The organism is Microbacterium sp. Leaf159 (genome assembly GCF_001423615.1).
GTDB lineage: Bacteria > Actinomycetota > Actinomycetes > Actinomycetales > Microbacteriaceae > Microbacterium.
The window spans coordinates 469,714-527,384 of sequence record NZ_LMOU01000001.1; the positions used below are offsets into that span (position 1 = coordinate 469,714).

General features: G+C 68.2%; 53 protein-coding genes and 1 tRNA gene (1 of these 54 running past the window's edge). 51 read left to right on the plus strand and 3 right to left on the minus strand.

The features are described from left to right. Nucleotides 1-392 precede the first annotated feature (392 nt). The 44 genes from ASF80_RS02295 (at nt 393) to ASF80_RS02510 (ending at nt 50,321) form a co-directional block, all read left to right on the plus strand. Nucleotides 393-1,724, plus strand: coding sequence for a replication-associated recombination protein A (locus ASF80_RS02295; protein WP_082488155.1), 1,332 nt, complete (start codon nt 393-395; stop codon nt 1,722-1,724). A 162-nt stretch (nt 1,725-1,886) separates the two neighbouring features. Then, nucleotides 1,887-2,516 (plus strand): 30S ribosomal protein S4, encoded by a 630-nt coding sequence (rpsD, locus tag ASF80_RS02300; RefSeq protein ID WP_052677824.1) that lies wholly within the window; start codon nt 1,887-1,889, stop codon nt 2,514-2,516. Between the two features lie 106 nt (nt 2,517-2,622). After that, nucleotides 2,623-2,811, plus strand: coding sequence for a hypothetical protein (locus tag ASF80_RS02305; RefSeq protein ID WP_056307637.1), 189 nt, complete (start codon nt 2,623-2,625; stop codon nt 2,809-2,811). Between the two features lie 71 nt (nt 2,812-2,882). Beyond that, nucleotides 2,883-5,543, plus strand: coding sequence for an alanine--tRNA ligase (alaS, locus tag ASF80_RS02310; RefSeq protein ID WP_056307639.1), 2,661 nt, complete (start codon nt 2,883-2,885; stop codon nt 5,541-5,543). Continuing rightward, nucleotides 5,540-6,016, plus strand: a complete 477-nt coding sequence (ruvX, locus tag ASF80_RS02315; protein WP_056307641.1) for a Holliday junction resolvase RuvX — start codon at nt 5,540-5,542, stop codon at nt 6,014-6,016. The genes alaS and ruvX overlap by 4 nt, the downstream gene beginning before the upstream one ends. Beyond that, a complete protein-coding gene (mltG, locus tag ASF80_RS02320) occupies nt 6,016-7,608 on the plus strand; it encodes an endolytic transglycosylase MltG (protein WP_056307643.1) in 1,593 nt (530 codons plus the stop codon). Before ruvX ends, mltG begins: the two co-directional genes overlap by 1 nt. Then, on the plus strand, nt 7,605-8,417 hold the full coding sequence (locus ASF80_RS02325; RefSeq protein ID WP_235559858.1) for a shikimate dehydrogenase: 813 nt from the start codon (nt 7,605-7,607) through the stop codon (nt 8,415-8,417). Before mltG ends, ASF80_RS02325 begins: the two co-directional genes overlap by 4 nt. Nucleotides 8,418-8,470: 53 nt before the next feature. After that, entirely contained in the window at nt 8,471-9,700 is a 1,230-nt protein-coding gene (gene aroC, locus ASF80_RS02330) for a chorismate synthase (protein WP_056307646.1), read from the plus strand. Further along, nucleotides 9,684-10,202: a shikimate kinase gene (locus tag ASF80_RS02335; protein ID WP_056307650.1), complete on the plus strand. Its 519-nt coding sequence runs from the start codon at nt 9,684-9,686 to the stop codon at nt 10,200-10,202. Before aroC ends, ASF80_RS02335 begins: the two co-directional genes overlap by 17 nt. After that, on the plus strand, nt 10,199-11,287 hold the full coding sequence (aroB, locus tag ASF80_RS02340) for a 3-dehydroquinate synthase (protein ID WP_056307652.1): 1,089 nt from the start codon (nt 10,199-10,201) through the stop codon (nt 11,285-11,287). Before ASF80_RS02335 ends, aroB begins: the two co-directional genes overlap by 4 nt. After that, nucleotides 11,284-11,721 carry a type II 3-dehydroquinate dehydratase gene (aroQ, locus tag ASF80_RS02345; protein WP_056307654.1) on the plus strand — a complete coding sequence of 146 codons (438 nt, stop codon included), beginning with the start codon at nt 11,284-11,286 and terminating at the stop codon, nt 11,719-11,721. The genes aroB and aroQ overlap by 4 nt, the downstream gene beginning before the upstream one ends. Nucleotides 11,722-11,794: 73 nt before the next feature. After that, complete coding sequence (efp, locus tag ASF80_RS02350) at nt 11,795-12,355, plus strand: elongation factor P (protein WP_056307658.1); 561 nt, start codon at nt 11,795-11,797, stop codon at nt 12,353-12,355. Between the two features lie 3 nt (nt 12,356-12,358). Beyond that, the gene (gene nusB / locus ASF80_RS02355; RefSeq protein WP_056307660.1) at nt 12,359-12,769 is read left to right on the plus strand and encodes a transcription antitermination factor NusB; all 411 of its coding nucleotides are present in this window, start codon (nt 12,359-12,361) and stop codon (nt 12,767-12,769) included. A 56-nt stretch (nt 12,770-12,825) separates the two neighbouring features. Then, a complete protein-coding gene (locus ASF80_RS02360; protein WP_235559859.1) occupies nt 12,826-16,125 on the plus strand; it encodes an SNF2-related protein in 3,300 nt (1,099 codons plus the stop codon). 75 nt (nt 16,126-16,200) lie between these two features. Then, on the plus strand, nt 16,201-17,778 hold the full coding sequence (locus ASF80_RS02365) for a Rieske 2Fe-2S domain-containing protein (protein WP_056307664.1): 1,578 nt from the start codon (nt 16,201-16,203) through the stop codon (nt 17,776-17,778). Nucleotides 17,779-17,896: 118 nt separating this feature from the next. Beyond that, nucleotides 17,897-18,364, plus strand: coding sequence for a hypothetical protein (locus ASF80_RS02370; protein ID WP_157520965.1), 468 nt, complete (start codon nt 17,897-17,899; stop codon nt 18,362-18,364). A 69-nt stretch (nt 18,365-18,433) separates the two neighbouring features. After that, entirely contained in the window at nt 18,434-18,964 is a 531-nt protein-coding gene (pyrR, locus tag ASF80_RS02375) for a bifunctional pyr operon transcriptional regulator/uracil phosphoribosyltransferase PyrR (RefSeq protein WP_056307666.1), read from the plus strand. Beyond that, nucleotides 18,961-19,926 carry an aspartate carbamoyltransferase catalytic subunit gene (locus ASF80_RS02380; RefSeq protein WP_056307668.1) on the plus strand — a complete coding sequence of 322 codons (966 nt, stop codon included), beginning with the start codon at nt 18,961-18,963 and terminating at the stop codon, nt 19,924-19,926. Before pyrR ends, ASF80_RS02380 begins: the two co-directional genes overlap by 4 nt. Further along, entirely contained in the window at nt 19,923-21,227 is a 1,305-nt protein-coding gene (locus ASF80_RS02385; protein ID WP_056307670.1) for a dihydroorotase, read from the plus strand. Before ASF80_RS02380 ends, ASF80_RS02385 begins: the two co-directional genes overlap by 4 nt. Next, nucleotides 21,224-21,760, plus strand: a complete 537-nt coding sequence (locus ASF80_RS02390) for a hypothetical protein (protein WP_056307671.1) — start codon at nt 21,224-21,226, stop codon at nt 21,758-21,760. Before ASF80_RS02385 ends, ASF80_RS02390 begins: the two co-directional genes overlap by 4 nt. Further along, nucleotides 21,757-22,902 carry a glutamine-hydrolyzing carbamoyl-phosphate synthase small subunit gene (gene carA, locus ASF80_RS02395; RefSeq protein WP_056307674.1) on the plus strand — a complete coding sequence of 382 codons (1,146 nt, stop codon included), beginning with the start codon at nt 21,757-21,759 and terminating at the stop codon, nt 22,900-22,902. Before ASF80_RS02390 ends, carA begins: the two co-directional genes overlap by 4 nt. Further along, on the plus strand, nt 22,902-26,189 hold the full coding sequence (gene carB / locus ASF80_RS02400) for a carbamoyl-phosphate synthase large subunit (protein ID WP_056307676.1): 3,288 nt from the start codon (nt 22,902-22,904) through the stop codon (nt 26,187-26,189). The genes carA and carB overlap by 1 nt, the downstream gene beginning before the upstream one ends. After that, complete coding sequence (gene pyrF / locus ASF80_RS02405) at nt 26,186-27,031, plus strand: orotidine-5'-phosphate decarboxylase (RefSeq protein WP_056307678.1); 846 nt, start codon at nt 26,186-26,188, stop codon at nt 27,029-27,031. The genes carB and pyrF overlap by 4 nt, the downstream gene beginning before the upstream one ends. After that, complete coding sequence (gmk, locus tag ASF80_RS02410) at nt 27,024-27,932, plus strand: guanylate kinase (protein WP_056307680.1); 909 nt, start codon at nt 27,024-27,026, stop codon at nt 27,930-27,932. Before pyrF ends, gmk begins: the two co-directional genes overlap by 8 nt. Nucleotides 27,933-27,997: 65 nt before the next feature. Beyond that, nucleotides 27,998-28,255 carry a DNA-directed RNA polymerase subunit omega gene (rpoZ, locus tag ASF80_RS02415; RefSeq protein ID WP_042536631.1) on the plus strand — a complete coding sequence of 86 codons (258 nt, stop codon included), beginning with the start codon at nt 27,998-28,000 and terminating at the stop codon, nt 28,253-28,255. 93 nt (nt 28,256-28,348) lie between these two features. After that, nucleotides 28,349-29,542 carry a methionine adenosyltransferase gene (gene metK, locus ASF80_RS02420; RefSeq protein ID WP_056307682.1) on the plus strand — a complete coding sequence of 398 codons (1,194 nt, stop codon included), beginning with the start codon at nt 28,349-28,351 and terminating at the stop codon, nt 29,540-29,542. A 107-nt stretch (nt 29,543-29,649) separates the two neighbouring features. Beyond that, nucleotides 29,650-31,632 (plus strand): primosomal protein N', encoded by a 1,983-nt coding sequence (locus tag ASF80_RS02425; RefSeq protein WP_235559860.1) that lies wholly within the window; start codon nt 29,650-29,652, stop codon nt 31,630-31,632. Between the two features lie 57 nt (nt 31,633-31,689). Further along, the gene (gene fmt, locus ASF80_RS02430) at nt 31,690-32,610 is read left to right on the plus strand and encodes a methionyl-tRNA formyltransferase (protein ID WP_056307684.1); all 921 of its coding nucleotides are present in this window, start codon (nt 31,690-31,692) and stop codon (nt 32,608-32,610) included. After that, nucleotides 32,607-34,184, plus strand: coding sequence for an RsmB/NOP family class I SAM-dependent RNA methyltransferase (locus ASF80_RS02435; RefSeq protein ID WP_235559861.1), 1,578 nt, complete (start codon nt 32,607-32,609; stop codon nt 34,182-34,184). The genes fmt and ASF80_RS02435 overlap by 4 nt, the downstream gene beginning before the upstream one ends. A 4-nt stretch (nt 34,185-34,188) precedes the next feature. Then, a complete protein-coding gene (rpe, locus tag ASF80_RS02440) occupies nt 34,189-34,869 on the plus strand; it encodes a ribulose-phosphate 3-epimerase (protein WP_056307686.1) in 681 nt (226 codons plus the stop codon). After that, nucleotides 34,866-35,129, plus strand: coding sequence for a phosphoribosyl-ATP diphosphatase (locus tag ASF80_RS02445; RefSeq protein ID WP_056307688.1), 264 nt, complete (start codon nt 34,866-34,868; stop codon nt 35,127-35,129). Before rpe ends, ASF80_RS02445 begins: the two co-directional genes overlap by 4 nt. Nucleotides 35,130-35,167: 38 nt before the next feature. Continuing rightward, the gene (gene hisG, locus ASF80_RS02450) at nt 35,168-36,010 is read left to right on the plus strand and encodes an ATP phosphoribosyltransferase (protein WP_056307690.1); all 843 of its coding nucleotides are present in this window, start codon (nt 35,168-35,170) and stop codon (nt 36,008-36,010) included. Then, a complete protein-coding gene (hisF, locus tag ASF80_RS02455) occupies nt 36,010-36,771 on the plus strand; it encodes an imidazole glycerol phosphate synthase subunit HisF (protein WP_056307692.1) in 762 nt (253 codons plus the stop codon). The genes hisG and hisF overlap by 1 nt, the downstream gene beginning before the upstream one ends. After that, the gene (hisI, locus tag ASF80_RS02460; protein WP_056307694.1) at nt 36,768-37,127 is read left to right on the plus strand and encodes a phosphoribosyl-AMP cyclohydrolase; all 360 of its coding nucleotides are present in this window, start codon (nt 36,768-36,770) and stop codon (nt 37,125-37,127) included. Before hisF ends, hisI begins: the two co-directional genes overlap by 4 nt. Beyond that, nucleotides 37,124-37,714, plus strand: a complete 591-nt coding sequence (locus tag ASF80_RS02465) for a Trp biosynthesis-associated membrane protein (RefSeq protein WP_056307695.1) — start codon at nt 37,124-37,126, stop codon at nt 37,712-37,714. Before hisI ends, ASF80_RS02465 begins: the two co-directional genes overlap by 4 nt. A gap of 48 nt (nt 37,715-37,762) precedes the next feature. Next, nucleotides 37,763-38,008: an HGxxPAAW family protein gene (locus ASF80_RS02470; RefSeq protein WP_056307697.1), complete on the plus strand. Its 246-nt coding sequence runs from the start codon at nt 37,763-37,765 to the stop codon at nt 38,006-38,008. Further along, entirely contained in the window at nt 38,008-38,781 is a 774-nt protein-coding gene (trpC, locus tag ASF80_RS02475; protein WP_056307699.1) for an indole-3-glycerol phosphate synthase TrpC, read from the plus strand. The genes ASF80_RS02470 and trpC overlap by 1 nt, the downstream gene beginning before the upstream one ends. Further along, nucleotides 38,781-40,049: a tryptophan synthase subunit beta gene (gene trpB / locus ASF80_RS02480; protein WP_056307702.1), complete on the plus strand. Its 1,269-nt coding sequence runs from the start codon at nt 38,781-38,783 to the stop codon at nt 40,047-40,049. The genes trpC and trpB overlap by 1 nt, the downstream gene beginning before the upstream one ends. Next, the gene (gene trpA, locus ASF80_RS02485; RefSeq protein ID WP_056307704.1) at nt 40,046-40,849 is read left to right on the plus strand and encodes a tryptophan synthase subunit alpha; all 804 of its coding nucleotides are present in this window, start codon (nt 40,046-40,048) and stop codon (nt 40,847-40,849) included. The genes trpB and trpA overlap by 4 nt, the downstream gene beginning before the upstream one ends. A 10-nt stretch (nt 40,850-40,859) precedes the next feature. Then, nucleotides 40,860-41,888 (plus strand): prolipoprotein diacylglyceryl transferase, encoded by a 1,029-nt coding sequence (gene lgt, locus ASF80_RS02490; protein ID WP_056307706.1) that lies wholly within the window; start codon nt 40,860-40,862, stop codon nt 41,886-41,888. 135 nt (nt 41,889-42,023) lie between these two features. Further along, nucleotides 42,024-46,547 carry a glutamate synthase large subunit gene (gene gltB / locus ASF80_RS02495; protein WP_120492941.1) on the plus strand — a complete coding sequence of 1,508 codons (4,524 nt, stop codon included), beginning with the start codon at nt 42,024-42,026 and terminating at the stop codon, nt 46,545-46,547. Then, a complete protein-coding gene (locus ASF80_RS02500) occupies nt 46,540-48,006 on the plus strand; it encodes a glutamate synthase subunit beta (RefSeq protein WP_056307710.1) in 1,467 nt (488 codons plus the stop codon). The genes gltB and ASF80_RS02500 overlap by 8 nt, the downstream gene beginning before the upstream one ends. Before the next feature lie 55 nt (nt 48,007-48,061). After that, complete coding sequence (gene pyk, locus ASF80_RS02505) at nt 48,062-49,513, plus strand: pyruvate kinase (protein WP_056307714.1); 1,452 nt, start codon at nt 48,062-48,064, stop codon at nt 49,511-49,513. 148 nt (nt 49,514-49,661) lie between these two features. After that, nucleotides 49,662-50,321, plus strand: coding sequence for an esterase/lipase family protein (locus ASF80_RS02510; RefSeq protein ID WP_235559862.1), 660 nt, complete (start codon nt 49,662-49,664; stop codon nt 50,319-50,321). A 6-nt stretch (nt 50,322-50,327) separates the two neighbouring features. Here ASF80_RS02510 and ASF80_RS02515 read toward each other — a convergent pair whose 3' ends face one another. Then, nucleotides 50,328-51,581 (minus strand): alpha/beta fold hydrolase, encoded by a 1,254-nt coding sequence (locus tag ASF80_RS02515; protein WP_056307715.1) that lies wholly within the window; start codon nt 51,579-51,581, stop codon nt 50,328-50,330. A 116-nt stretch (nt 51,582-51,697) separates the two neighbouring features. On the opposite strand from ASF80_RS02515, the gene ASF80_RS02520 reads away from it, so the two are divergent. After that, nucleotides 51,698-52,183, plus strand: coding sequence for a hypothetical protein (locus ASF80_RS02520; RefSeq protein ID WP_157520966.1), 486 nt, complete (start codon nt 51,698-51,700; stop codon nt 52,181-52,183). A 61-nt stretch (nt 52,184-52,244) separates the two neighbouring features. Here ASF80_RS02520 and ASF80_RS02525 read toward each other — a convergent pair. Beyond that, nucleotides 52,245-52,327, minus strand: a tRNA-Leu gene (locus ASF80_RS02525). A 100-nt stretch (nt 52,328-52,427) separates the two neighbouring features. On the opposite strand from ASF80_RS02525, the gene ASF80_RS02530 reads away from it, so the two are divergent. The 5 genes from ASF80_RS02530 (at nt 52,428) to ASF80_RS02550 (ending at nt 55,544) form a co-directional block, all read left to right on the plus strand. Continuing rightward, nucleotides 52,428-53,048 carry an ANTAR domain-containing response regulator gene (locus ASF80_RS02530; protein ID WP_042536652.1) on the plus strand — a complete coding sequence of 207 codons (621 nt, stop codon included), beginning with the start codon at nt 52,428-52,430 and terminating at the stop codon, nt 53,046-53,048. A 3-nt stretch (nt 53,049-53,051) separates the two neighbouring features. Then, nucleotides 53,052-53,582: a GNAT family N-acetyltransferase gene (locus ASF80_RS02535; protein WP_056307720.1), complete on the plus strand. Its 531-nt coding sequence runs from the start codon at nt 53,052-53,054 to the stop codon at nt 53,580-53,582. Between the two features lie 102 nt (nt 53,583-53,684). Then, entirely contained in the window at nt 53,685-54,395 is a 711-nt protein-coding gene (locus ASF80_RS02540; protein ID WP_056307722.1) for a GAF and ANTAR domain-containing protein, read from the plus strand. Then, on the plus strand, nt 54,392-55,105 hold the full coding sequence (locus ASF80_RS02545; protein WP_056307724.1) for a GAF and ANTAR domain-containing protein: 714 nt from the start codon (nt 54,392-54,394) through the stop codon (nt 55,103-55,105). Before ASF80_RS02540 ends, ASF80_RS02545 begins: the two co-directional genes overlap by 4 nt. A 106-nt stretch (nt 55,106-55,211) precedes the next feature. Continuing rightward, nucleotides 55,212-55,544, plus strand: a complete 333-nt coding sequence (locus tag ASF80_RS02550) for a hypothetical protein (protein ID WP_056307727.1) — start codon at nt 55,212-55,214, stop codon at nt 55,542-55,544. Nucleotides 55,545-55,552: 8 nt separating this feature from the next. Here ASF80_RS02550 and ASF80_RS02555 read toward each other — a convergent pair whose 3' ends face one another. Next, the gene (locus ASF80_RS02555; RefSeq protein ID WP_056307728.1) at nt 55,553-55,978 is read right to left on the minus strand and encodes a hotdog fold thioesterase; all 426 of its coding nucleotides are present in this window, start codon (nt 55,976-55,978) and stop codon (nt 55,553-55,555) included. Nucleotides 55,979-56,023: 45 nt separating this feature from the next. Between ASF80_RS02555 and polA the strand changes: the two genes are divergently transcribed. Beyond that, on the plus strand, nt 56,024-57,671 hold the 5' portion of the coding sequence (gene polA / locus ASF80_RS02560) for a DNA polymerase I (RefSeq protein ID WP_056307730.1). 986 nt of this gene lie beyond the right edge of the window; 1,648 of the gene's 2,634 nt are visible here — the first part of the coding sequence; it begins with the start codon at nt 56,024-56,026; the stop codon falls past the right edge of the window.

A 57,671-nucleotide genomic window follows, 5' to 3' on the forward strand; every position in this document is an offset into this window, starting at 1 on the left:
GGTGGGGACGGGCTCGGGGACGGTCGTATCCGTCGGGAGCGGAGCCTCGGTCGGCTCGACGCTGGGAGTGGGTTCGGGTGCCGGCGGATTCGCCTGCGCGTAGGCGACCTGGCTGCCGATGGCGGCCACGACGATCAGCGACCCGACGATGCTCGCGATCGTGTTGTCGCGCACGCGACGACGGATCTGCCCGTCGTGCCAGGCCCTGCGGGCGGTGTGGAGACGCACGCGCTCCGCTTCGGTGCGCGACTGCGCGCTCTTGGACCCGCGTCCGGCCATTGGCGTGCTCCCTTACTGGACGTGAATGTGCACCGTCGCCTGAGAGCCTACCGTTGCGATCGGTGCACGCTGATCCTGCCCGCAGTGTCGGTGTGCCGCGTTAGCCTGGACGGATGACCTCCGCCGCCGCACTGCTCTCCGGGCAGACGCCCCTCGCGGTGCGCATGCGCCCCGTCTCCCTCGATGAGGTGGCCGGACAGAAGCATCTGCTGCGGGCGGGTTCGCCGATCGTGGCCCTCGCAGATCCGGCGGCGACGTCGCCCGGGGCTGTGTCGATCATCCTCTGGGGCCCGCCGGGGACCGGCAAGACCACCCTCGCCCAGGCCATCGCACGGTCGTCGGGTCGGCGGTTCGTCGAGCTCTCCGCCATCACCGCCGGAGTGAAGGATGTGCGCGAGGTGATGCAGGAGGCGATCACGCAGCGCGACCTGTACGGGCAGACGACGATCCTGTTCCTCGACGAGATCCACCGCTTCACCAAGGCGCAGCAGGACGCACTGCTGCCGGGGGTCGAGAACGGCTGGGTGCTGCTGATCGCGGCGACCACCGAGAATCCCTCGTTCTCGGTGATCTCCCCGCTGCTCTCCCGTTCGCTGCTGCTGACCCTGCAGCCGCTCACCGACGACGACATCGGGCTCCTCGTCGACCGGGCCGTCACCGACGCACGCGGGCTCAACGGTGCGGTCACCCTCGCAGACGACGCGCGCGCCGCGCTGATCAGGCTCGCCTCCGGTGATGCCCGGCGGGCGCTCACCGGCCTCGAGGCCGCGGCTGCCGTCGCCCTCTCCAACGGCGAGGACGGCGCGGTGCCGGCCGCGACCGCCGACGACGTGGCGCAGGCCGTCGACAAGGCGTTGCTCCGGTACGACCGCCAGGGCGACGAGCACTACGACGTGATCAGCGCGTTCATCAAGTCGATCAGGGGATCCGACCCCGACGCGGCGCTGCACTATCTCGCTCGCATGATCGAGGCGGGGGAGGACCCGCGCTTCATCGCGAGGCGTCTGGTGATCTCGGCCTCCGAGGATGTGGGTCTCGCCGACCCGCAGGCGCTCACGATCGCGGTCGCGGCCGCCGATGCGGTCGCCTTCATCGGCATGCCCGAGGGAAGGATCCCGCTCGCCGAGGCGACGGTGTATCTGGCGACCACCGCGAAGTCGAACGCCGCGTACACGGGCATCGATGCAGCGATCGCCGACATCCGCTCCGGCGGGTTCGGCCGGGTCCCGCTCCATCTGCGCGACGCCCACTACCCGGGTGCCAAGCGACTCGGTCACGGACGCGGGTACGTCTATCCCCACGACAGCGAGTTCGGCATCCTCCCGCAGCAGTATCTGCCGGACGAACTGCAGGGCAGGCGCTACTACGAACCCAAGAACCTCGGAGCGGAGCGGGACATCTCGGCGCGTCTCGAACGCATCCGTCGCATCCTCGACGGGCATTGAGTCGGGATCTGTTAGACTGGATCGGCTCGAAACCGAGTTTTCGGGCATCTCCTCGTTCACACCACACCTTGCTGGCGCCCCGGCGTGCGCTCCAAGGCAGAACGCGGACGATACGTCCGTGAGTCGTGAAAGACGCGACCACGTCATCGGAAGGAAAGCTTCGTGACCACGAAGTCCCAGGACCGCCGCAAGGTTCGTCTGAGCCGTGCCCTCGGCATCCCGCTCACCCCGAAGGCCGCCCGCTACCTCGAGAAGCGTCCCTACGCTCCGGGTGAGCACGGCCGCACCAAGCGCAAGGCTGACAGCGACTACGCCGTCCGTCTGCGTGAGAAGCAGCGTCTGCGCGAGCAGTACGGCATCCGCGAGAAGCAGATGCGCAACACGTTCAACGAGGCTCGTCGTCAGGATGGCCTGACCGGTGAGAACCTGGTCGAGCTCCTCGAGATGCGTCTCGACGCTCTCGTCGTGCGTTCGGGCTTCGCCCGCACCACCGCGCAGGCTCGTCAGCTCGTCGTGCACCGTCACATCCTCGTCGACGGCCAGCTCGTCGACCGCCCGTCCTTCCGCGTGAAGCCGGGTCAGCTCATCCACGTCAAGGCCAAGAGCGAGGGCACCGAGCCCTTCCAGGTCGCAGCGGCCGGCGGTCACGCCGAGGTCCTGCCTCCCGTTCCCGGCTACCTCGAGGTCGAGCTCGACAAGCTCCAGGCTCGCCTGGTTCGTCGTCCGAAGCGCGCCGAGGTCCCCGTGACCTGTGAAGTGCAGCTCGTCGTCGAGTACTACGCAGCTCGCTGAGTTCAGCTTTTCCGCAGAAGGCGTCGGGGTTCACCCGACGCCTTCTGTCGTTTCCGCATACGATGGAGGCACCGCGCCTTCGCGGGTCAAGGGCAAGGATGGCGACATGAAGAACGTGCTGTGGTTCCTGATCGGAGTGATCGGCGGCTTCGTCGCGGCTCATTTCATGAACAAGGACCCGCGCGGTCACGACATCCTCGCCGAGGTCGACGCGCGGATCAACGAGTTCACCGCGATCATCGGCGACTCCTACCGCGACGAGAAGGCACGTCTCACCGACCCCGCTGACGACTGACCACCGCTCCTCTTCGGACGCGGTTCCGTCGTCTCTTTCACACTCAGCACGCAAGGACACCTGGCACCCCTATGAAAACTGCGGAGATCGCGCAGCGCTACCTCGATTACTTCGAGAAGAACGACCACGTCATCGTCCCCTCGGCCTCCCTGGTCAGCGACGACCCGTCCCTGCTGTTCACGGTCGCCGGAATGGTGCCGATGATCCCGTACCTCACGGGCGTCGTCCCCGCACCGCATCCGCGCATCGCGGATCTGCAGAAGTGCATCCGCACCAACGACATCGAAGAGGTCGGCAAGACCGCGCGTCACGGCACCTTCTTCCAGATGATGGGCAACTGGTCCTTCGGCGACTACTTCAAAGAGGGCGCGATCCGCTACGCGTGGGAGCTGCTGACGAGCTCCGAGGCCGACGGCGGCATGGGGTTCGACGAGAAAGACCTCTGGGTCACCGTCTATGAGACGGATGACGAGGCCGAATCCATCTGGCGCGACATCATCGGCCTGAAGCCCGAGCGCATCCAGCGCCTCGGGCGCGCCGACAACTACTGGAACACCGGCCAGCCCGGCCCCGGCGGCCCGGACTCCGAGATCTTCTTCGACCGCGGCCCCGCCTACGGCAAGGACGGCGGCCCTGCGGCCGACGACTCGCGGTTCCTGGAGATCTGGAACCTCGTGTTCATGCAGGACTTCATCGAGAACATCCGCGGCAAGACGGAGTTCGACATCGTGGGGGAGCTGCCCCAGAAGAACATCGACACGGGCATGGGGCTCGAGCGCGTCGCGTTCCTCAAGCAGGGCGTCGAGAACATGTACGAGACGGATCAGGTGCGCCCGGTGCTCGATCGGGCCGTCGAGCTCTCCGGTCGCCGCTACGGGGCCGTGCACGAAGACGACGTCCGCTTCCGCGTCGTCGCCGACCACGTCCGCTCCTCGCTGATGCTGCTTTCCGACGGAGTCCGGCCGTCCAACGAGGGCCGCGGGTACATCCTGCGACGCCTGATGCGCCGTACGGTGCGCTCGATGCGTCTGCTCGGCGTCGACGAGCCGGTCTTCCCCGAGCTCTTCGCCACCTCGCGCGACGCCATGAAGTCGGCGTACCCCGAGCTCGAGAAGGACTGGTCGACGCTGTCGGTCGCGGCCTTCGCCGAGGAGGAGACCTTCCGGCGCACGCTCGCTTCCGGGTCGACGATCCTCGACCTCGCGCTCGACGAGACCAAGAAGGGCGGCGCGACGACGCTCAGCGGCCCCGAGGCGTTCCTCCTGCACGACACCTACGGCTTCCCGATCGACCTCACCCTCGAGGTGGCGGAAGAGGCCGGACTCGACGTCGACCGGGCGGCGTTCGACACCCTGATGCAGGAGCAGCGCTCCCGTGCCAAGGCCGATGCACGCAACCGCAAGCGCCAGCTCGCCGACGTCTCGGTATACCGCGATCTGCGCGCGCTCGGCGAGACCGGCTTCGACGGCTACTCCGAGCTCGAGGTCGACTCGCGCATCCTCGGCATCCTCGTCGATGGCCAGCCGGCTCGCAGCGCTGCGGAGGGCCAGATCGCCGAGGTCGTGCTCGCCGAGACGACGCTCTACGCGGAGTCCGGTGGACAGGTCGCCGACAAGGGCGTGATCGTCGGACCCGGATTCGAACTCGAGGTGCTCGACGTGCAGCGTCCGGTTCCCGGTCTCATCAGCCACACCGTCGAGGTCACGCGTGGCGTCGTCGCGGTCGATGACGCCGCCACCACCGTGGTCGACGCGGCCAACCGCCGCGCCGCTCGGCAGGCGCACTCCGCGACGCACCTCGTGCATGCCGCGCTGCGCGACACGCTCGGCCCGACCGCCACGCAGGCGGGCTCGCTCAACCGCGCCGGCTACATGCGCTTCGACTTCTCGTGGTCGCAGGCGCTGTCCACCGACACCCGCACCGAGATCGAGGAGATCACCAATCGCGCGGTCAACGACGCACTCGAGGTCTCGACCCGCATCCTCACCCTCGACGAGGCGAAGGAGGCGGGCGCCATGGCGCTGTTCGGCGAGAAGTACGGCGACGTCGTGCGCATGGTCGACATCGGAGGGCCCTGGTCGCGTGAGCTCTGCGCGGGCACCCATGTGAGCTCGAGCGCCGAGATCGGTCTCGTCAGCGTGGTCGGCGAGTCGTCGGTCGGCGCGTCGAACCGTCGCATCGAGGCTCTGGTCGGGCAGGACGCGTTCCGCGAGCTGGCTGCCGAGCGCGCTCTCGTCTCGCAGCTGACCACCTCGCTCAAGACGCCGCGCGATCAGCTCGCCGAGCGCATCGCGGATCTCTCGGCGAGTCTGAAGGCGGCAGAGAAGCGCATCGCGCAGTTCGAGTCCAAAGAGCGCGCCGGTCAGGTCCCGGCCATCGCGGAGTCCGCGGGTCGTATCGGAGCCTTCCGGGTCGCGGCACAGTCTCTCGGTGAGGTGGCCTCGGCCGACGACATACGCGAACTGGTGCTCGGCGTGCGCGATCGCCTCGGATCAGACGCGGCGGTCGTCGCTCTCGGTGCCGTCGTGAACGGTCGCCCCGTGGTGGTGGTCGCGACGAACGACGCCGCCCGCGTGGCAGGGGCGAAGGCGGGTGCGCTGGCGAAGCGCGCGGCTTCCGTGCTCGGCGGCGGCGGCGGCGGACGTGACGACGTCGCCCAGGGCGGCGGCACGGATGCGGCGGCACTACCGGCTGCTCTCGAGGCCGTGTCTCAGGAGCTGCAGTCAGCGTGAGCGGGTTCCGCCGCGGCGTGCGGCTCGGTATCGACGTCGGACGTGCACGTGTCGGGGTCGCTCGCTGCGACCCCGACGGCATGCTCGCCGTCCCGGTGGAGACCGTCCAGCGCAACGACTCGGCGATCGACCGGATCGCGGAGATCGCACAGGACTTCGACCTGCTCGAGTTCGTGGTCGGACTTCCGGTCAATCTGCAGGGTGCCGACACGGCATCGACGACCGATGCGCGGGAGTTCGCGGCGGCGCTGCAGTCGCGCACCGGGACGCTCGTCCGTCTGGTGGACGAGCGTCTGAGCACGGTCACCGCACACGCCGCATTGCGTTCTTCGGGTAGATCTCAGAAGAATTCTCGTAGCATTGTGGATCAGATCGCCGCAGTGATTCTGCTGCAGCAGGCGATCGACACGGAGAAGAGCACCGGAAACCCGCCCGGTGACACGATTCCGCTCGACGAGGAGTCCCCACGCTAATGCCCGAACGTGAGAGTTCTTCACCTCAGCACGATCCGGACGCCCGCCTCGGCGACCTGTTCGAGAACCTTCCCGATCCGTCGCAGCAGAGCCCGACGGTCGACAACACGCCGCCGGCTCCCGGTTCGCGCAGAGCCGCCCGTGAGGCCGCCGCGGCGCAGATGCCCGGTGGCGAGGGTGCTGCGCCTGCGTCCGAACCGCAGGAGCCTCGCTCGGACGCCGACTCGGCGACCCGCGCACTTCCTGTGACCGGTCCCGCGCAGCGGTCGGACGCGCACGTCGCCGACTCGGTGACGCGCCCCCGCGACGAGGACTCGACAGCTCGCAGGAGTGTTCCCGCCTCCGATGCAGAGCGCGATGACGCTCCGGTGCCCGCGGGCGCAGGTGCAGGTGTAGGAGCAGGCGTTCCTGCGACCGGAGCTGCCGCAGGCGCTGCGGGTTCCGGCGGACGGCTCGAGGATCTCTTCCACGCGCACACCGATGAGGACTCCGGAAGCCGCCCTCCGAAGAAGAAGAAGCGCCGCACCGGCTGCCTCGTCGCGCTCATCATCGTGCTCGCCGTCATCGGCGGCATCGTCGGCACCGGAATCTGGGCGTGGAACACGTACGGCGACAAGATCAGCGATGCCCTCGGATGGGGCGAGCCGGCCGACTGGGAGCCCGGCATCGCCTCCGGCGAGGTGCTCGTCACCGTTCAGGAGGGCGACACCGGTTCACCCGTGTCGACTGCACTGTACGAAGCGGGCGTGACCCGCACCGACGAGGTGTTCTACGACTACCTCGTCAAGGAGAACATCGCCGTCACGTTCTACCCCGGCATCTACCGGCTTCAGGAGAAGATGACCGCCGAGGCCGCGCTCGAGGCTCTTCAGGACCCTGCGAACAAGCTCGAGAACTCGGCGAGCGTCGGAGAGGGCGCGACGATCGAGTCGTCGCTTCCCGGCATGGCGGAGTCGCTCGGGATGCCGATCGAAGACCTCCAGGCCGCCGTCGACGCCGACCCGGCGACCTACGGAGTGACCGCGCAGAACCTCGAGGGATGGCTCTTCCCTGCCGTCTACACGTTCGATCCCGGGGTCACCGCGACGCAGGTGATCCAGCGCATGGTCGATCGCACCAAGGAGTCGCTGGATGCCGCCGGCGTTCCCGCCGAAGACGCGCAGCGTGTGCTGACCATCGCGTCGATCATCCAGCGCGAGGGACTCACGGCGGACTTCCCGAAGGTGTCGCGGGTGATCCAGAATCGCCTGGACATCGACATGAAGCTGCAGATGGACTCGACCGCGCAGTACGGCTACGGCTCGCTGCATGAGGGCGTCGTCTCGAGTTCTGCAGAGGCGCTCGAGGATCCCAACGACTGGAACACCTACGTGCACACGGGGTTGCCGATCACGCCGATCGCCAGCCCGAGCGACGCCGCGATCGATGCGGCGATGCACCCGGCTGACGGTCCGTGGCTGTACTTCGTCACCATCAACCTCGCCACGGGCGAGACCCAGTTCTCGGTGACGTACGAGGAACACCTCCAGGGCGTCGAGAAGTGGGAGAAGTGGTGCCAGGAGAACCCTGACGGGGGATGCTCGGCCGGATGACCCCTCGGCATCTCGCGGTGTGGGGCGACCCGATCGCACACTCGAAGTCGCCGCGGCTGCATGCGGCCGCGTACGGCGTGCTCGGTCTCGATTGGGAGTACACGCGACGGCAGGTCGACGAGGACGGTTTCGGCGATGCCCTCGCGTCGCTCGACGGCTCCTGGCTGGGCCTCTCGCTCACGATGCCGCTGAAGGAGCAGGCCCATCGGGCCGCAGCCGTTCGGGACAGGCACGCCGAGCTCACCGGCGCGGTCAACACGCTGCTCTTGACGGATGTCGTCCAGGGCTTCAACACCGATGTCGGCGGGATCATCGACGCCCTCGGCGAGCACGGCCTCGTCGACGTGGATCGGGTGCGTGTCCTCGGGGCCGGTGCGACCGCGGCATCCGCCGTCGTCGCGTGCGTCGAACTCGGCGCCCGGTCGATCGAGGTGCGCGCGCGTCGCCCCGAGCGTGCAGCGACGCTCATCGCGCTCGGTGAGCGACTCGGAGTCGACATGACCGCTGACGCGTTCGACGCGGACGCCGACCAGGTCGATCTCACCGTGGCGACCCTTCCGAGCGGTTCGGCCCTCGACCACGTGACCGCCGCGCGTCTCGGCGAGCGCGGGGGAGTGCTGTTCGACGTCGCCTACTCGCCGTGGCCCTCTGCACTCGCCACAGCCTGGACGGGCGGCCAGGCGATCTCCGGAGAGGGGATGCTGCTCTGGCAGGCTGTCCGACAGATCCGGATCTTCGTGCACGGGGATCCGACCGCCGCGCTGCCCGGTGAAGATGCCGTGGTCGCTGCGATGAGGGCGGTTCTGTAACCGCCGACGACATGCGGCACGAGTCGGGTCGAAACGCGTGGGAGACTAGAGCAATGCTCCGCGTGCTCACGGCCGGCGAATCGCACGGCCCAGAACTCATTGCCGTCATGGAGGGTCTGCCCTCGGGCGTCCCCGTGTCCTCCGAGGCGATCCAGGCCGATCTCGCACGTCGCAAGCTCGGCTACGGCCGCGGCTCGCGTATGAAGTTCGAGCAGGACGAGCTCACCATCTCCGGCGGCGTCCGCCACGGCAAGACGCTCGGCAGCCCGATCGCCCTGCGTATCGGCAACACCGAGTGGCCTAAGTGGATCGAGGTCATGAACCCCGAACCTGTCGAGCTCACCGACAAGTCGAGGGGTCGCAGCGCGCCGCTCACCCGACCGCGCCCCGGCCATGCCGACCTCGTGGGCATGCAGAAATACGACTTCGACGAGGCGCGCCCGATCCTCGAGCGTGCCAGCGCGCGCGAGACCGCCGCCCGTGTCGCACTCGGTGCGATCGCCCGGTCGTTCCTGGGAGAGCTCGGCATCCGTCTCGTGAGCCACACGCTGTCGATCGGTCCCGTGCAGGTGCCGGCAGGCTCCGCGCTTCCGACGCCCGATGACGTCGAGACGCTCGACGCCGACCCGCTGCGCTGCTTCGATCCGGCGACGTCCGCACTCATGGTCGCCGAGGTCGACGACGCCAAGAAGGACGGCGACACCCTCGGCGGCATCGTCGAGGTCCTCGCCTACGGTCTGCCGCCCGGGCTGGGCTCGCATGTGCACTGGGACCGCCGTCTCGACGCGCGTCTCGCGCAGGCGCTCATGAGCATCCAGGCGATCAAGGGCGTCGAGGTCGGCGACGGCTTCGAGACGACCCGTCGGCGTGGTTCCGCCGCTCACGACGAGCTGTTCGCCACGGCCGACGGCATCTCGCGCGGCTCTGACCGTGCAGGAGGCACCGAGGGCGGCATGTCGACCGGCACCGTCCTGCGCGTCCGTGCGGGCATGAAGCCCATCGCGACCGTGCCGCACGCCCTCCGCACGATCGACATCGCCTCCGGCGAGGATGCCACGGCCCACCACCAGCGCTCCGACGTGTGCGCCGTGCCCGCGGCCGGTGTCGTGGCCGAGGCCATGGTCGCCGTCGAGCTCGCCAACGCGGTGCTCGAGAAGTTCGGCGGCGACAGCATCCGCGAGACGCGTCGCAACCTCGACGGGTACCTGGCAGGCATCCCGGCCGAGCTGCGGACGACCCCGGCGTCCGAGGCGGCGCTCATCGCGCATGACGAGCGAGGCTGAGCAGCTGACGCTGGTGCTCGTCGGTCCGATGGCGGCCGGCAAGACCAGCGTCGGTCGACGCGTCGCCAAGAAGCTCGGTGTGCCGTTCATCGACACCGACAAGCGCGTCGTCGCCGCCCATGGTCCGATCCCCGGGATCTTCGCCGACCACGGCGAGGCGCACTTCCGCTCGCTCGAACGGGCGGAGGTCGCCAATGCGCTGAGCGTGGGCGGGGTGATCTCCCTCGGAGGCGGCGCGGTGACGGATCCCGGAACGCGGGCGCTGCTGCGCGAGCATCCCGTCGTCTTCCTGACCGTGTCGCCGGAGGTGGTCGTGCACCGCATCAACGCGGGTGGCCGACCGCTGCTCGCGGGGGACGATCCGGTCGGGCGCTGGACGCAGATCTTCGAAGAACGTCGAGGCTGGTACGACGAGGTGGCATCCGTGACGTTCGACACGTCGCGCCGCCCCATGCAGCGCATCGCCGACGACATCGTGGCATGGAGGAGAGAACGAGCATGAGCACCACCACCATCAGTGTGACGGGGGAGACCCCCTACGACATCAGCATCGGACGCGGGATCCTCGATCAGGTCTCCGCAGCCCTGGATCCGGCCGTGCGCAAGATCCTCGTCGTGCACCCGCCCACGCTCGCGGCCCGTGCCGCGGAGCTGCGCGATCGGCTGCTCGCGGACGTCGAGAACGGACCGCGAGAAGTGCTTCTGGCCGAGGTGCCTGATGCCGAGCAGGGCAAGCGCATCGAGGTCGCGGCGTTCTGCTGGCAGGTCATGGGTCAGGCCGACTTCACCCGCACGGATGCCGTCGTGGGCTACGGCGGCGGCGCGGTCACCGACCTCGCCGGCTTCGTCGCGGCGACCTGGCTGCGCGGCGTGCAGGTCGTCCAGGTGCCGACGACCGTGCTCGGACTGGTCGACGCATCGGTCGGCGGGAAGACGGGGATCAACACCGCAGAGGGCAAGAACCTCGTCGGTGCGTTCTGGGCTCCGCGCGCGGTGATCGGAGACCTCGACGAACTCTCGAGCCTCAGCCCGAACGAGGCGACGGCGGGTTTCGCCGAGGTCGCGAAGGCCGGTTTCATCTGGGCGCCCGAGATCCTCGACATCATCGAAGCCGACCCCGCTCGGGCCGTCGACACCACGACCCCGGAGTTCCGGCGCGCGGTCGAACTCGCTATCGACATGAAGGCGAAGGTCGTCTCCGACGACTTCCGCGAGGCGGGGCAGCGCGAGATCCTCAACTACGGTCACACCCTCGGTCATGCGATCGAGCACGCCGAACGCTACCGCTGGCGCCACGGCGCAGCCGTCTCGATCGGGATGCTGTACGCGGCGGAGCTGTCACGACTCGCCGGACGCCTCTCGGACGAGGCGGCCGAGCGCCACCGCACGATCCTCGAGTCGCTGGGTCTTCCGACCGGCTACCGCGCGGGGGCGTGGCCGCAGCTGCTGGCCACGATGCAGCGCGACAAGAAGAGCCGCGGCGGCATGCTGCGATTCATCCTCCTCGACGACATCGCGAAGCCCACGGTGCTGCAGGCCCCCGACGAGTCTCTGCTGTTCGCCGCATACCAGGAGATCGGCGAATGACGCGCCGCATCCTCCTCGTCAACGGTCCGAACCTCAACCTGCTCGGCAGCCGTGAACCCGAGGTCTACGGCACGGCGACGCTCGCGGACGTGGAGCGCCTGACCGCAGAGGCCGCCGCCGACGTGGGCTTCGAGGTGCGCGCCGTCCAGAGCAACCACGAGGGCGTCCTGATCGACGCGATCCACGCCGCTCGGGAGGACTGCGTGGCGATCATCATCAATCCGGGGGGCCTCACCCACACCTCCGTGTCGCTGCGGGACGCGCTCACCGGGGTCGCACTGCCCTTCGCCGAAGTGCACATCTCGGACGTGTACGCCCGCGAGGAGTTCCGGCACCATTCCTACCTCCACGACGTCGCCGCCGTGCGAGTGATCGGCGAGGGCGTCGACGGGTATGCGAGCGCTGTGCGGCAGCTCGCAGCGCTCATCCCGTAGAATCGACTGTCGGCCCACCCAGTCCACCGGGACGAGAACGGCCCCCAGACTCTAGAAACGGAAAGTCCAGCGCATGGCATCTACCGCAGACATCAAGAACGGCGTCGTCCTCAGCATCGAGCGCCAGCTCTGGAGCGTCGTCGAGTTCCAGCACGTCAAGCCCGGCAAGGGCGGCGCATTCGTCCGTACCAAGCTCAAGAACGTGATGAGCGGCAAGGTCGTCGACAAGACGTTCAACGCCGGGGCGAAGATCGAGATCGAGAACGTCGACCGTCGTGATTACACCTACCTGTACACCGACGGTGACGGGTACGTGTTCATGGACCAGACCGACTTCGACCAGATCACCGTGAGCGCGGCGACGGTCGGCGACGCGAAGAACTTCCTGCTCGAGAACCAGCAGGTCACGATCGCGCTCAACAACGGCAACCCGCTCTACATCGACCTGCCGGCATCCGTGATCCTCGAGATCACGTACACCGAGCCGGGTCTGCAGGGCGACCGCTCGTCGGCGGGCACGAAGCCGGCGACACTCGAGACCGGCTACGAGATCCAGGTTCCGCTGTTCGTCGAGACCAACACCAAGGTCAAGGTCGACACGCGCACGGGCGACTACCTCGGTCGCGAGAAGTAAGGCGTGAGCGCCCGCACGAAGGCGCGCAAGCGCGCACTCGACATCCTGTTCTCCGCCGACGTCCGTGGCGACGACGTCGCGGTGACTCTCGCCGCCGAAGCGCAGCGCGCGGCGAGCGAGCCTGCCCGTGAGGCCTCCTGGCTGTACGCCCGCGAGGTCGTCGACGGCATCATCGATCATCGTGACGAGATCGACGAGCAGATCACCACGCACAGCCGCGACTGGAAGATCGAGCGCATGCCGGCCGTCGATCGCGCTCTGCTGCGCATCGGCGTCTGGGAGATCCTCTTCAACGACGCGGTGCCCACCGCGGTCGCCATCGATGAGGCGGTCGAGCTCGCCAAGGAGTTCTCGACCGACGACTCGGGTGCGTTCGTGCACGGCGTGCTCGCACGCGTCTCTCGCGCAGCCTGAGCGAGGCATCAGGCGGCGGCGACCTCGATGTCCGGGGCCGCGGGAAGGATGGGGTCATGCCCGCGCCGCACGTCGACCTCCGCGACCTCATGCAGATCACGGACGTGGGCGGATATCAGCGCGGTCTGGCCTACTTCCGCGAGGGCAATGTGCTCGACGTCGTCTGGCATGAGGATCTCCTCGAGCTCGAGGGCCACGTCAGCGGCAGTGGCGACGCCCAGTACCAGACCGAGATCGTCTTCCTGTCGTCGAACGGCACGCGGCGGGTCCGCACGACCCGCTGTTCGTGTCCGGTGCGGAGCGGTTGCAAGCACGTCGTCGCGACGCTGCTGGCATCGAACGTCCACGAGTACACCGAGCAGGCCGCAGCACTGAAGAGGCCAGCCGACCCGATCGACACTCCGGCCCCGGCCCCGGCCACGGCGACGCCGTCGTGGCGCAGCCTGCTCGACCCGGCCGTCTCGCGGCATCCGCAGCCGCTGGCGCTCGGAGTCGAGCTGCGTCATCGGGAGTCCAGGTCCGAGAACCACTGGGGTCCGCGCCCGGTGCGTGCGGCGACCGCGCGGGATCTGGCCCGACCGACCGGGGAGCTGCTGCTCGCGATCCGACCGCTGATGCGCAGCGCGCAGACGGGATCCTGGATCCAGGGCGGTGCGGGGTGGGATGCCGTGCGTCGGGATGCCGCTCAGTTCGGACGCATGCAGAATCGCTGGTTCGGCGACCTGTTGAGCATCTCCCGCGATTCGCTGCTCTCCGGCAACGCCGGCGACTGGCTCGTGCTCGATCAGGTCGAGTCGCCGCTGCTGTGGGGCCAGCTCCGCTCGGGTGCGGAGCTCGGCATACCGCTGGTCGCGAGTCAGAAGAGCGCATCCGTGCGGCTCGCCACGTCGGCCGAGGCGTCGGCGCGCATCACGCGGGTCGACGACGGTTCGCTGTCCGTCGCAGCCGAGGTGCAGATCGACGGCGCACCCGTCGCCGCATCCGTGGTGCATCCGATCGGCCGCACCGGCGTGTACTCGGCGGGCCTGATCGGCGCGCGCATCGAGATCGTGCTCGCGGAGGCGCCGCTGAGCGAGCAGATCCGCGCGCTGCTGGCCGCTCCCGAAGAGATCGTCGTCCCGGCGTCCGATGAGCAGGCGTTCATCTCCGACGCCTACCCGTTGCTCGCGAGGCGCGGTGTGGTGCGCACGGTCGGCGCCGTCTCGCTGCCGGAGGTGCCCGATCCGAAGCCCGTCCTGACGATCACCTATGAGCGCGGCGATGTCGTCAGCTACTCGTTCGAATGGTCCTACGGCCGTTTCGGGCGGGTGCCGTTCGCCTGGACCGACGCCGCCGTGCGCGACGCCGCCGCCGAGACCACCTCGCGAGCACGGATCGAGGAGGCCTGGCAGGAGTTCCGGGCGACGAACTTCCGGCCGGCCGGCTCGTTCCACGACATCGATGCCGCGGCCTTCGTCGCCGAAGGCGTGCCCGTCCTCGAGGCCGTGGGCGTCACCGTCGAGTCGGTCGGCGCCCCCAAGGAGTACCGCGAGCTGACCGGCGCTCCGGAGGTGAAGGTCACGACGGTCGAGACGACCGATTCGGACTGGTTCGATCTCGGCATCCTCGTGACGATCGACGGCAGACGGATCCCGTTCGGTCCGCTGTTCACCGCGCTGAGCAAGGGCCGCAAGAAGCTGCTGCTCGCCGACGGCGGGTACTTCTCGCTCAACCACCCGGCTCTGGATCGTCTGCGTGACCTGATCGAAGAGGCCGGTGAGCTGCAGGAGTGGGAGACCGGACCCCGAATCAGCCGTTACCAGACCGATCTCTGGGAGGAGTTCGAAGACCTCGCAGACGAGGCCGAGCCCGCGGTCAACTGGCGGGCCACGGCCGAGGGACTCCGTCAGGCCACGGGGGTTCCCGAGACGCCGGTGCCAGCGGGAGTGCAGGCGGAGTTGCGGCCGTATCAGAAGACCGGTTTCGACTGGCTCGCGTTCCTCTGGCGGCACCGGATGGGCGGCATCCTCGCCGACGACATGGGCCTGGGCAAGACGCTGCAGCTGCTGACCTTCATCCAGCACGCGAAGGATCAGGGCGAGACGCGTCCGTTCCTGGTCCTCGCTCCCACATCGGTGCTGAGCACGTGGCGGTCGGAGGCAGCCAGATTCACGCCGGGACTGCGGGTGTCGATCGTCGACAGCACCAGCGGCAGGCGCGCGGACGCGCTCCGCACCGCGGCGGAGACGGCCGACCTCGTCGTGAGCTCCTACACCGTCGCCCGGCTCGACGAAGAGGAGTTCCGCACCGTCGAGTGGGCGGCACTGATCCTCGATGAGGCCCAGTTCGTCAAGAACCCGAAGACGCGTCTGCATCGGGCCATCGCGACGTTCCGATCCGACGTGACGTACGCGGTGACCGGCACTCCCATGGAGAACAGCCTGTCGGAGCTCTGGTCGCTGCTGTCTCTCGCGGCTCCCGGACTGTTCCCGTCGGCACGGAAGTTCCGGGACCGCTACATCCAGCCGATCGAGAAGGGCAAGGTCCCCGAGAACGAGGAGGGCGGCGACTACCGCGCTCGACGCCTCGCCCAGCTCCGTCGGCGCGTCCGGCCCCTCATGCTGCGGCGCACGAAGGAACTCGTCGCCTCCGACCTTCCGGCGAAGCAGGAACAGCTGCTCGAGGTCGAGCTGAGCCCCGAGCATCGGGCGCTCTACGACGTGGTTCTGCAGCGCGAGCGTCAGAAGGTTCTCGGCCTCCTCGACGATCTCGACCGCAACAGATTCATCGTCTTCCGCTCGCTGACTCTGCTGCGGATGCTGAGCCTCGCCCCCGGTCTGGTCGACGAGGCAAATGCGGAGATCGGCTCCAGCAAGCTCGACACACTGCTCGAGCGGGTCATCGAGCTGCAGGCGGAGGGGCACCGAGCCCTCGTGTTCAGCCAGTTCACGTCGTTCCTCGACCTCGCGGCCGCACGTCTCGAAGCCGCAGGCATCCCGTACGCGCACCTCGACGGGTCGACGCGGCATCGGGAGCAGGTCATCGACGCGTTCAAGGCGGGGGAGCAGCCGGTCTTCCTGATCAGCCTGAAGGCCGGAGGCTTCGGTCTGACGCTCACGGAGGCCGACTACGTCTTCCTGCTCGACCCGTGGTGGAACCCGGCTGCGGAGGAGCAGGCGATCGACCGCACGCACCGGATCGGGCAGACCAGTCAGGTGTTCGTCTACCGGATGATCTCGACGGGCACGATCGAGGAGAAGGTCCTGCAGCTGCAGCAGCGCAAGGCCCGCCTCTTCACCGCCGTCATGGACGACGACGAGCTGTTCGCGCAGTCGATCACGGCCGACGACATCAAGGGCCTCTTCGAGGAACGATGATTTGTTCCGGCCCGGTCACCGCCTCCGCTCAGGGGCCCATCGGTAGAATCGAACGGTTCACTTCAGGAGGAATGCATGCGGATCACGGGACTCGGCCACGCCGGGATGTTCATCGAGACGGTCGGCGGGAACATCATCTGCGACCCCGTTCTCGGGCCCTCCTTCTTCGGCTCGTGGTTCCCGTTCCCCGACAACCGGGGGCTCGACTGGGAGCGTTTCGGCCGTGAGGCGGACTTCCTCTACATCTCTCACCGCCACCGCGACCACTTCGATCCCACTCTTCTCGAGCGGTACATCCGCAAGGACATCGAGGTGCTGCTGCCGGAGTACCCGATCGATGACCTCGAGCAGGACATCAGGGCGCTCGGCTACACGAACATCACCTACGCGCCCGCCGGGGAGATCATCGAGCGCGGCGAACTGAAGATCATGATCACGCCGCTGCGCGCCCCGAGCGACGGCCCGATCGGCGACTCGTCGCTGAGTGTCGACGACGGCACTGCGTCCGTGCTCAACCAGAACGACTCGCATCCCCTCGATCTCGACACGCTGCTGCACTTCGGGAAGCCCGACGCGTACTTCACGCAGGTGTCCGGGGCGATCTGGTGGCCCATGGTCTACGACCTGCCGATGGACGCGAAGCAGAACTTCGCGAAGCTCAAGCGCGACGCCCAGAACAAGCGCGCGATGTACTACATCGACAAGGTGGACGCGCCGCACGTGTTCCCGATGGCAGGGCCGCCCATGTTCCTGCGCGACGACCTCTTCGACTTCAACGGGATCGGCCGCAACGGCGAGTCGATCTTCACGGATCAGAAGCAGTTCCTCGCTCACATGAACGAGCTGTCGCCGCAGTACGACGGTCACCTGTTCGTCCCCGGCACGGTCGTCACGGTCGCCGGGGGAGACGTGGCCACGGAGCAGTCGCTCTACACCGAGTCGGAACTCGCCCACATCTTCGACGAGAAGTGGGACTACCTCGAAGAGCAGCGGTCGTCGCGGCAGCAGGAGATCAGAGACGAGGAGGCGTCGCGTGCCGAGGTCCTTCCCGCCGCCGAGATCCTCGAAGCCCTCAAGAGCTGGTGGGAGCCGCTGCTGAAGAAGTCGCGCACCATCCGCCTCGGCGTCGGCGGGTGCGTCCGGTTCAAGATCGGCGACCTCGACATGGTCGTCGACTTCCCCCGCGCCAAGGTGCGGGAGTATGCCGGCGAGGACTGCATCTACTGGTACACGATCCCCGCCGATCTCGTCTCGACGAACATCCGCGACCATGAGATCGACTGGTCGAACTCGATCTTCCTGTCGATGCAGTTCCAGGTCGGACGCAGCGGCAAGTTCAACGAGTTCCTCACGACGTTCCTCAAGTGCCTCTCGGTCGACCGCATCGAGTACGTCGAGAACTGGTACCAGGAGCAGACCGACCAGACCGAGGACGCCGAAGTCGGCGACTGGGTCGTGCAGCGACGCTGTCCGCATCTGCGCGCCGACCTCACGAAGACCGGAAAGGTCGACGAGGACGGCATCCTGACGTGCAGCATGCACGACTGGAAGTGGGACCTCAAGACCGGTCGCTGCCTCTCGACCAGCGGTCACCCGATCCGCTCGACCAAGATCGACGAGGTCACCGACGCCGTGCTCAGCGAGGCAAGCTGACGTGCCGCGTTCCCCGCACCCGCAGGGTTCCGGCCGTGACGCACGTACGTCGCGGCTCGAGTACAAGGGACCATGGCTGGGTGCTCGGTGGATCGTGCGCTCCGATTCGGAGCGCCTCGTGCGCATAGCCGCCGACTTCCTCACCGAGGAGGGATTCGAGACGCGAGCCGACGGCTTCGCCGAGAGTCTGCGCGAGCGCGGCTCGGAGTGGACGGCGACAGCCCTCGAGATCGGTGACGAGACGCGTTCGCATCGCAGCTGGTGGCGCGGCCTTCTGACCGACGAGCTGCCGTTCCCGATGCCGCATGCGCTCCAGCATGTTCTTCCGCCGACGCTGGTCGTCGCCTCCGCGCGCCCGGTGGCATCGGGGGTCGCAGAGCTCGTCGTCTTCCCTCACACGTCCGCACGCGGCGACGCCACCCATGCGCGAGCTGCGGCGCCGCGGGTCGCCGCCGCGCTCGAGCAGATCACCGCGGCGGCGGGGGCTGAGGGAGCGATGCTCTCCCACGAATCCCTGCGCGGCATCGCGAACGACGGATCGCCCGCCTCCCAGGCGGTCGTCCGCGACGTTCTCGGCTGGCGCTGACCGCGCGCTAGACTGGACGCATCAAGCAACCTTTAACACCGTCCTGTGAGGCGGAGAAGGGAGCGGCTGATGAGTGCACGCACCGTTCTGCACGAAGCCGATATCTCGCGGGCTCTGACCCGCATCGCACACGAGATCCTCGAATCCAACCGAGGGGCTGAGAACCTCGTTCTGCTGGGCATTCCGACCCGCGGAGTCACTCTCGCCCGTCGCCTCGCCGCCGTCATCGGCGAGATCGCACAGACCTCGGTGCCGGTGGGAGCGCTCGACGTCACGATGTTCCGTGACGATCTCGCCAAGCATCCGACCAGGTCGCCGCGTCCGACGGACATCCCTGTCGGCGGGATCGACGGACGCACCGTGGTCCTCGTCGACGACGTGCTCTTCTCGGGTCGCAGCATCCGCGCAGCCCTCGACGCGCTGCAGTCGATCGGTCGCCCTGCGGTCGTCCGCCTGGCGATCCTCGTCGACCGTGGCCACCGCGAGCTGCCGATCCGCCCGGACTTCGTGGGCAAGAACATCCCCTCGTCCCGGCAGGAGCGCGTCAACGTGCGCCTCACCGAAGACGACGGCGCCGAGGAGGTGACGATCGAAGCATGAGACATCTCCTCGACACCCGCACCCTCGACCGCGAGACCGCTCTGCGCATCCTCGACGTCGCCGAGGACATGTCCGACACGCAGTCGCGCGAGGTCAAGAAGCTTCCGACGCTGCGCGGCAAGACCGTCGTCAACCTCTTCTTCGAGGACTCGACGCGCACCCGCATCTCCTTCGAGGCGGCGGCGAAGCGCCTCTCGGCCGATGTGATCAACTTCGCGGCCAAGGGCTCCAGCGTCTCCAAGGGCGAGAGCCTGAAGGACACCGCCCAGACGCTGCAGGCGATGGGCGCGGATGCCGTCGTCATCCGTCATCCCGCCTCCGGCGCTCCGCAGACGCTCGCCACGAGCGGCTGGATCTCGGCCGGTGTCGTGAACGCCGGCGACGGCACGCACGAGCATCCGACGCAGGCTCTTCTCGACGCGTTCACGATCCGCAAGCGCCGCTTCGGCGCCGACAGCCGGGGCCGTGATCTGGCCGGCGTCCGCGTCGTCATCGTCGGGGACGTGCTGCACTCGCGGGTCGCGCGCTCGAACGTCTGGCTGCTCGCGACCCTCGGTGCCGAGGTCACCCTGGTGTCCCCGCCGACCCTCGTGCCGCAGAACGTCTCGCTCTGGCCCGCGAAGGTCGTCTACGACCTCGATCAGGCGCTGGCGGAGGGCCCGGACGCCGTGATGATGCTGCGCATCCAGCTCGAGCGGATGAGCGCCGCGTATTTCCCCACTGAGCGGGAGTATTCCAGAAGATGGGGTCTTGACGCACTGCGAGTCGCAGGCCTTCCGGACGGTAGCATTGTGATGCACCCCGGACCCATGAACCGGGGGTTGGAGATCTCCTCCGAAGCCGCCGACTCCCCGCGCTCCACCGTGCTGGAACAGGTGACGAACGGGGTGTCCATCCGGATGGCAGTGCTGTACCTGCTTCTTGCAGGAGAACGAGACGACGAACGAGGGGGAGACCAGTGAGCGAGACCCTCGTCATCACCGGCGCACAGCTTCTCGGTGCGAAGAGCGCCGACATCATCGTCGAGAACGGGGTGATCTCCGAGATCGGCGCAGGACTCAGTCGCGCGGGCGCCCGCGTCATCGACGCTGCGGGCCTGGTCGCCCTCCCGGGGCTGGTCGATCTGCACACGCATCTGCGGGAGCCGGGATACGAGGCGTCCGAGACGATCCTCACCGGAACCCGCGCGGCGGCGGCCGGTGGCTTCACCGCCGTCTTCGCGATGCCGAACACGTCGCCGGTCGCAGACACGGCCGGAGTCGTCGAGCAGGAGCTCGCGCTCGGGGAGGCCGCAGGCTACGCCACAGTCCAGCCGATCGGCGCGGTCACCGTCGGGCAGAAGGGGGAGCGGCTCGCCGAGCTGGGCGCGATGGCGACGTCGCGCGCTCAGGTGCGCGTCTTCAGTGACGACGGCTTCTGCGTCTTCGATCCGCTGATCATGCGCCGCGCGCTCGAGTACGTGAAGTCCTTCGACGGCGTCATCGCCCAGCACGCGCAGGATCCTCGCCTCACCGAGGGCGCCCAGATGAACGAGGGCACCGTCTCGGCGGAGCTCGGACTGGCCGGATGGCCCGCCGTGGCGGAGGAGTCGATCATCGCCCGCGATGTGCTCCTCGCTGAGCACGTGGGCTCGCGCCTGCACGTCTGCCACCTCTCGACCGCGGGTTCGGTGGACATCATCCGCTGGGCCAAGAAGCGCGGCATCAACGTGACCGCCGAGGTCACCCCTCACCACCTGCTGCTGACCGACGAACTCGTGCGCGGGTACGACGCCCGGTACAAGGTCAACCCGCCCCTGCGCCGCGAAGAAGACGTGCTCGCCGTGCGCGAGGGTCTCGCGGACGGCACGATCGACATCGTCGCGACCGACCACGCGCCGCACCCGAGCGAGCACAAGGCATGCGAGTGGCAGGCCGCCGCGAACGGCATGGTGGGCCTCGAGAGCGCCCTGCGCGTCGTGCACCAGTCGATGGTGCAGACCGGCCTGATCGGCTGGGAGGATGTGGCACGGGTGATGAGTGCGGCACCCGCGCGGATCGGTCGCCTCTCAGGGCACGGCACGCCTCTCGAGGTCGGCGCTCCCGCGCAGATCGCGCTCTACGACGCCTCGGTCGCCGGGGTGTTCACGGAGTCGGATCTGCATGGCCGCAGCGTGAACTCGCCCTACCTCGGGCGTGACCTGCCCGGACGGGTCGAGTACACCGTGCACCGCGGGATCCTGACGGTCGCCGGCGGCGCCGTCGTCGAGGAGCTGAACGCATGAGCACCAGGGACATCGCCATCGCGATCACGATCGCCGTGGCCGCGCTCGTGCTGCTCGCGATGTTCACCGCATGGCGACGACGACTCCGACGCGACTCCGGTCTCACCGCGCCGCTCGGGGTTCCCGAGCACGCCGAGGTCCTCGACCGCCACGAGGTGCTGTACGTGTCGACCACGAAGCACGACCAGCCGCTCGAGCGACTGACGCTGTCTCCTCTCGCGTACCGCGCCCGAGGAGAGGTCGCGGTCACCGATCGCGGTCTCGCGCTGTGCCTCGACGGCGCGCCGACGGTCTTCCTGGCCTCGTCCCGTCTCGAGAGCGTCGACCGTGCGACGGTCACGATCGATCGGGTGGTCGAGCCCGGCGGCCTCGTCCGCGTGGCCTGGAGCACCGATGACGACACGATCGTCGACTCCTACCTCCGTCTGACCGACGGAGACCCCCAGAACTTCATCTCAGAACTGCAGCGACTCGTCCCCGCCTCCGGCGCCTCGGACGACACCGCCGCCCCCGACACAGGAGCAACGTCATGACAGCCCTCCCCGAACCCGCCGTCCTCGTCCTCGAAGACGGGACCCGCCACACCGGCCGCGCATACGGCGCGCTGGGAACGACGATCGGCGAGGTCGTCTTCGCCACCGGCATGTCCGGCTACCAGGAGACGCTCACCGACCCGTCCTACGCCGGACAGATCGTGCTGCAGACCGCGCCGCACATCGGCAACACCGGCATGAACGACGAGGATCCCGAGTCCCGACGCATCTGGGTGGCCGGCTACATCGTGCGCGACCCCTCGCGCGTCGTCTCGAACTGGCGTGCGAACGCCTCGCTCGACGAGGTTCTCGTGCAGGACGGCATCGTCGGCATCAGCGGCATCGACACCCGGTCGATCACGCGCCACATCCGGTCGGCCGGCTCCATGCGCGGCGGCATCTTCTCGGGAGAGGCCGCGCGGCTCGACGCCGAGGAGCAGCTGCGCATCGTGCGTGAAGCGCCGCAGATGGCCGGTCAGAACCTCTCGGCGCAGGTGTCCGTCGTCGTCGCCACCGTGACGACGGCCATGGGTGAGAGGGTCGGCAACCTCGCTGTCCTCGATCTCGGCGTCAAGCAGGCCACGATCGACAACCTCGCGGCCCGTGGCTTCGAGGTGCACGTGCTGCCGCAGAACGTCACGATCGACGACATCCGCTCGATCGATCCGGTCGCGGTCTTCTACTCGAACGGACCCGGCGACCCCGCAGCGTCCGGCGATCACGTCGAGCTGCTCCGTGCGGTCCTCGACGACGGCCTCCCGTTCTTCGGCATCTGCTTCGGCAACCAGCTGCTCGGTCGCGCGCTGGGCCTCGGCACCTACAAGCTGCCGTTCGGTCACCGCGGCATCAACCAGCCCGTGCTCGACAAGTCGACCGGTCGGGTCGAGATCACGGCGCACAACCATGGCTTCGCGGTGGACGCCCCGCTCGAGGGCTCCTTCGACAGCCCGAACGGCTACGGCAAGGTCGAGGTCAGCCACGTCGGACTGAACGACAACGTGGTGGAAGGACTCCGCGCCCTCGACATCCCCGCGTTCTCGGTGCAGTACCACCCGGAGGCGGCCGCAGGCCCCCACGACGCCAACTACCTCTTCGACCGGTTCCGCGACATGGTCATCGCCAGCAAGAAGGACGCCAAGTAATGCCCAAGCGCGACGACATCAATTCCGTTCTCGTCATCGGCTCCGGCCCGATCGTCATCGGTCAGGCCTGCGAGTTCGACTACTCCGGCACCCAGGCGTGCCGCGTCCTCCGCGAGGAGGGCGTGCGGGTCATCCTGGTCAACTCCAACCCAGCCACGATCATGACCGACCCCGACTTCGCCGATGCGACGTACATCGAGCCGATCACCTGGCAGGTCATCGAGACCATCATCGCCAAGGAGCGTCCGGATGCCATCCTGCCGACCCTCGGCGGTCAGACCGCGCTCAACGCCGCGATCGAGCTGCACAACCACGGCATCCTCGAGAAGTACGACGTCGAGCTGATCGGCGCGAGCTTCGAGGCCATCAACAAGGGCGAGGATCGTCAGATCTTCAAGCAGCTGGTGCTGGATGCCGGCGCAGACGTGGCGCGCAGCATCATCGCGCACACCATGGACGATCTGCTCGAGGGCGCCGCTGAGCTCGGCTACCCGCTCGTCGTCCGTCCGTCGTTCACCATGGGCGGCCTCGGCTCCGGTTTCGCCTACGACGAGGAGGACCTGCGCCGCATCGGTGGCGCAGGGCTCCGCGACTCGCCGACCACCGAGGTGCTCCTGGAGGAGTCCATCCTCGGCTGGAAGGAGTACGAGCTCGAGCTCATGCGCGACACCGCCGACAACACGGTGGTCGTCTGCTCGATCGAGAACGTGGACCCGGTCGGTGTGCACACGGGCGACTCGATCACGGTCGCCCCGGCGCTGACGCTGACCGACCGCGAGTACCAGAAGCTCCGTGACATCGGCATCGACATCATCCGCGCCGTCGGCGTCGACACCGGCGGATGCAACATCCAGTTCGCCGTCGACCCCAGCAACGGCCGCATCATCGTGATCGAGATGAACCCGCGCGTCTCGCGTTCGAGTGCCCTGGCCTCGAAGGCGACCGGCTTCCCGATCGCCAAGCTCGCCGCCAAGCTCGCGCTCGGTTACCGCCTCGACGAGATCCCGAACGACATCACGGGTGTCACCCCGGCGAGCTTCGAGCCCACGCTCGACTACGTGGTCGTCAAGGTGCCGCGGTTCGCTTTCGAGAAGTTCCCCGCCGCGGACGCCACGCTCACCACGACCATGAAGTCCGTCGGCGAGGCCATGGCGATCGGACGCAACTATGCGACCGCCCTGCAGAAGGCGCTCCGCTCGCTCGAGAAGCGCGGCTCCAGCTTCCACTGGGGCACCGAGGAGCGCTCGGTTGAAGAGCTGCTCGAGACCTCGAAGGTGCCCACCGACGGGCGCATCGTCACGCTGCAGCAGGCGCTCCGCAAGGGCGCGACCGTCGAGCAGGCATTCGACGCCACGGCGATCGACCCGTGGTTCATCGACCAGATCGTGCTGATCAACGAGGTCGCCGAGATCGTGGCCGCAGCACCGGAACTCGATGCCGCGACGCTCCGCTACGCGAAGGAGCACGGCTTCTCCGACCTGCAGATCGCCGAGCTGCGAGGCGAGAAGGAGGCGGAGATCCGCGGCGTGCGCCACGGGCTCGGCATCCGCCCGGTGTTCAAGACCGTCGACACCTGCGCCGGCGAGTTCCCGGCTCTCACGCCGTACCACTACTCGAGCTACGACTTCGAGACGGAGGTCACTCCGTCGGATCGCACCAAGGTCGTGATCATCGGGTCGGGTCCGAACCGCATCGGCCAGGGGGTCGAGTTCGACTACTCGTGCGTCCACGCGTCGTTCGCCCTCTCGGATGCCGGCTTCGAGACCATCATGGTCAACTGCAACCCGGAGACGGTGTCCACCGACTACGACACCTCGGACCGGCTCTACTTCGAGCCGCTCACGCTCGAGGACGTGCTGGAGGTCCTCGATGCGGAAGCCGCGAGCGGCACCATCCTCGGTGTCGTCTGCCAGCTCGGCGGTCAGACCCCTCTGGGGCTCGCGAAGGGCATCGAGGCGGCCGGCTACCAGGTGCTGGGCACCAGCCCTGAGGCCATCGACATCGCGGAAGAGCGCGAGCTGTTCTCACAGCTTCTCGACACGGCAGGCCTGATCGCCCCCCGCCACGGCACCGCTGTGGACGCGGATGGCGCGGTGGCGGTCGCGGAGGAGATCGGATACCCGGTGCTCGTGCGCCCGAGCTTCGTGCTCGGCGGACGCGGGATGGAGATCGTCTACAGCTCGGAGTCGCTGCGCGAGTACTTCGTGCGCACGGCGGGCGAGGTCATCATCGAGGAGGGCAAGCCCCTGCTCGTCGATCGATTCCTCGATGACGCGATCGAGCTCGATGTCGATGCCCTCTACGACGGCACCGAGCTGTTCATCGGCGGCGTGATGGAGCATCTCGAAGAGGCCGGCATCCACTCCGGCGACTCGAGCTGCACCCTTCCTCCCGTCTCGCTCGGGCGCACCGACATCGATCGCGTCCGCGAGGCGACGCTGGCGATCGCGAAGGGTGTGGGCGTCCGTGGCCTGCTGAACGTGCAGTTCGCGATCAGCGCCGGCGTGCTTTACGTGATCGAGGCGAACCCGCGCGCGAGCCGCACGGTGCCCTTCGTCTCCAAGGCGCTGGGCATCCCGATGGCCAAGGCAGCGAGCCGTGTGATGGTGGGATCGACGATCGCGGAGCTGCGCGCCGAGGGCATGCTGCCCGAGCAGGACGGTTCGCGCGTGCCCCTCGACGCCCCCGTATCGGTCAAGGAGGCCGTGCTGCCCTTCAAGCGCTTCCGTACCGCAGACGGCAAGACGGTCGACTCGATCCTCGGACCGGAGATGCGCTCGACCGGTGAGGTCATGGGCATCGACCGCGACTTCCCGACGGCGTTCGCGAAGAGCCAGGCGGCCGCATACGGCGGGATGCCGACGTCCGGCACGGTGTTCATCTCGGTCGCAGACTCCGACAAGCGCGCGGTCATCCTTCCGGCGCACCGCCTGCAGCAGCTCGGCTTCACCATCGTGGCCACAGAGGGCACGGCCGAGATCCTGTCGCGCAACGGCATCGCCGTGACCGTCGTCGAGAAGTACAGCGAGACCCAGGAGTCGGGCGCGACGAACATCGTCGACCTGATCAACGAGGGTGCGATCGACATCGTCGTGAACACCCCCTCGGGGGGAGCGGCACGTGCGGATGGCTACGAGATCCGCGCGGCAGCCGTCGCCGCCGACAAGGCGCTGTTCACCACGATGGCCGTTCTCGGCGCAGCGGTGAGCGGTATGGATGCGGCCCACGAGGGCTTCCAGGTCAAGAGCCTGCAGGAGTACGCCCTCGACCGGAAGGCCGCTTTGTGAGCGCACGCTTCGGTGAGCGGGTCCGTGCCGCCCTGTCGGCGCACGGCCCGCTCTGCGTGGGCATCGACCCGCATGCGTCGCTCCTGCGGTCCTGGGGACTCACGGATGATGCTCGCGGGGTCCGTGACTTCGGACTGCGGACGGTCGAGGCCGCGGCAGGCCGGGTCGGCGTCGTGAAGCCGCAGGTGTCGTTCTTCGAGCGGTTCGGTTCCGCAGGAATCGCCGCTCTCGAAGACGTCCTCTCCGCGGCACGGGCCGCCGGTCTGATCGTGATCGCCGACGCGAAGCGCGGCGACATCGGATCCACCATGGATGCGTACGCCGAAGCCTGGCTCACGCCGGGGTCTCCGCTGGAGGCCGACGCGCTCACCGTGAATCCGTTCCTCGGTGTGGGTGCGCTGGACGGCGCCTTCGCCCTGGCGCACCAGCACGACAAGGGTCTGTTCGTCCTCGCGGCGACCAGCAATCCTGAGGCAGAGGGGCTGCAGCGCGCGGTCTCGGAGACAGGACGCGCGGTGTCGGCCGACATCATCGCCGTGGTCTCTTCCCGCAACGCGGAGCAGTCGAACGCGGGGGAGTGGGGGAGCTTCGGCTTCGTCATCGGCGCCACGGTCGACTGGGCCGATGCCGGCATCGCCGCTTTCACGCCGACAGCGCCCATCCTGGCTCCCGGGTTCGGCACGCAGGGTGCGACCCCCGCCGACCTCCATCGCCGCTTCGGCGCGATGAGCGGAGCGGTCATCGCCAGCGAGAGCCGCAGCATTCTCTCGACGGGGCCCGCCGGCCTCGTCGCCGCAATCGACGCTCGCGTCGCAGAGTACAGGGAGGCCGGCCGTGGCTGAGTCTCGTCCGGTCCCAGAGGTCGATCGCGCCGCCGCCGCCCGCAAGGCCGTCGAGCGACGCCGTGCACGTGCCTCACTCAAGCGCGATCTGACCATGCGCGTCGTGACCCCGCAGGCCGTGCTCGAACGCGCGACCGCCGATCCGGACTCGGTCGAGGGCTCGATGCGGATCACCGACTTCCTGCTCGCCCTCCCGGCGATCGGCGCGGGCAAGCGTGACCGCATCCTCGACGAGCTGCACATCTCGCCGGTCAAGCGACTGGGTGGTCTGGGCGTGCGTCAGCGCGTCGCCCTCTCGCACTGGCTCGACTCGCGTTTCCCCGTCCTGGAACCGCGCGGAGCCCGCAGCCGCCTGCTCGTCCTGGCGGGTCCGACCGCGGTGGGCAAGGGCACGGTCGCCGCCCACATCCGTGAGAACAATCCCGAGATCCACCTGTCGGTCTCGGCGACCACCAGGCCCGCGCGCCCGGGTGAGGTCGACGGGGTGCACTACTACTTCGTCGACGACGCCGAGTTCGACCGACTGATCGCCGAGGACGAGCTGCTCGAGTACGCCGTCGTGCACAACCGCTCGCGCTACGGCACTCCCCGGGCACCGATCGACGCCGCACTGGCCGAGGGCAGGACGGTTCTGCTCGAGATCGATCTGCAGGGCGCACGTCAGGTGCGAAAGGCCGAGCCTGCCGCGACCCTGATCTTCCTGCTGCCGCCGACGTGGGACGAACTCGTGCAGAGACTGGTCGGACGCGGCACCGAAGGTGCCGAGGAACGCGCTCGTCGACTGCGCACCGCGAAGGTCGAACTGGCCGCGCAGAACGAGTTCGACCACCTGATCGTGAACGAGGACGTCGCCACCGCTGCCGCAGAGGTCGTAGAATTGTCTTCGAGCTCTGCGCGCTGAGCGTCTTCGCGCGCCCGCTGCACCGTCTTCGCGACGATCCCGTCGCCTGATCAGGAGGTCCCACCATGGCCGGACACCACACCAACGGAATCATCGATCCCCCCATCGACAACCTGCTCGACCGTGTCGACTCGAAGTACGAGCTCGTGATCTACGCCGCCAAGCGCGCGCGCCAGATCAACGACTACTACTCCGACCTGCACGAGGGAAACCTCTTCGACAACGTCGGTCCTCTGGTCGACTCCTCGGTCGAGGACAAGCCGCTGACGATCGCTCTGCACGAGATCAACGAGGACAAGCTCCGCCTCCGTCACGCCGAGTGACGTCCGATGACCGCACCGCCGGCTGATGTCGGCGGTGCGGTCCATCATGGGAGCCACCCCCTTCTTTCCGTCCGACCCCGTTCTGGAGCCCTGATGAGCGCCCTGCGTCTGTTCACGTCCGAGTCCGTCACCGAAGGGCACCCGGACAAGATCTGCGACCAGATCTCGGACAGCATCCTCGACGGGCTCATCGCGAAAGATCGGGATTCCCGGGTCGCGGTCGAGACCCTCGTCACCACGGGACTCGTGCACGTCGCCGGCGAGATCCGCACCGAGGCCTACGTCGACATCCCGACCATCGTCCGCCAGGTCGTGAACCGCATCGGCTACACATCGAGCGAGACCGGCTTCGACGGCGATTCCTGCGGCGTCAGCATCTCGGTCGGTGAGCAGTCGACGGACATCGCCCACGGTGTCGACAACGCGCAGGAGCACCGGGACGGCGGATCGATCGATCCTCTCGACGGTCTCGGAGCAGGCGACCAGGGCATCATGTTCGGGTTCGCCACCAACGAGACGCCTCAGCTCATGCCGATGGCGGCGTGGACGGCGCACCGCATCGCAGAGCGGCTGACCGAGGTCCGTCGGTCAGGGGTGCTGCCGTTCCTGCGCCCCGACGGCAAGACGCAGGTCACGCTCGGGTACGACGGCTTCACTCCGAAGACCGTCGATGCGGTCGTGCTCTCGACGCAGCACCACCCCGACATCTCGCAGGACGAGCTGAAGGCGCAGGTGCGTGAGCACGTGATCGCCCCGATCCTCGAGTCCACGGGGCTCGATCTCGACGACATCACGTACTACATCAACCCCGCGGGCCCGTTCGTCACCGGCGGCCCCAAGGGCGACGCCGGTCTCACCGGACGCAAGATCATCATCGACACCTACGGCGGCGCAGCTCGTCACGGTGGTGGTGCCTTCAGCGGCAAGGATCCGTCCAAGGTCGACCGCTCGGGGGCCTACGCCACCCGGTGGGTCGCGAAGAACGCGGTCGCCGCTGGTCTCGCCGACCGCCTCGAGGTGCAGGTCGCGTACGCGATCGGCGTGGCACGCCCCGTCGGCCTCTACGTCGAGACCTTCGGCACCGGCAAGGTCTCAGACGAGGTCATCACGCGTGCGATCAGCGAGGTCTTCGATCTGCGCCCGCAGGCGATCATCGAGCAGCTCGACCTGCTCCGCCCGATCTACGCGCAGACCGCTGCCTACGGCCACTTCGGGCGCGAGCTGCCGGAGTTCACGTGGGAGCGCACCGACCGCGCTGAAGAGCTGCGACGCGCTGCCGGCCTCTGACAGGTGGCCTGATGCCACCTGACGGGTCGATGCCATCTCGCGGGCCGATGCCTTCCGACGCGCGTGAACTTTCTGACCGGCCGGAGCCGACACCTTCCGACGGGCAGGTGCCTGATGAGAGCGCTCCGCCCCTGACGACGCAGAGCCGACGCATCGCGCGGGTGCTCCTGGATTCGCCGCTCCCGCAGCTCGACCGACTCTTCGACTACGCGCTGCCGGAAGAGCTCGGCGACGTCCCGCCGGGAGTCCGCGTGCGCGTGCCCCTGCGTACGGCAGGTCGAGTGATCGACGGTTACGTGATCGAGGTCGACACCGAAGACGACGCAGATCGCCCACTGTCCGAAGTCGACGGCATCGTGTCGCAGGTGCCGGTGCTGCCCGACCGGCTGTACCGTCTCGCGCGGCGAGCGGCAGACCGAGCGGCGGGTTCGGCATCCGACGTGCTCCGACTGGTCATCCCGAAGAGACAGGTGCGCGTCGAGAAGGCCTGGAAGGCGGACTCGACCCCGGTCGTCCCGAGCGATGAGGCCCTCGCGGGCGCGGTCGGACTGATCGCGTCGTACGACGGTCTCGAGGAGGTGCTGGACTCGGGCCGACGCGCCGCCGTCGAGGCGATCCCGGTGCACCACGACGGTGCGCCCGGCTGGGCGGCGCTGCTGGCGTCATCGGCGGCACGCATGCTCGCCGCCGGCAGGTCGAGCATCCTGGTCGTTCCTGATCACCGCGATCTCGATCAGCTCCTCGCCGTGCTCGCCACGGCTGTCCCCGCCGAAGCCGTCGCCCGGTACGACTCGCGGCAGACCAACCCCGATCGCTATCGATCCTTCCTCCGCTCTCTGGAAGACGCACCGAGCATCGTCGTCGGCAACCGCTCGGCCGTGTACGCACCCGTGCGCGCCGGGCTCGTCGCCCTGTGGGACGACGGGGATCCGCTGCTCGGGGAGCCGCTCGCGCCCTACATCAACGCCAGGGACACGGCGCTTCTCCGTCAGGAACAGGAGGAGTCGGCGCTCCTGTTCGTCGGGCATACGCGCACCACAGACGTCGAGCGGCTGGTCGCGCACGGCTGGCTGCAGGATGTCAGGGCCGCGCGCCGGGTCCTCCCGAGAGTGGTGCTGAGCACGCCTCAGGAGATGGACGCTCCCACAGCGCAGCGGATGCCGTCGTCCGCGTTCCTCTCGGCGCGCAACGCCGCCGCAGAGGGGCCGGTGCTGGTGCAGGTCTCCCGCCCCGGGTTCGCACCCTCGCTGGTCTGCGCCGAGTGCAGGGCTCCTGCCCGCTGCGCCCACTGCGGCGGTCCTCTGGGTGCGAAGCATCGCGGTGCCGTCCCCGTCTGCGCCTGGTGCGGGCGCGGCGCACGGGCGTGGGCCTGCCCTGCGTGCTCGTCGACGAAACTCCGTCTCGCCTCGTCGGGCAGTGAGCGCACGGCCGACGAGCTGGGCAAGGCGTTCCCCGGCATCCGCGTGATCGTGGCCGACAGCGCGCACCCCGTGGAACGCGTCGCTGACAAGCCGTCACTCGTGGTCGCGACGCGTGGAGCGGAACCGCTGGCTGACGGCGGCTACCGGGCGGTCGTCCTGCTCGACGGAACGCGGATGCTGCAGGCACCCGATCTCCGCATCGGAGAGGCCTGTCTGCGCTGGTGGTCCAACGCCGCAGCCCTCGCGGCTCCCGGTGCCCCGATCCACCTCGTCGGAGTCGACGGCTCGATCGCTCGGGCACTCGCCACCTGGAACCAGTCCGGTTACGCGCGGTCCGAGCTCGCCGAGCGCGCACCGCTTCATATGCCGCCCGCGACTCGCGTGGCGCTCGTCGAAGGCTCCACGGCAGCCGTCGCCCGCGCACTGGCGTCGCTGCAGGAACTCAAGCTCCCGGCCGATGCGGTTCTCGGCCCCGTGCCGATCGAGTCCGACGACCATCCGCCCCGTGTCCGTGCGCTCGTGCGCTTCGAATACGGCTCAGGGGCGAAGGTCGCGACGACGCTTCGCGCCTCTGTCGTCGCCGAGGCCGTGAGCGCTCGTCGGGGCAAGGGCAAGTCGACTCGGAGCGCGCTCTCGGTTCGGCTCGATATCCTCGACCCAGAGCTCTGATCGCGAACACCGTCAGTCCTCACCCGATCCACCCCCGCATCCCTCCGGAGCACCTTCATGCGTCTCGTCTTCGCCGGCACACCGTCGGCAGCCGTCCCCACCCTCCGTCGCCTCGCGACGGAGCACGACATCGCCGCGGTCGTCACGCGGCCCGACGCGCCGCTGGGTCGCAAGCGGGTGCTGACGCCGTCGCCGGTCGCCCAGGTCGCCGCCGAGCTCGGTCTGCCGATCATCAAGGCTGCGCGCCTGGATGCCGAGGCCACGGATGCCATCGCCGCCCTCACGGTCGACTTGGGCGTCATCGTCGCCTATGGCGGACTCGTCCGCGAGCCGCTGCTCTCGACCCCCGCGAAGGGCTGGATCAATCTGCACTTCTCTCTCCTGCCGCAGTGGCGAGGAGCAGCCCCGGTGCAGCGAGCCCTGATCGCCGGGGACGAACAGCTCGGCGCCAGCGTCTTCCAGCTCGTCCCCGCGCTCGATGCGGGTGACGTCTTCGCCACCCGCATCGTCGACGTCTCCTCGGAGGCCACGGCCGATGCGGCGCTCGAGACCCTCGCGATCGACGGCGCGGATCTGACGTCCGAGGTCGTCGCCGCGATCGCCGACGGCACGGCTCGCTCGGTGCCGCAGGAGGGCGAGCCGACGGTGGCGCCGAAGCTCACCCTCGACGACGGACAGCTCGAGTGGGACGAGCCGCTCGCCCGCGTGTTCGCGCGCTTCCGCGGAGTGACTCCCGAACCCGGTGCCCACACGACCGTCGACGGTCTGCGGCTGAAGATCCTCGAGGCGGTGCCCGCAGGCGACGGTCCGGAACTGGAGCCTGGCGAGATCGTCGCGACCAAGGCGGCGCTGTTCATCGGAACGGCATCCGCACCGCTGTCGGTGACGCGGGTGCAGCCCGCAGGAAAGGGCGCTATGAATGCGGTCGACTGGTGGCGTGGTCAGCGCGACACCGAGAACGTGCGGGCCGGAGCATGAGCGGCGAGCAGAGCGACCGTCCGGTTCGCGCAGGACGCACCGGAGACCCCCGAGGTCGTTCGCAGGGACGCCGCGGTTCGTCGCAGGGACAGCGTGGTCAGTCCGCGTCAGGTGCGCCACAGCCTCGCGATGCTCAGCAGCGCGGCGCGCAGCGCACGGGCCCGCAGCGCACGGGCCCGCAGCGTACGGTGCAGCCGGCCCGTCGGGTCGCCTACGACGTGCTCCGCGCCGTGTCGGAGTCGGATGCGTACGCCAATCTGGTCCTGCCCCCGGCGATCGCTGAGGCACGGCTGAACCCGCAGGACGCGGCGCTGGCCACCGAACTCGCCTATGGCACGCTCCGCCGTCGCGGCACCTACGACGCGATCATCTCGGCCGCCGCCGACCGTCCTGCCGAGGAGATCGATCCGGCGGTGCTGGACGCTCTCCGGCTGGCGACCCATCAGCTCCTCGCGACCCGGGTCGCCTCGCATGCCGCCGTCAACGAGTCCGTGAACCTGGTCGCCGCGGCGCAGGGCCGAGGTGCGTCGAGCTTCGCGAACGCCGTCCTCCGTCGGATCTCGCGCGAGACACCGGGGGAGTGGGAGCAGCGCATCGAGGGCTCCGCCCGCTCTGACGATGAGCGGCTCGCTCTGCGATCGGCCCATCCGGTGTGGGTCATCCGCGCGCTGCGCCGTGCGCTGGCGGCCGAGGGCAGGGCCGATGAGCTCGATGACCTCCTCGACGCGGACAATGCCTCGCCCGAGGTGACGCTCGTGGCGCTGCCGGGTCTCGCCGAGCCTGGCGAGCCGCGTCGGCCCTATGCGCCGACGGCCTACGGCTCGCCGGGCGGTGACCCGCATCGGGTGATCTCCGAGTCCGGGGGCACCGTGCGTGTTCAGGACGAGGGATCTCAGCTGGTCGCTCTCGCGCTGGCCGAGGCCGCGCCGATCGCGGCGGGCGAGCGATGGCTCGACCTCTGCGCGGGCCCCGGAGGCAAGACCGCGCTGCTCGCGTCGATCGCCCGCGAGCACGATGTGACACTCGAGGCCAACGAGGTCGTCCCGACGCGGGCGCGACTCGTCCGCAACGCGCTGAGGGCCGTGCCCGGAGACGTCGTGGTGCACGAGGAGGACGGCCGATCCTTCGGCGCCTCGCACAGCGGTGTGTTCGATCGCATCCTCGTCGATGCCCCCTGCACCGGTCTCGGGGCCCTGAGGAGGCGCCCTGAGGCGCGGTGGCGCAAGAGCCCGGCCGACGTCGCCGAGCTGGTGCCGCTGCAGGTCGAGCTCCTGAGCTCTGCGCTCGACGCGCTCGCCCCCGGTGGCATAGTCGCCTACGCCACCTGCTCTCCGCATCTCGCCGAGACCACGGGCGTGGTGCAGGAGGTGCTCCGAGGACGCAGCGACATCACGGAACTCGACGCGCGAGCCGTCGTCTCCGGCATCTCCGAATCGCCGATCGACCTCGGGACCGACGGGTCGGGGCGTGTGCAGCTGTGGCCGCACCGTCACGGCACCGACGCCATGTTCCTCGCGCTCCTGCAGCGCACGGCGACTGAGCCGAGCGGCGCGAACGCCGAAGAAGGAGACTAGAGCCGTGGATCTTCCCCGCGCACCGCGCATCAACCCCAGCATCCTCGCCGCCGACTTCGTGAACATGCAGCGTGATCTCGCGAAGATCGCCACGGCCGACTTCGCGCACGTCGACGTCATGGACAACCACTTCGTGCCGAATCTCACCTTCGGGCCGCAGATGGTCGAGAGGATCCAGGCGACCAGCCCGATCCCGCTCGACGTGCACCTCATGATCACCGACCCCGAGAGGTGGGCGCCGGGCTACGCCGAGCTGGGGGCGGCGAGCGTCACGTTCCACCTCGAAGCGGCCGCCGACCCGATCTCGCTCGCCCGCACGCTTCGCAGCATGGGCGCTCGCGCAGGGGTCGCGATCAAGCCCGACACTCCCGCAGAGGGCCTCTACAGCGTCCTCGAGGAGTTCGATCAGATCCTCGTCATGACCGTCGAGCCCGGTTTCGGCGGGCAGGGATTCATGCCCGAGACGATGCCGAAGCTCCGGGCCCTCGCCGATGAGGCGAAGCGACGCGGGTCGAACGTCTGGCTGCAGGTCGACGGCGGCATCTCGGATGCGACCATCGAGGCGGCAGCGTCCGCGGGGGCCGACACATTCGTCGCCGGGTCCGCCGTGTACGGCGCGGATGACGTCGAAGCGGCCGTCACTGGGCTCAGGGACCGCGCCAGAGCCGCTAGCCTGGAATCGTGAAGACTTTCGACGAGCTGTTCGCCGAGCTCAGCCTCAAGGCCGAGACCCGACCCGAGGGATCGGGGACGGTCGCAGAGCTCGACGGCGGTGTGCACACGATCGGCAAGAAGATCGTGGAAGAGGCCGCTGAGGTCTGGATGGCCTCCGAGTACGAATCCGATGAGGCCGCGGCCGAGGAGATCTCGCAGCTGCTCTACCACGTGCAGGTGATGATGATCGCGAAGGGCCTGAGCCTTCAGGACGTCTACCGACATCTGTGAAGCGCTCCGCCCCACTCGCTTCGATCTGAAGGCATCCCATGCTGCGCATTGCTGTTCCCAACAAGGGCTCTCTCTCCGAGACGGCCGCCGACATGCTCGCGGAGGCCGGTTACGCCGGTCGTCGTGACCCGAAGACCCTCCACGTCGTCGACACCGAAAACGACGTCGAGTTCTTCTACCTCCGTCCCAAGGACATCGCCACCTACGTCGGCTCGGGAGCCATCGACGTCGGCATCACGGGTCGCGATCTCCTGCTCGACGCCCGCATGCCGGGTGCGCGCGAGATCGAGGCGCTCGGCTTCGCCGGCTCCACGTTCCGCTTCGCTGCGCCCTCCGGCCGCTACACCGACGTCTCAGAGCTCGACGGGCTCCGCATCGCCACCTCGTACCCCGGGCTGGTCGACGCCTTCCTCGATGAGCGCGGCATCGCGGTCGACCTCGTGCCGCTCGACGGTGCGGTCGAGTCGGCCGTGCGCCTCGGCGTCGCCGACGCCGTCGCGGACGTCGTCGAGACCGGCACGACCCTGCGTCAGGCGGGGCTCGACGTCTTCGGTCCTGTCATCCTCCAGTCCGAAGCCGTCCTGATCGCCGGCCCGCAGGACGCTGAGGGCTCCGAGACGCTGCTGCGTCGCCTGCGCGGAGTGATGGTCGCCCGCCGATTCGTGATGATCGACTACGACCTGCCGCTGGCGCTGCTCGACGACGCGGTGAAGATCGCCGGGGGCATCGAGTCGCCGACCGTCTCTCCGCTGCGCGACCCGGAGTGGGTCGCGGTTCGCGTGATGGTGGCGCGTGCACGCGTGAACCCCGTGATGGACGCGCTGTACGCACTCGGCGCCCGCGCGATCCTCGTCACGGCGATCCACAACGCGAGGCTCTGATGACGCTCGCGAGCCGAGTCATCCCGTGTCTCGACGTGGCCGACGGGCGCGTCGTCAAGGGTGTCAACTTCGAGAACCTCCGCGACATGGGCGACCCTGTCGAGCTCGCGCGGCACTATGCGGCGCAGGGCGCTGACGAGATCACCTTCCTCGACGTCACAGCGACCGTCGATGCCCGCGCGACGACGTACGACGTGGTGCAGCGCACGGCGGAGCAGGTCTTCGTCCCGCTGACGGTCGGCGGGGGAGTGCGCAGCGTCGACGACGTGGCGCGTCTTCTCTCGGTCGGTGCTGACAAGGTCGGCGTCAATTCCGCCGCGATCGCGCGACCGGAGTTCATCGGCGAGATCGCCGACCGCTTCGGTGCGCAGGTGCTCGTGCTCTCGCTCGACGTCAAGCGTGCAGACACGACCCCCTCCGGGTTCGTGGTCACCACGCACGGCGGACGCACACAGACGACTCTCGACGCGCTCGACTGGGCGCGGGAAGCCGCAGAGCGCGGTGCCGGAGAGCTGCTGGTCAACTCGATCGACGCCGACGGCACGCGCGACGGCTTCGATCTCGAACTGGTGAAGCTCATGCGCGAGGCGGCATCCGTGCCGGTCATCGCCTCGGGCGGCGCGGGCAAGGCCGATGACTTCGCACCTGCCATCAAGGCCGGGGCGGACGCCGTGCTGGCCGCGAGCGTGTTCCACACGGGCGCTCTCACCGTCGGCGATGTGAAGGACGCGCTGCGCGCCGAGGGAGTGATCGTCCGATGACCGACGTCGAGGAGCGCATCGCTCAGGTCGCCTTCAACGCAGACGGGCTCGCCCCCGTCATCGTGCAGCAGTGGGACACCGCAGAGGTCCTCATGCTCGCGTGGGTCGATGCCGAGGCGCTGCGCAGGACCCTCACATCGGGTCGCGCCGTCTACTGGTCGCGGTCACGGCAGGAGTACTGGCGCAAGGGCGACACCTCCGGCCACATCCAGGTCGTGCACGAGGCCCGCCTCGACTGCGACGGCGATGCGATCCTGCTCCGCGTCGACCAGACCGGGCCCGCCTGCCACACCGGCACGCGAACCTGCTTCGACTCGAACGACCTCGAGGCCGTCGAAGGGGGCGCATCCGCATGACCTTCGCCCGTCGAGGTCGCTCCATCGCCGTCTCCGGCTTCCTGCTGTCCGGTGCGATCGGTATCATCTCGTCGACCCAGACCTGGCTGACCGTCACGCGTGCCGATGCCGGCGAGGCGATCCTGGTTCCGGGAGCCTCCGCGCTGCCGCTTCTCGCACCGCTGAGCCTGGCCGTGCTCGCGCTCGGCATCGCCCTGTCGATCGTCGGCCCGGTGGTCCGTCTCGTGTTCGGTGTGCTCGGCGCTGCCAGCGCTCTGTTCCTCGGGTGGACGACCTTCCAGCTGCTGATCTCCGAACCCTTGAGCGCGGTCGGACCGACGGTGACCGAGACCACAGGACTCGCGGGGAGTTCGGCGATCGCCGACGTCGTCGCGGGCATCGAGCTCTCTGCCTGGCCGGTCATGACGCTGATCGGGTGGGTCGTCCTGCTGGCAGCGTCCCTGGTGGTCCTGCTCACCTGGCGTCGCTGGAAGACGGGCGGGCGCCGCTACCGCACCGCTGCCGCGCACGTGGAAGCCGCCGCAGGCCCTGTGGACGCGATCGATTCGTGGGACGACCTGTCCCGCGGAACCGACCCCACACGATGACCCCGATAGACTTGAACCGACCCACCACGTCGTCCCCCGGAGGAGACCATGACCAACCCGATCGCTGACCCCGGCCACGGACACTCGCCGGCAGCATGGACCGCCGTGATCATCATGCTCGCGGGCTTCACGATCGGCACGCTGGCATTCTGCCTCGCCGAGTTCAGCCCTGTGTGGGTCGCCCTGATCTGGGTCGGCGCCGCCATCGTCCCGATCGGCGCGCTCGTGGGCTGGCTGCTCGCGAAGGCCGGTTACGGCGTGAAGGGCCCCAAGTACTCGCCGAAGGCGCACTAATGGTCCTCGCCGACCTCACGGCCGGCGCAGTCGCTGACGCAGAACGTCGCGCACTCACCCGGCCGCTGGCCGAGGTCGAGCGCGATGCTCTGGCGCGCCCCGCCGCCAAAGACGCACTCTCCTTCCTCGCTCCCGCCGAGCGGGTCAAGATCATCGCCGAGGTCAAGCGCGCGAGCCCGTCTCGCGGCGCCCTCGCCGAGATCCCCGACCCGGCACTGCAGGCGTCGCTTTACGAGACAGGGGGAGCCTCGGCCATCAGCGTCCTCACCGAGGAGCGCCGCTTCGGCGGCAGCCTGGCCGACCTCGAGGCGGTCACCGCCCGCGTCTCGCTGCCGGTGCTCCGCAAGGACTTCATCGCGAACCGCTACCAGGTGCTCGAGGCGCGTGCCGCGGGTGCCGATCTCGTGCTGCTGATCGTCGCCGGACTCGAGCGCGCGGTCCTCGACGACCTCTTCGGCTTCATCACGGAGCTCGGCATGACCCCTCTGGTCGAGACGCACTCTGCTGACGAGCTCGAGGTCGCGATCGACCTCGGTGCGCCTCTGATCGGGGTCAACGCTCGCGACCTGAAGACCCTCGAGCTCGACCGCGACCTGTTCGGCCGCCTGGTCGAGCGCATCCCGGACTCCGCGGTCAAGATCGCCGAGTCCGCCGTACTCACCCCCGCAGACGTCACGCACTACCGCTCTGCGGGCGCCGACGTCGTCCTGATCGGTGAGGCGCTCGTCACGGGCGACCCGGTCGCCACACTCAAGAGCTTCCTGGAGGCGTGATGAGCCTGCGTGATCAGCATGGTCCACTGTTCGGCGACTACGGCGGACGGTATATGCCCGAATCGCTGATCGCCGCGATCGACGAGCTCTCCGCGGCGTATGCCGACGCGATCGCAGACCCGGCCTTCCGCTCCGAGCTCGCGTCCCTGCTCAGTTCGTACGCGGGGCGCCCGTCGCCGTTGACCGAGGTCGCGCGTTTCGCCGAGCACGCCGGCGGCGCGCGGGTCTTCCTCAAGCGCGAAGACCTGAACCACACCGGCTCGCACAAGATCAACAACGTGCTGGGTCAGGCGCTTCTGACCAAGCGCCTCGGCAAGACGCGTGTGATCGCCGAGACGGGTGCCGGCCAGCACGGCGTCGCCACGGCCACCGCCGCCGCGCTGTTCGGGCTCGAGTGCACGATCTACATGGGCGAGGTCGACACGGAGCGCCAGGCGCTCAACGTCGCGCGGATGCGTCTGCTGGGCGCCGAGGTCATCGCCGTCACGTCGGGATCCCGCACGCTGAAGGACGCCATCAACGACGCGTACCGCGACTGGGTCGCGACCGTCGAGAACACCAACTACATCTTCGGCACCGCCGCGGGCCCGCACCCGTTCCCCGCGATGGTGCGCGACTTCCAGAAGATCATCGGCGAGGAGGCCCGTCAGCAGCTGCTCGACGAGGTCGGACGCCTGCCAGATGCGGTCGTCGCGTGCGTCGGCGGAGGCTCGAACGCGATCGGCATGTTCGACGCCTTCCTCGACGACGAGGGCGTCAGGCTCTACGGCGTCGAGGCCGCGGGCGATGGCGTCGACACGCCCCGTCACGCGGCGTCCATCGAGCGCGGACGTCCGGGCATCCTGCACGGCGCGAAGACCTATGTGCTGCAGGACGAGGACGGACAGACGATCGAGTCGCACTCGATCTCGGCCGGGCTCGACTACCCGGGCGTGGGTCCGGAGCACTCCTGGCTCGCCGACATCGGACGAGCCGAGTACATCCCGGCCACCGACGACGAGGCCATGCAGTCGCTGCGACTGCTGAGCCGCACCGAGGGCATCATCCCCGCGATCGAGTCGGCCCATGCTCTGGCCGGCGCGCTGCGCATCGGGCGTGAGCTCGGGCCGGATGCCGTGATCGCGATCTGCCTCTCGGGCCGCGGCGACAAGGACATGGACACCGCTGCACGGTACTTCGATCTCTACGACGCCGAGGCGCTCGCGCACGACGTCTCCGAGGAGAGCGCCGAAGAGCAGTCGGCGTCGAAGGGGGAGCCGGAGCTTTGAGTCGCGTAGAACAGGCGATCGCCGCCGCACACGAAGCGGGTCGCAGCGCATTCGTCGGATATCTCCCCGTGGGATTCCCCGATCTCGAGACCAGCATCCAGGCCGCGATCGCCCTTGCCGAGAACGGCGTGGACATCATCGAGCTCGGCCCGCCCTACAGCGACCCTGTGATGGACGGCGCCGTGATCCAGGAGGCCACCACCGCTGCGCTCGCGAACGGGTTCAAGATGAAGGACCTCTTCACGGCGGTCCGGGCGATCACCGCCGCCACCGATGTCCCCGTGCTGGTGATGACGTACTGGAATCCGGTGTTCCAGTACGGCGTCGATCGCTACGCCGACGATCTGCTGGCGGCCGGTGGGGCAGGACTCATCACTCCCGACATCACACCCGATGTCGCAGGCGAGTGGATCGCCGCGAGCGAGCGGACCGGTCTCGACCGCGTCTTCCTCGCCGCCCCCACATCGACCGATGAGCGTCTCGAGCTCGTCGTGAAATCGTCGACGGGCTTCGTCTACACCGTCTCGACCATGGGCATCACGGGGGAGCGCACCGAGCTCGATCGGGCGGCGCGCACCCTGGTCGGTCGCCTCCGCGAACACGGCAGCATCCGCGCCTGCGTCGGCATCGGCATCTCGACCGCCGAGCAGATCGCCGGTGTCTCCGAGTACGCCGACGGCGCCATCGTCGGCACCGCACTCGTCCGAGCCCTCCGCGACGGGGGCATCCCCGCCCTCGCAGAGGTCACCCGAAACCTGGCCGTCGGCACGTCGTCGTCGCGCCCCGCACACGAGAACTAGAATCGCAACCATGTCCCTCGCGCTCCACAGCACCTTCAGCGGCGTGCTCGCCAGCATCCCGAGCCCTCCGGTCTCGTACATCGACCTCGGCCCGCTCCGGATCCACTTCTACGCGCTCTGCATCATCGCCGGCATCATCGCCGCCGTGCTGCTGACCAACCACCGCCTCACCAAGCGCGGGGCAGAGCCGTGGGTCGTGATCGACATCTCGATCCTCGCCGTTCCGATCGCGATCATCGGCGCACGCATCTTCCACGTGCTCACTCACCCGAACTTCTACTTCGGCGAGGGCAAGAACACCTGGAACCCGTTCGAGCCGGGCTCCGTGTGGGCCATCTGGGAGGGCGGCATCGCCATCTTCGGCGCGCTCATCGGTGGCGCCATCGGCGCCTACCTGGGCTGCCGCTGGACCGGCATCCGCTTCTGGACCTTCGCCGACGCACTGGCACCCGGCCTCCTTCTCGCACAGGCCATGGGTCGGTTCGGCAACTGGTTCAACAAGGAGCTCTACGGACTCCCGACCGACCTGCCGTGGGGTCTCGAGATCCCCTCCGACAACTCGGCGTTCCCCCCGGGCCTTCCCGAGGGCACGCTGTTCCACCCGACCTTCCTCTACGAAGTGATCTGGAACGTCCTCGGCGTCATCGTGCTCCTGTGGCTCAGCCGCAAGGCGACCGCGTTCCAGTGGGGAAAGCTCTTCGCGATCTACCTCATCTGGTACAGCGCCGGCCGTGTCGTGTGGGAGTCGATCCGCATCGATCCGAGCGAGATCATCCTCGGGCTGCGCAGCAACGTCTGGGCTGCGATCATCGGCATCGTGGTGGGTCTCGCAATCCTCGTGGTGCAGTCCCGCCGTCACCCCGGACTCGAGCCTTCGCCGTACCAGCCCGGTCGCGGCCGGAAGGACCTGGACGCTGATGTAGAATCGCAGGACAATACCTCCGATTTCGTGGACGTGAGTGAGCCTCCGTCCGAAGAAGTCGCCGCAGGAGCCAGCGCCACAAGCACCGCTCCCACGGAGACGGAAGGCGCTCGATAGCCGACCGGTCCGTGCGGACCCCATCGCATCCACCCGGCCAATGACGTCCCCGGGTCATCTGAAGATCTGAGGACGGTACTGGTGTATTTTCAGCCTCCCTACGGCGCCTCCGGCGCTTACCCGCCGAAGCAGGGCATGTACAACCCGGCGTTCGAGAAGGACGCCTGCGGCCTGGCCATGGTCGCCACTCTGCGTGGCGAAGCCGGCCACGACATCATCGCGCTGGCGCTCGAAGCGCTGCGCAACCTCGAGCATCGCGGTGCGATCGGCTCCGACGCCGGCACCGGAGACGGTGCGGGCATCCTGACGCAGATGCCCGACGCGTTCCTGCGAGCGGTCACCGATTTCGAACTGCCCCCGGTCGGCGAATACGCCGCGGGTCTGGCATTCCTCCCGCGTGACTCCAGCGAGCGCCGCCAGCAGAAGGCCGGCATCGAGAAGATCGCCCGCGCCGAGGGCCTGCGCGTCCTCGGATGGCGCGAGGTGCCCACGGTCAACGACAACCTCGGAAAGCTCGCCGACGAGGCGCGCCCCGCGTTCGAGCAGCTCTTCGTGAGCGCTGGGGGAGCGACGCACTCGCAGGCGCCTCTGACGGGGATCGCCCTCGACCGCATCGCCTACCGTCTGCGCAAGCGCGCAGGGCACGAGCTCGGCGCCTATTTCGTATCGCTGTCGGCCCGCACCCTCGGGTACAAGGGAATGGTCACGACCCTGCAGCTCGAGCCGTTCTACCCCGATCTGCAGGACGAGCGCTTCATGTCCGAGCTCGCGGTCGTGCACTCGCGCTACTCGACCAACACGTTCCCGTCGTGGCCGCTCGCGCAGCCGCTGCGCATGCTCGCGCACAACGGCGAGATCAACACGGTCGGCGGAAACCGCAACTGGATGCGCGCGCGTCAGTCTCAGCTCGAGTCCGAGCTGCTCGGCGATGTCGCGCCCCTGCTGCCGATCTGCACCGACGGAGCCAGCGACTCGGCGTCCTTCGACGAGGTGCTCGAGTTGCTGACCCTCACAGGACGCAGCCTGCCGCACGCCATCATGATGATGGTTCCCGAGGCTTACGAGAAGCAGTCCGACATCTCGCCGGAGCTGCGCTCGTTCTACGAGTACCACTCGAACCAGATGGAGCCGTGGGACGGCCCCGCAGCGCTCATCTTCACCGACGGCACGGTCGTCGGCGCGACCCTCGACCGCAACGGACTGCGCCCGGGGCGCTGGACCGAGACCACCGACGGGCTGATCGTGATCGGCTCCGAGACCGGTGTGCTCACGTTCGAGCCCGAGCGCATCAAGCGCCGCGGGCGCCTGCAGCCCGGCAAGATGTTCCTCGTCGACACGGCGCAGAAGCGCATCATCGAGGACGAAGAGGTCAAGCATGACCTCGCCACCATGCACCCCTGGCAGGAGTGGCTGGATGCCGGATCGGTGCGTCTCGCCGATCTCCCCGAGCGTGAGCACATCGTGCACCCGCCGGCATCGATCACCCGTCGTCAGCGCACCTTCGGCTACACGGAGGAAGAGGTGCGGATCCTCCTCACCCCGATGGGGCAGACCGGGATGGAGCCGCTGGGCGCCATGGGATCGGACACCCCGATCGCCGTGCTCAGCAAGCGTCCGCGTCTGCTCTTCGACTACTTCACGCAGCAGTTCGCGCAGGTCACCAACCCGCCGCTGGACTCGATCCGCGAAGAGGTCGTCACCAGCCTCAAGCTCGGCCTCGGCCCCGAGAGCAACCTGCTCACCTGGGGACCCGACCACACCCGCACGGTGTCGCTCGACTTCCCGGTGATCGACAACGACGAGCTGGCGAAGATCCGCCACATCGACAAGGCGATGCCCGATCGCTCCAGCGTGACCATCAGGGGCCTGTACCACTTCGACGCGGGATCGAACACGCTCGAGAAGCGTCTGACGGAGATGTGCGACGAGGTCGACGAGGCCATCGAGCAGGGTGCCGAGTTCATCATCCTGTCCGACCGCGACTCGAACAAGGATCTGACCCCGATCCCGTCGCTGCTCATGGTCTCGGCCGTGCACCACCACCTGATCCGTCGTGAGAACCGTATGAAGGTCGGTCTGATCGTCGAGGCCGGTGACGTCCGCGAGGTCCATCACGTCGCGACCCTGATCGGCTACGGCGCCTCGGCGGTGAACCCGTACCTCGCGATGGAGACGGTGGAGCACCTCGTGCGCACCGGCTACATCACGGGCATCAGCCCCGAGAAGGCCGTCCGCAACCTGATCTACGCGCTCGGCAAGGGTGTGCTGAAGATCATGTCGAAGATGGGCATCTCCACGGTTTCCTCGTACGCCGGTGCTCAGGTGTTCGAAGCCGTCGGTCTGAGCGAGGAGTTCATCGACCGCTACTTCACGCGCACCGAGTCGAAGCTCGGTGGCATCGGCATCCAAGAGATCTTCATCGAGAACCAGGCGCGTCACGACTACGCCTATCCCGAAGACGAGGCGGCTCGTGCCCACGAGCGTCTCTGGACCGGTGGCGAGTACCAGTGGCGTCGTGACGGCTCGCCGCACCTCTTCAACCCCGAGACCGTGTTCAAGCTGCAGCACGCCACGCGTGAGCGCCGCTTCGACATCTTCCGCGAGTACACCAAGCTCGTCGACGACCAGGCTGCCGAGCTCAAGACGCTGCGTGGGATGTTCACGCTGCGCACCGGGACCCGCAAGCCCGTTCCTCTCGACGAGGTCGAGCCGGTCTCCGCGATCGTCAAGCGCTTCTCCACGGGGGCCATGAGCTACGGCTCGATCTCCAAAGAGGCGCACGAGACCCTCGCGATCGCCATGAACCGGATCGGCGGCAAGTCGAACACCGGTGAAGGCGGCGAGGACACCGACCGTCTGCTCGACCCCGAGCGTCGCAGCGCCATCAAGCAGGTCGCATCCGGTCGCTTCGGCGTCACGAGCCTGTACCTCACCGAGGCCGACGACATCCAGATCAAGCTCGCCCAGGGCGCCAAGCCCGGCGAAGGCGGTCAGCTGCCCCCGCAGAAGGTGTACCCCTGGGTCGCCCGCACGCGTGGGGGAACGCCGGGTGTCGGTCTGATCTCGCCCCCTCCTCACCACGACATCTACTCGATCGAAGACCTCAAGCAGCTCATCTTCGACCTGAAGCGGGCGAACCCCGAGGCGCGCATCCACACCAAGCTCGTCAGCCAGTCCGGCATCGGAGCGGTCTCCGCAGGTGTCGCCAAGGCTCTCAGCGACGTCATCCTCGTGTCCGGTCATGACGGAGGCACGGGTGCGAGCCCGATGAACTCCCTCAAGCACGCGGGAACCCCGTGGGAGCTCGGTCTTGCCGAGACGCAGCAGACGCTCATGCTCAACGGCATGCGCGACCGCGTGGTGGTGCAGGTCGACGGTCAGCTGAAGACAGGCCGCGACGTCATCATCGGCGCGCTGCTCGGCGCGGAGGAGTTCGGTTTCGCGACCGCACCCCTCGTCGTCAGCGGCTGCATCATGATGCGCGTCTGCCACCTCGACACCTGCCCCGTGGGCGTCGCCACCCAGAACCCGGTTCTTCGCGAGCGCTTTACGGGCAAGCCGGAGTTCGTGGTGAATTTCATGGAGTTCATCGCCGAAGAGGTGCGCGAGCTGCTCGCAGAGCTCGGCTTCCGCTCGATCGACGAGATCGTCGGACGCGCAGAGCTGATCGAGGCGAACGCCGCGCTGGAGCACTGGAAGGCCGAGGGTCTCGACCTGAGCCCGGTGCTCGACGGACCGGCATTCCCGGCGAGCGAACCGCGTCGCAGCCGCCGCACCCAGGATCACGAGCTCGAGAAGCACTTCGACGTGCAGCTGATCGACATCGCGAAGCCCGCTCTCCTGAACGGCGAGCCCGTGGTCGTCGAGCTGCCGATCGCCAACACGGAGCGTGCGGTCGGGACGATGCTGGGCCACCAGGTCACCTCTCGGCACGGCGCGGCAGGGCTCCCCAGCGGCACGATCGACGTCACACTGCACGGCACCGCCGGACAGTCGCTCGGCGCGTTCCTGCCTTCGGGCATCGTGCTTCGTCTCGAGGGCGATGCCAACGACTACGTCGGCAAGGGGCTCTCGGGCGGCGACATCACGATCCGTCCGGCACGGGGTTCGGCCATCGCGCCGCACGAGAACGTGATCGCCGGCAACGTCATCGGCTACGGCGCGACGGCGGGAACCATGTTCCTGTCGGGTGTCGTCGGCGAGCGGTTCCTCGTGAGGAACTCGGGGGCGACCGCGGTCGTCGAGGGCGTGGGAGATCACGCCCTCGAGTACATGACGGGCGGCGTCGCGGTGATCCTCGGATCGACGGGTCGCAACCTCGGCGCCGGAATGTCCGGGGGAGTGGCCTACATCCACTCGCTCGACACCGGCAAGGTGAACGCGCAGTCGCTCGGCAGCGGCGAGCTCCGGCTCGAGCCGCTCGACCGCGCCGATCTCGAGGTGCTGCGCAGCCTGATCGTCGCACACGTGGAGAAGACGGCATCGCCGCTCGGATCCGACATCCTGGCGCGGTTCGATGAGACCGCCGGCCAGTTCACGAAGGTGCTTCCGAGGGACTACGCCGCAGTGCGCAGCATGCGCGAGGAAGCAGTGGCCGAGGGCATCGATCCCGACGGCGACATCGTCTGGAACCGCATCCTGGAGGTGACCGGTGGCTGACCCCAAAGGCTTTCTGAAGACCACGGAGCGTGAGCTCCCCCAGCGTCGCCCCGTGCCGGTGCGCATCATGGACTGGAAAGAGGTCTACGAGGCGGGCGATCAGGCGGTGCTCAAGCGCCAGGCCGGTCGCTGCATGGACTGCGGTGTGCCGTTCTGCCACCAGGGCTGCCCCCTCGGCAACCTGATCCCCGAGTGGAACGACCTGACCTGGCGCGGCGAAGGACGAGCGGCGATCGATCGTCTGCACGCCACGAACAACTTCCCGGAGTTCACCGGCCGTCTGTGCCCCGCCCCGTGCGAGAGCTCGTGCGTGCTCGGCATCAACCAGCCCGCGGTCACGATCAAGCAGATCGAGGTCTCGATCATCGACGAGGCCTTCGCCAAGGGCTGGGTCGAGCCGCAGCCTCCCGCTCGGCTGACCGGCAAGACGGTCGCCGTCGTCGGCTCCGGGCCCGCGGGCCTCGCCGCCGCTCAGCAGCTGACCAGGGCAGGCCACACGGTCGCGGTCTTCGAGCGCGACGATCGCATCGGCGGTCTGCTGCGCTACGGCATCCCCGACTTCAAGATGGAGAAGGGGCAGCTCGAATCGCGCCTTCGCCAGATGCAGGAAGAGGGCACTCGCTTCCGCGCTGGAGTCGAGATCGGCAAGGACATCTCCTGGGCCGACCTCCGGGCGCGCTACGACGCGATCGTGATCGCCACCGGGTCCACGGTTCCCCGCGACCTGTCCATCCCCGGCCGTGACCTCGACGGCGTGCACTTCGCCATGGAGTACCTCGTCGAGTCCAACCACGCGGTCGCCGGTGACAAGGTCCCCGAGCAGATCACGGCCGAGGGCAAGCACGTCATCGTCATCGGAGGCGGCGACACCGGTGCGGACTGCATCGGTACGGCTCACCGTCAGGGCGCGCTGAGCGTCACCAACCTCGCGATCGGCAAGCAGCCGGGCACCGAGCGTCCCGGACACCAGCCCTGGCCGATGATGCCCACCCTGTTCGAGGTGGCGTCTGCTCATGAAGAAGGCGGCGAGCGGGTCTTCCTCGCCTCGACCGTCGAGTTCCTCTCGAACGACGTGGGCGAGGTGCGGGCTCTGCGCGTGGCCGAGACCGAGTTCATCGACGGCCGTCGCGTGCCCAAGAGCGGCACCGAGCGCGAGATCCCCGCTGACCTCGTTCTCATCGCGATGGGCTTCACCGGACCCGAGCAGGACGGCTACACCGAAGACACTCTTCCGCAGCTGACAGACCGTGGCGCCTTCCGTCGCGACGACAGCTACGAGTCCACCGTTCCCGGCGTCTTCGTCGCCGGTGATGCGGGCCGCGGGCAGTCGCTCATCGTCTGGGCGATCGCCGAGGGCCGTGCGGCCGCCGCGAACGTCGACCGGTTCCTCATGGGAACCACCGTGCTGCCCGAGCCGGTGCGTCCGCATGAAGTCGCTATCGGCCTTCAGCCCGCGTAGGCTGAGCCGCGGCACCGTCGCCTGATTTCCATCCCCCACTACCCTGGAGCAATCTTTGAGACGCGCGAAAATCGTCGCCACCCTGGGCCCCGCCACATCCACGTATGAGACCGTACGTGCACTCATCGACGCCGGCGTGGACGTCGCCCGTCTGAACCTCAGCCACGGCGACTACTCCGTGCACGAGAACAACTACGCCAACGTGCGTCGTGCAGCCGACGACGCCGGCCGCGCGGTCGCCATCCTCGTCGACCTGCAGGGACCGAAGATCCGCCTCGGCAAGTTCGAGGCCGGCCCCTACGAGCTCGCCAAGGGCGACATCTTCAAGATCACGACCGAAGACATCATCGGCAACAAGGACATCTGCGGCACGACCTTCAAGGGCCTGCCCCAGGACGTCAAGCCGGGCGACTTCCTGCTGATCGACGACGGCAAGGTCCGCGTCGAGGTCGTCGAGACCGACGGTGTCACCGTCACCACGCGCGTCATCGTCGCCGGAGCCGTGTCCAACAACAAGGGCATCAACCTTCCCGGTGTCGCGGTCAACGTCCCCGCACTGAGCGAGAAGGACGAGGACGACCTCCGCTGGGGTCTGCGCATCGGCGCCGACCTCATCGCCCTGTCGTTCGTCCGCAACGCGGAGGATGTCAGCCGCGTGCACGAGATCATGGCCGAAGAGGGCGTCAAGGTCCCCGTCATCGCCAAGGTCGAGAAGCCGCAGGCCGTCGACGCGCTCGAGGGGATCGTCGACGCGTTCGACGCGATCATGGTCGCCCGCGGTGACCTCGGCGTCGAGCTCCCGCTCGAGGCCGTTCCGATCGTGCAGAAGCGCGCCGTCGAGCTGGCGCGCCGCATGGCGAAGCCGGTCATCGTCGCGACGCAGATGCTCGAGTCGATGATCAATAGCCCCGTGCCCACGCGCGCCGAGACCTCGGACGTCGCGAACGCGGTGCTCGACGGTGCCGATGCCGTGATGCTCTCGGGCGAGACCAGTGTGGGCGACTACCCGGTCGTCGTCGTCGAGACCATGGCCCGCATCATCGAGTCGACCGAGGAGCATGGCCTGGAGCGCATCGCGCCCCTGACGACCAAGCCCCGTACGCAGGGTGGCGCGATCACCCTCGCAGCCCTCGAGGTCGCGGAGTTCGTCGAGGCGAAGTACCTCTGCGTCTTCACCCAGTCGGGCGATTCGGCTCGTCGTCTGTCGCGGCTGCGCTCGCGCATCCCGATGATCGCGTTCACTCCCGAGCCGAACATCCGCCGTCGCATGGCGCTGACCTGGGGCATCCAGTCGAAGCTCGTGGACATGGTCCAGCACACCGACCTGATGTACCTGCAGGTCGACGACTACCTGCTCTCGAGCGGTCTCGCCGTCGAGGGAGACAAGGTCGTCGTCATCTCCGGTTCCCCTCCCGGAATCGTGGGTTCGACCAATGACATCCGCGTGCACAAGGTCGGGGACGCCGTAAACGGCGCGGCTCCGATCTACAAGGAAGCCACGGTCTGATCGGATTTCACAGCGAAGGGGCGGAGCGATTGTTCCGCCCCTTCGTCGTACCCCGGGGCGGCGCCGCACCGAGCATCGCCTCGGGCGTATCGTCGAGCGGGACGCACCCGCGTCGGCGAGAGTGGCAGGGGAGTGGATCATCTTTCTCGTGAAGAGGGCTGGCTGGTGGATCGCCGACTACGCGTATGCCGTCTACTGGCAGTTCCGGGCGGCGTTCGATCGACAGGAGGCGACAGCTTTCGCGAGCGGTGATGCTGCACCGCTCCTCATCCTTCCGGGGGTGTACGAGACCTGGAGGTTCATGCAGCCGCTGATCACCGCGCTGCATGATCGCGGTCATCCCGTCCACGTCCTCGACGGTCTCGAACGCAATCAGCGGCCGGTGCCCGACGCCGCGCGGGTCGTGGAGGAGTACCTCGAGACGAACCGGATGACCGATGTGATCCTGGTCGCGCACAGCAAGGGCGGGCTTGCGGGAAAGCTCGCGATGGCCGGTGCCTCCGGAGGCCGCATCCGCGCGATGCTCGCGGTCGCGACGCCGTTCGGAGGATCCCGCTATGCGCGGCTCCTCCCGGTCCGCTCACTGTGGGCGTTCTCGCCCTCGGACCCGTCGATCGTGGAGCTCGCGAAACATCTCGAGGTGAACGAGAGGATCGTGTCGGTGTACGCCGCATTCGACCCGCACATCCCCGAGGGGAGCGAGCTGGTCGGTGCGCGCAAGAACGTGCGCATCGAGACCGGAGGGCACTTCCGCATCCTCGCGGATCCCCGCGTCCTCGCCGAGGTTGCCGCCCTCGCCGAGGGCTGATCTGCGCTATGGGCAGTCGCTCGTCGGAGCGGCGCCCGACGTCACGCCGGAGAGCCAGATCAGCATCTCGGGCAACGACGCGTATGCGGCGAGGCCGTGGTCGACATCCGGATACCGATGGAAGCTGACATCGACCCCCTGCGAGCAGAGGAGCGTCACGTAGTCCTCCGTCGCTGTCGGCTTCACGAGTTGGTCCGCCAGCCCCTGTCCCACGAACACCGGAACCGTGATGGGCGTGGAGCCCGCGCTGTTCTCGGTGAGCAGCGTCTTCCAGGGTTCGGTCTTCGACGGGTCGCTCGTCACGTAGCCCCCGATGAGCGGGTCGGCTATCGCGTGGATCTCCTTGTTCTCGGAGAGCAGACAGAGCGCCGCCATGTCGGGGGTGGCCGCGATGCCCGCGGGTGTGAGGATCCCCGCGAGCTCATCGGCGGAGTATCTGTCCGCGTACGCCGCCTCGTAGGCCGGGATCGCGTAGGAGGCGATCGTGACACCGGAGACGTCCACGATGTCGTCGCTCATCAGCTCGGTGAGGTCAGCGGCGGGAGCGGCGACGGCGACTCCGAGGAGCGTCAGCTCCGGGGCGTACTCCTCGGCGCGCTCGGCTGCGAACAGCACCGCCTGCCCGCCTTGCGAGTGCCCCCAGAGCAGGAACTGCGCGCCGATCTGCGCATCCTTGATGCCCCGTGCCGCGCGCACCGCATCGAGCACACTGTTCGACTCGGGTATCCCGAGCAGATACGACGAAGCCCCCTGCGCCCCGAGCCCGGGATAGTCGGTGGCGACCACGGCGTATCCCTCGAGAAGGAGCTCATGGACGCCTTCGATCAGCTGGAACGGGTCGACGGCGAGCGATGGTGCGCACTTCGGCGCAGCTCCCGTCGTGGGGTGTCCCCACGAGACGACGGTCCGTCCCTGCGCAGGAGCAGGCGTGTCGGGGACGATCACGACCGCGGAGACGGGGATGTCCGTGCCGGAGAGATCACGGGAGTGGTAGATCATGCGCCACGCGGTCGACCCGAGGGGAGCGCTGGCGATCGCCTCGACGCGGATGATCTCGCCGGGCTCGCCTGCGGGAAGCGGATCGGGGACGGTGTAGAAGGCAGGATCGGTCTGCAGATCGGCCTCGCCCTCGACGTGTCGCCGGACGGCATCGACGGCGAAGACACCGGCGATCAGCGCGACGACCAGCAGAGCGATGAGGAACCCGCGGCGCCGAGCCCTGGTGCGGTTCCAGATGTCGGCGGTTCGGCGCGGATGCATGGGATCTGTCTAGCGCATCATTCCGGCGGGCGACAGATGCACGATCGGCGACCGGACGGCTACTCTGGTCGAGGTGCTGCCGTGGCCGACACGTCTTCGCCCCACCTATGGATGACGTGACCTTCGAACCCGACACGCGTGAGCGCCCCGACGGCGCCCCGCTCACGATCGGCGCGCCCGGGAGCGGTCTCCCCGGCGCATCCGCCGAGTCGGAGCTCGAACCGCTGTCGCCGATGAAGCCCGGGAGCATCGGCGTCCGCTACCGACTCAAGCGCCGCTTCCGCTCCTGCGATGCGTACGCCTGCGTGCCGACCTACCTCGCGCAGGCGCGAGGGGGCGACACCGTCCTCGGCCCGGACGGCGAGCGGATCCACGGCGGCCGCGCGTATGAACCGATGCTGGTGGACGGCACTGCGGTCACGGCGTCGGACCGGAACCTCGACACCCTCATCCAGAGTCTCGTCCCCGTAGAGCTCCTCCAGGCCGACAGCCCCGTTGCCGCGGAGCGCGAACTGCTTCGCGCGATGCGTCCTTCTCTGGATCGGTACCTGCTGATCGACGGAGAGATCTGGATGCGACTCGCGTCCGCACCTGGGGAGTGACCTCTGCGGCGTCCGGCTCGGCCCGTGCAGTCGACGCGGGACCCGGTTCGATCACGCTGTGTGCCGGCGGTGGGACTCGAACCCACACGCCCTTTCGGACAAAGCATTTTGAGTGCTCCGCGTCTGCCATTCCGCCACGCCGGCTCGTGTATCGCGTCTTCGACTGTAGCGCAGAGCAGGCATGATCACGGGCGCGCGCCGCGCCCATCGGGACCTCGGAGACCGACTCCACTAGGATGGATACGTGACCGAGCAAGAACAGGCAGCTGAGCAGCCCACGTCATCCGCACCCCGACGCGTCGTCGTCGCCGAGGACGAGTCGCTGATCCGTCTCGACATCGTCGAGATCCTCCGCGACAACGGCTTCGATGTCGTCGGTGAGGCCGGTGACGGTGAGACCGCCGTCGCGCTCGCGACCGAGCTGCGCCCCGACCTCGTGATCATGGATGTCAAGATGCCGCAGCTCGATGGCATCAGCGCGGCCGAGAAGCTGCACAAGGGCAACATCGCTCCGGTCGTGCTCCTGACGGCATTCAGCCAGAAGGAGCTCGTGGAACGAGCGAGCGAGGCCGGAGCACTGGCCTACGTCGTCAAGCCCTTCACCCCGAACGACCTGCTGCCGGCCATCGAGATCGCTCTGGCACGTCACGAGCAGATCATCACGCTCGAGGCCGAGGTCGCGGACATGGTCGAGCGCTTCGAGACCCGCAAGCTCGTCGATCGGGCAAAGGGCCTGCTCAACGAGAAGATGGGCCTCTCGGAGCCCGAGGCGTTCCGCTGGATCCAGAAGGCGTCGATGGATCGCCGCCTCACGATGCAGGACGTGGCCAAGGCGATCATCGAGCAGCTCGCGCCTAAGAAGTAGTCTGTGGTTCCGCTCGACGCGGAGCACATTCTGCGTCCGGTCAAGATCGGCGACGGCGCTGCGCTCGCGCGAGCGTACTCTGCGAATCGCGAGCATCTTGCGCCATGGGAACCGCTCAGAGAGCCGGAGTTCTTCACGCCGCAATGGCAGGAGTTCCACGCCGAGCAGTGCGTGATCGAAGCCTCCGCCGGTCGGAACATCCGCTTCGTGATCGAGTCTTCCGACGGCGAGATCCGCGGGCGGATCAACCTCAACAACATCGTCCGCGGTGCGTTCTGGAATGCCGATCTGGGCTACTGGATAGACAGGACCCGACTTCGTCGCGGTCTCGCATCCGCAGGTGTTCGTCACGTCGCCGCGTATGCACGGGACGAAGCGCGACTGCACAGGCTGCAGGCGGCGACTCTGCTGCACAACACCGGGTCGCCGCGCGTCCTCGCGGACACCGGGTTCGAGCGCATCGGGACCGCGCCGCAGTATCTGCGGATAGCGGGGGAGTGGCAGGATCACCTGCTGTTCCAGCTGCTCCTCTGATCGCACGGTCTGGGCGCGTCGCCAGACGATCGCCGCCGGCGCGGCCGGGCTCGTTGCCATGGATGCCCGGCGCCACTAGCGTGGAGGAGACGAGGTGAAAACATGGAAGACGCGTTCAGCGCGACCCTGAAGGGGCTGGATGATCCGGCGACCCAGGTGAAAGAGCTTCCGTTCTCCTTCCTCTCCGTCCTCCCGGTGACGGGAGCATCCGTCTCCACGCTCGGCGGGTTTCTCGGCAGCCAGACCATCTCGGCGACGGACAAAGCGGCTGCATGGCTCGACGAGCTGCAGTTCGATCTGGGTGAGGGCCCCTGCTGGGATGCGATGAGGCTGGACCGTCCTGTCATGGAGCCCCAGATGCTCGGCAGGCGAGGAACAGAACGCTGGCCGGCGTTCGGCAGGGCTGTCCAGTCCGGTCCGATCGCCTCGATCTTCGCGTTCCCCCTCGCGGTGGGCAGTCTTCGTTTCGGCGCGATCGATCTCTATTCCGATCTGCCGGTGACCTTGGACAGGGTGCAGACGACCCGTGCCGCCGCGCTTGCCGCGGTCGTGGCACGTCGCGTCCTGCGCGACAGGATCGGCGAGCTCGAGGTCCCCGACGAGAGCGCGTTGTCTCCGTTCTCCAGGCGAAAGGTCCACCAGGCGACCGGAATCGTCCTGGCACAGCTCAACATCGATGCCGACGAGGCTCGCTTGCTCCTTCATTCACACGCGTTCGCCACCGAGAGCAGCGTGATGGAGGTCGCAGACGGCGTCCTCGCCGGACAGATCGTGTTCAGCAACGACTCGGGCCCGATCGAGGTGGACACGTGACCTCACTCGAACGCGACCGTCGTCTGCTGCGTACCTTCGCGAAACTCGCGGACACGCTCGTCGATGAGTACGACGTCGTCGAGCTCATGCAGCAGCTCGCCGATGCCTGCCGCGAGGAGCTCGACATCTCAGCAGCCGGGATCCTGCTCGCCGATCAGAACGGCGAGCTCGAACTCGTGGCGTCGACGAGCGAGGCGGGCACAGTCGTGGAATCGCTCCTGCTCGGCTCCCAGGGCCCCGCGCTCGGCAGCTACGAGTCCGGATCCGTGGTCGCCGTTCCGGATTTCGATGATCTGGGTTCCGCCGCAGACGAGTTCCGCCGAGCCGCACGTGCATCGGGCTACACCTCGATGTTCGTGATCCCCCTGCGGCTTCGCGACAAGACGATCGGAACACTCACGCTGCTGCAGGCGGCAGGAAGCGAGCCGTCCGAAGACGACCTGCTCGTCGCGCGTGCACTGGCGGACGTCGCGACCATCGGCATCCTGCACGAGCGCGTGCTGCGCGAGACCGAGATCCTCGCGGAGCAGTTGCAGCATGCCCTCAACAGCCGGATCGTGATCGAACAGGCCAAGGGCGTGGTCGCATACACCGCCGGGGTTCCCATCGAAGACGCCTTCGCCCTGATCCGCGATCATTCGCGAAGCAACTCGATGCGACTCGGCGACGTCGCGCGGCAGATCGTGGAACGGCGTCTGACCCTCGAGTGAGCTCGTCGCCCGGTGGGGGTGCGTGCGTGAGGGCTGCCAGGAGTGCGTAGAATCGCAGGCACGCCCCAGACCCCGGCGCATCGTCTTTCAGCGAGCGGGGATTCTGATGAAGCAGATCGTGACGCCCTTCGGGACCTTCCTCACCGGTGATCTGGTGGCGGAGGCGGTCCACAGGTATTCTCTCGCTCTGTCGTGGACCTACGAATGCGATTTCGTCGACATCCCCTACTTGGACGCGCAGGATCGCCTGCGTCGCGTGCAGCTGCGCGTCGGCTGGCTCGTCGATCTGGACGTGGTGCCGGCGTTGTCGAGAGGTGCCGAGGTGGTCGAAGAGACCACGGTCACCGACATCCTGAAGCAGGCGGCGTGGGTCGAGCGGCACCCGGCGCTGCGATTAGCGCCGGCCAACGATCTGACGTACGGAGAATCGTCGGTCTGACATCCGGGTCAGGCTCCCGGAGCATCCTTGATCATATTGGTGATGCGGATCGTCGAGCACCGGCGCCCCTGATCGTCGGAGACGACGATCTCGTGCACCGTGATGCTGCGTCCCAGATGCACGGGGGTGCAGACGCCTGTCACGACGCCCGACGTCGCGGAGCGCGTGTGGGTGGCGTTGATGTCCACTCCGACCGCGAGCCGGCCGGGGCCTGCGTGCAGGTTCGCCGCCATCGAGCCGAGCGATTCGCCGAGGACCACATAGGCTCCGCCGTGCATGAGGCCGACGGGCTGCGTGTTGCCCTCGACCGGGAGCGTCGCGACGCAGCGCTCCGTGGTGAACTCGAGGAACTCCATGCCCATCTTCTGGGCGAGTGCGCCCATCCCACGGGCTGTCGCCCAGTCGAGTCCTGCGCTCGTCGCGGTCTCGGTCATGGATCCTCCTCAGCGGGTGTCTGTCGTCCTCGTTAGGCTGACAGGGTGACGGACTCCGCAAAGCCTACCCTCATGGTCGTCGACGGCCATTCGCTCGCCTACCGTGCCTTCTTCGCCCTTCCGGTCGAGAACTTCACGACCAAGGACAACCAGCACACGAACGCCATCTACGGCTTCCTGTCGATGTTGGTGAACCTCATCAAGGCCGAGCAGCCCACGCATATGGCGATCGCGTTCGACACCTCGCGCCATTCTTTCCGCACCGATCAGTACCCGGAGTATAAGGCGACCCGGTCGGAGTCGCCCCAGGAGTTCCGCGGCCAGATCCCACTGCTGCAGGACTGCCTCGCCGCGATGTCGATCCCGGTGCTCACGAAAGAGGGCGTCGAGGCCGACGACATCCTCGCCACACTGTCGACCCAGGGTGCTGCGCAGGGTTACGACGTTCTCGTCGTCTCCGGAGACCGGGACACGATCCAGCTCGTCACCGATGATGTGACGCTGCTCTACCCCTCGGTGCAGGGAGTCTCCCAGCTCAAGCGCTACGACCCGGTGACCGTACAGGAGCGCTACGGAGTACGCCCCGAGCAGTACCCCGACATCGCCGCCCTCGTGGGCGAGACCAGCGACAACCTGCCCGGTGTGCCCAAGGTCGGCGAGAAGACCGCCGTCAAGTGGCTCACGCAGTTCGGATCCCTCGATGATCTGCTCGAGCGAGCCGAGGAGATCAAGGGTGTGGTCGGAGGAAACCTCCGCGACCACATCGAAGACGTGCGGCGCAACCGTCGACTCAACCGACTGCTGACGGATGTCGAGCTGCCCGTCGCTCCCGACGACCTCGCGGTGGCACCTATCGACGCTCAGGCAGTCCGCGACATCTTCGCCCGTCTCGAGTTCCGCACGCTTCTGCCACGCGTCTTCGAGGCCGTCGGAGCCGGCGAGGTCGCCGACGATCCGGCTGCCGCAGTGGTACTGCCGGAGCCCGCTCAGGTCAGCGCCGCGGAATTCGTCACGTGGGCGGATGCCCAGACCGACGATGTCGCGGTGCGGATCCTGGTGCAGGGCGGGGTGCCCACGCGAGTGGGTGCCGCGACCGAGAAGGAGCTCCGCGAACTCGACTGGACCGATGACGCCGTCGAGGTGCTGCGCCCGTGGTTCGAGTCGACGAACCCGAAGGTGCTCCACGACGCCAAGCCCCAGGTCAAGGCGCTGCTGCGACAGGGGGTCCGTGTGCACGGACTCGCCTACGACACCAGCCTCGCCGGCTGGTTGCTGCGCCCGAGCTTCCCCGACAAGACGCTCGGCGACCTCGTCGAGCGGTACCTCGGTGAGAAGCTTCCCGAGGCGGATCCGTCTCAGCTGGTCCCCGAGACCGAAGGCGCCACTCCCTCGCAGGAGGCCTGGTTCGCCCTGCGCGTCGCCACTGCGCTGCGCGAGGACATCCCTGAGTCGGTGGCCGCCGTCCTCACCGACATCGAGCTTCCCACGCTGCTGACTCTCGCCGACATGGAGGTGGCCGGCGTCGCCGTGTCGCACGAAGTTCTCTCGACGTTCTCGGGCGAGCTCGCCACGCGCGCCGAGGGGCTCGCGCAGGAGGCGTTCGGAATCGTCGGCCGCGAGTTCAACCTCGGTTCGCCGAAGCAGCTGCAGGAGGTGCTCTTCGACGATCTGCAGCTTCCGAAGACCCGCAAGA

What these genes read in the sequence shown, in the direction of transcription:
- ASF80_RS02295 (WP_082488155.1), top strand. Translation starts at nt 393, where the DNA reads ATGACCTCCGCCGCCGCACTGCTCTCCGGGCAGACGCCCCTCGCGGTG.
- ASF80_RS02305 (WP_056307637.1), top strand. Translation starts at nt 2,623, where the DNA reads ATGAAGAACGTGCTGTGGTTCCTGATCGGAGTGATCGGCGGCTTCGTC.
- alaS (WP_056307639.1), top strand. Translation starts at nt 2,883, where the DNA reads ATGAAAACTGCGGAGATCGCGCAGCGCTACCTCGATTACTTCGAGAAG.
- mltG (WP_056307643.1), top strand. Translation starts at nt 6,016, where the DNA reads ATGCCCGAACGTGAGAGTTCTTCACCTCAGCACGATCCGGACGCCCGC.
- ASF80_RS02325 (WP_235559858.1), top strand. Translation starts at nt 7,605, where the DNA reads ATGACCCCTCGGCATCTCGCGGTGTGGGGCGACCCGATCGCACACTCG.
- aroC (WP_056307646.1), top strand. Translation starts at nt 8,471, where the DNA reads ATGCTCCGCGTGCTCACGGCCGGCGAATCGCACGGCCCAGAACTCATT.
- ASF80_RS02335 (WP_056307650.1), top strand. Translation starts at nt 9,684, where the DNA reads ATGACGAGCGAGGCTGAGCAGCTGACGCTGGTGCTCGTCGGTCCGATG.
- aroB (WP_056307652.1), top strand. Translation starts at nt 10,199, where the DNA reads ATGAGCACCACCACCATCAGTGTGACGGGGGAGACCCCCTACGACATC.
- aroQ (WP_056307654.1), top strand. Translation starts at nt 11,284, where the DNA reads ATGACGCGCCGCATCCTCCTCGTCAACGGTCCGAACCTCAACCTGCTC.
- efp (WP_056307658.1), top strand. Translation starts at nt 11,795, where the DNA reads ATGGCATCTACCGCAGACATCAAGAACGGCGTCGTCCTCAGCATCGAG.
- ASF80_RS02360 (WP_235559859.1), top strand. Translation starts at nt 12,826, where the DNA reads ATGCCCGCGCCGCACGTCGACCTCCGCGACCTCATGCAGATCACGGAC.
- ASF80_RS02365 (WP_056307664.1), top strand. Translation starts at nt 16,201, where the DNA reads ATGCGGATCACGGGACTCGGCCACGCCGGGATGTTCATCGAGACGGTC.
- pyrR (WP_056307666.1), top strand. Translation starts at nt 18,434, where the DNA reads ATGAGTGCACGCACCGTTCTGCACGAAGCCGATATCTCGCGGGCTCTG.
- ASF80_RS02380 (WP_056307668.1), top strand. Translation starts at nt 18,961, where the DNA reads ATGAGACATCTCCTCGACACCCGCACCCTCGACCGCGAGACCGCTCTG.
- ASF80_RS02390 (WP_056307671.1), top strand. Translation starts at nt 21,224, where the DNA reads ATGAGCACCAGGGACATCGCCATCGCGATCACGATCGCCGTGGCCGCG.
- carA (WP_056307674.1), top strand. Translation starts at nt 21,757, where the DNA reads ATGACAGCCCTCCCCGAACCCGCCGTCCTCGTCCTCGAAGACGGGACC.
- carB (WP_056307676.1), top strand. Translation starts at nt 22,902, where the DNA reads ATGCCCAAGCGCGACGACATCAATTCCGTTCTCGTCATCGGCTCCGGC.
- rpoZ (WP_042536631.1), top strand. Translation starts at nt 27,998, where the DNA reads ATGGCCGGACACCACACCAACGGAATCATCGATCCCCCCATCGACAAC.
- metK (WP_056307682.1), top strand. Translation starts at nt 28,349, where the DNA reads ATGAGCGCCCTGCGTCTGTTCACGTCCGAGTCCGTCACCGAAGGGCAC.
- fmt (WP_056307684.1), top strand. Translation starts at nt 31,690, where the DNA reads ATGCGTCTCGTCTTCGCCGGCACACCGTCGGCAGCCGTCCCCACCCTC.
- ASF80_RS02435 (WP_235559861.1), top strand. Translation starts at nt 32,607, where the DNA reads ATGAGCGGCGAGCAGAGCGACCGTCCGGTTCGCGCAGGACGCACCGGA.
- hisG (WP_056307690.1), top strand. Translation starts at nt 35,168, where the DNA reads ATGCTGCGCATTGCTGTTCCCAACAAGGGCTCTCTCTCCGAGACGGCC.
- hisF (WP_056307692.1), top strand. Translation starts at nt 36,010, where the DNA reads ATGACGCTCGCGAGCCGAGTCATCCCGTGTCTCGACGTGGCCGACGGG.
- hisI (WP_056307694.1), top strand. Translation starts at nt 36,768, where the DNA reads ATGACCGACGTCGAGGAGCGCATCGCTCAGGTCGCCTTCAACGCAGAC.
- ASF80_RS02465 (WP_056307695.1), top strand. Translation starts at nt 37,124, where the DNA reads ATGACCTTCGCCCGTCGAGGTCGCTCCATCGCCGTCTCCGGCTTCCTG.
- ASF80_RS02470 (WP_056307697.1), top strand. Translation starts at nt 37,763, where the DNA reads ATGACCAACCCGATCGCTGACCCCGGCCACGGACACTCGCCGGCAGCA.
- trpC (WP_056307699.1), top strand. Translation starts at nt 38,008, where the DNA reads ATGGTCCTCGCCGACCTCACGGCCGGCGCAGTCGCTGACGCAGAACGT.
- trpB (WP_056307702.1), top strand. Translation starts at nt 38,781, where the DNA reads ATGAGCCTGCGTGATCAGCATGGTCCACTGTTCGGCGACTACGGCGGA.
- lgt (WP_056307706.1), top strand. Translation starts at nt 40,860, where the DNA reads ATGTCCCTCGCGCTCCACAGCACCTTCAGCGGCGTGCTCGCCAGCATC.
- gltB (WP_120492941.1), top strand. Translation starts at nt 42,024, where the DNA reads ATGTACAACCCGGCGTTCGAGAAGGACGCCTGCGGCCTGGCCATGGTC.
- ASF80_RS02515 (WP_056307715.1), bottom strand. Translation starts at nt 51,581, where the DNA reads ATGCATCCGCGCCGAACCGCCGACATCTGGAACCGCACCAGGGCTCGG.
- ASF80_RS02540 (WP_056307722.1), top strand. Translation starts at nt 53,685, where the DNA reads ATGGAAGACGCGTTCAGCGCGACCCTGAAGGGGCTGGATGATCCGGCG.
- ASF80_RS02550 (WP_056307727.1), top strand. Translation starts at nt 55,212, where the DNA reads ATGAAGCAGATCGTGACGCCCTTCGGGACCTTCCTCACCGGTGATCTG.
- ASF80_RS02555 (WP_056307728.1), bottom strand. Translation starts at nt 55,978, where the DNA reads ATGACCGAGACCGCGACGAGCGCAGGACTCGACTGGGCGACAGCCCGT.